55 protein-coding genes (2 of these 55 running past the window's edge) are annotated in these 55858 nt (G+C 61.5%); 26 read left to right on the top strand and 29 right to left on the bottom strand.

Annotation, left to right across the window (positions count from 1 at the left end):
* From ACN5AZ_RS13085 to rsmI, 4 genes are all read right to left on the bottom strand, one after another.
* Positions 1-107, bottom strand: partial view of an alpha/beta hydrolase gene (locus ACN5AZ_RS13085; protein WP_419429333.1) — the 5' portion only. The gene continues 649 nt to the left of window position 1, outside the view; the window shows 107 of its 756 coding nt (coding positions 1-107); its start codon is at positions 105-107; the stop codon falls past the left edge of the window.
* Between the two features lie 137 nt (positions 108-244).
* Entirely contained in the window at positions 245-1180 is a 936-nt protein-coding gene (gene gshB / locus ACN5AZ_RS13080; protein ID WP_419429332.1) for a glutathione synthase, read from the bottom strand.
* An 88-nt stretch (positions 1181-1268) separates the two neighbouring features.
* On the bottom strand, positions 1269-1742 hold the full coding sequence (locus tag ACN5AZ_RS13075) for a YraN family protein (protein WP_419429331.1): 474 nt from the start codon (positions 1740-1742) through the stop codon (positions 1269-1271).
* 14 nt (positions 1743-1756) lie between these two features.
* Positions 1757-2599, bottom strand: a complete 843-nt coding sequence (gene rsmI, locus ACN5AZ_RS13070; RefSeq protein ID WP_419429470.1) for a 16S rRNA (cytidine(1402)-2'-O)-methyltransferase — start codon at positions 2597-2599, stop codon at positions 1757-1759.
* A gap of 135 nt (positions 2600-2734) precedes the next feature.
* On the opposite strand from rsmI, the gene ACN5AZ_RS13065 reads away from it, so the two are divergent.
* Together ACN5AZ_RS13065 and ACN5AZ_RS13060 are read left to right on the top strand one after the other, a co-directional pair.
* Complete coding sequence (locus ACN5AZ_RS13065; RefSeq protein WP_419429330.1) at positions 2735-3928, top strand: penicillin-binding protein activator; 1194 nt, start codon at positions 2735-2737, stop codon at positions 3926-3928.
* Positions 3929-3941: 13 nt separating this feature from the next.
* Positions 3942-6689, top strand: a complete 2748-nt coding sequence (locus tag ACN5AZ_RS13060; protein WP_419429329.1) for a [protein-PII] uridylyltransferase — start codon at positions 3942-3944, stop codon at positions 6687-6689.
* On the opposite strand, the gene ACN5AZ_RS13055 is transcribed toward ACN5AZ_RS13060, so the two are convergent.
* Entirely contained in the window at positions 6680-7144 is a 465-nt protein-coding gene (locus ACN5AZ_RS13055) for a hypothetical protein (protein ID WP_419429328.1), read from the bottom strand. The genes ACN5AZ_RS13060 and ACN5AZ_RS13055 overlap by 10 nt on opposite strands.
* 184 nt (positions 7145-7328) lie before the next feature.
* Between ACN5AZ_RS13055 and murJ the strand changes: the two genes are divergently transcribed.
* Complete coding sequence (gene murJ / locus ACN5AZ_RS13050; RefSeq protein ID WP_419429327.1) at positions 7329-8861, top strand: murein biosynthesis integral membrane protein MurJ; 1533 nt, start codon at positions 7329-7331, stop codon at positions 8859-8861.
* A 5-nt stretch (positions 8862-8866) separates the two neighbouring features.
* Entirely contained in the window at positions 8867-10249 is a 1383-nt protein-coding gene (locus tag ACN5AZ_RS13045; RefSeq protein WP_419429326.1) for a phospholipase D-like domain-containing protein, read from the top strand.
* Positions 10250-10252: 3 nt separating this feature from the next.
* Here the strand turns inward: ACN5AZ_RS13045 and ACN5AZ_RS13040 are convergent, their stop codons facing one another.
* Positions 10253-10951: a rhomboid family intramembrane serine protease gene (locus ACN5AZ_RS13040; protein ID WP_419429325.1), complete on the bottom strand. Its 699-nt coding sequence runs from the start codon at positions 10949-10951 to the stop codon at positions 10253-10255.
* Positions 10952-11027: 76 nt separating this feature from the next.
* On the opposite strand from ACN5AZ_RS13040, the gene trpS reads away from it, so the two are divergent.
* Positions 11028-12056 (top strand): tryptophan--tRNA ligase, encoded by a 1029-nt coding sequence (gene trpS / locus ACN5AZ_RS13035; RefSeq protein WP_419429324.1) that lies wholly within the window; start codon positions 11028-11030, stop codon positions 12054-12056.
* 33 nt (positions 12057-12089) lie between these two features.
* Here the strand turns inward: trpS and ACN5AZ_RS13030 are convergent, their stop codons facing one another.
* From ACN5AZ_RS13030 to ruvC, 4 genes are all read right to left on the bottom strand, one after another.
* Positions 12090-12713 (bottom strand): hypothetical protein, encoded by a 624-nt coding sequence (locus ACN5AZ_RS13030; RefSeq protein WP_419429469.1) that lies wholly within the window; start codon positions 12711-12713, stop codon positions 12090-12092.
* Between the two features lie 95 nt (positions 12714-12808).
* On the bottom strand, positions 12809-13852 hold the full coding sequence (gene ruvB, locus ACN5AZ_RS13025) for a Holliday junction branch migration DNA helicase RuvB (RefSeq protein WP_419429323.1): 1044 nt from the start codon (positions 13850-13852) through the stop codon (positions 12809-12811).
* A gap of 36 nt (positions 13853-13888) precedes the next feature.
* On the bottom strand, positions 13889-14572 hold the full coding sequence (gene ruvA / locus ACN5AZ_RS13020) for a Holliday junction branch migration protein RuvA (RefSeq protein WP_419429322.1): 684 nt from the start codon (positions 14570-14572) through the stop codon (positions 13889-13891).
* Positions 14569-15063, bottom strand: coding sequence for a crossover junction endodeoxyribonuclease RuvC (gene ruvC, locus ACN5AZ_RS13015; protein WP_419429321.1), 495 nt, complete (start codon positions 15061-15063; stop codon positions 14569-14571). Before ruvC ends, ruvA begins: the two co-directional genes overlap by 4 nt.
* 322 nt (positions 15064-15385) lie before the next feature.
* On the opposite strand from ruvC, the gene ACN5AZ_RS13010 reads away from it, so the two are divergent.
* Entirely contained in the window at positions 15386-15625 is a 240-nt protein-coding gene (locus ACN5AZ_RS13010; RefSeq protein ID WP_419429320.1) for a DUF1127 domain-containing protein, read from the top strand.
* A 76-nt stretch (positions 15626-15701) separates the two neighbouring features.
* Here the strand turns inward: ACN5AZ_RS13010 and ACN5AZ_RS13005 are convergent, their stop codons facing one another.
* Entirely contained in the window at positions 15702-16049 is a 348-nt protein-coding gene (locus tag ACN5AZ_RS13005; RefSeq protein WP_419429319.1) for a hypothetical protein, read from the bottom strand.
* Positions 16050-16194: 145 nt separating this feature from the next.
* Positions 16195-17061, bottom strand: coding sequence for a 50S ribosomal protein L11 methyltransferase (locus ACN5AZ_RS13000; protein ID WP_419429318.1), 867 nt, complete (start codon positions 17059-17061; stop codon positions 16195-16197).
* 127 nt (positions 17062-17188) lie between these two features.
* Between ACN5AZ_RS13000 and ACN5AZ_RS12995 the strand changes: the two genes are divergently transcribed.
* Complete coding sequence (locus tag ACN5AZ_RS12995) at positions 17189-18418, top strand: Hint domain-containing protein (protein ID WP_419429317.1); 1230 nt, start codon at positions 17189-17191, stop codon at positions 18416-18418.
* On the opposite strand, the gene ACN5AZ_RS12990 is transcribed toward ACN5AZ_RS12995, so the two are convergent.
* From ACN5AZ_RS12990 to ACN5AZ_RS12975, 4 genes are all read right to left on the bottom strand, one after another.
* A complete protein-coding gene (locus ACN5AZ_RS12990; protein ID WP_419429316.1) occupies positions 18345-19574 on the bottom strand; it encodes an MFS transporter in 1230 nt (409 codons plus the stop codon). The genes ACN5AZ_RS12995 and ACN5AZ_RS12990 overlap by 74 nt on opposite strands.
* A gap of 63 nt (positions 19575-19637) precedes the next feature.
* Positions 19638-20093 (bottom strand): cupin domain-containing protein, encoded by a 456-nt coding sequence (locus tag ACN5AZ_RS12985; RefSeq protein ID WP_419429315.1) that lies wholly within the window; start codon positions 20091-20093, stop codon positions 19638-19640.
* 243 nt (positions 20094-20336) lie between these two features.
* A complete protein-coding gene (locus ACN5AZ_RS12980; RefSeq protein ID WP_419429314.1) occupies positions 20337-21098 on the bottom strand; it encodes an ABC transporter permease in 762 nt (253 codons plus the stop codon).
* Positions 21095-22045: an ABC transporter ATP-binding protein gene (locus tag ACN5AZ_RS12975; RefSeq protein WP_419429313.1), complete on the bottom strand. Its 951-nt coding sequence runs from the start codon at positions 22043-22045 to the stop codon at positions 21095-21097. The genes ACN5AZ_RS12980 and ACN5AZ_RS12975 overlap by 4 nt, the downstream gene beginning before the upstream one ends.
* A 118-nt stretch (positions 22046-22163) precedes the next feature.
* On the opposite strand from ACN5AZ_RS12975, the gene ACN5AZ_RS12970 reads away from it, so the two are divergent.
* Positions 22164-23138 carry a DMT family transporter gene (locus tag ACN5AZ_RS12970; protein ID WP_419429312.1) on the top strand — a complete coding sequence of 325 codons (975 nt, stop codon included), beginning with the start codon at positions 22164-22166 and terminating at the stop codon, positions 23136-23138.
* Between the two features lie 17 nt (positions 23139-23155).
* Here ACN5AZ_RS12970 and hemC read toward each other — a convergent pair whose 3' ends face one another.
* Entirely contained in the window at positions 23156-24112 is a 957-nt protein-coding gene (gene hemC, locus ACN5AZ_RS12965; RefSeq protein ID WP_419429311.1) for a hydroxymethylbilane synthase, read from the bottom strand.
* An 87-nt stretch (positions 24113-24199) separates the two neighbouring features.
* Between hemC and hemE the strand changes: the two genes are divergently transcribed.
* Both hemE and ACN5AZ_RS12955 read left to right on the top strand, forming a co-directional pair.
* Positions 24200-25228 (top strand): uroporphyrinogen decarboxylase, encoded by a 1029-nt coding sequence (hemE, locus tag ACN5AZ_RS12960; protein ID WP_419429310.1) that lies wholly within the window; start codon positions 24200-24202, stop codon positions 25226-25228.
* Between the two features lie 90 nt (positions 25229-25318).
* Positions 25319-25708, top strand: coding sequence for a VOC family protein (locus ACN5AZ_RS12955; protein WP_419429309.1), 390 nt, complete (start codon positions 25319-25321; stop codon positions 25706-25708).
* A 75-nt stretch (positions 25709-25783) separates the two neighbouring features.
* Here the strand turns inward: ACN5AZ_RS12955 and rpsU are convergent, their stop codons facing one another.
* Positions 25784-25990: a 30S ribosomal protein S21 gene (rpsU, locus tag ACN5AZ_RS12950; RefSeq protein WP_008207378.1), complete on the bottom strand. Its 207-nt coding sequence runs from the start codon at positions 25988-25990 to the stop codon at positions 25784-25786.
* 118 nt (positions 25991-26108) lie between these two features.
* Here rpsU and ACN5AZ_RS12945 point away from each other — a divergent pair, with 118 nt between their 5' ends.
* Complete coding sequence (locus tag ACN5AZ_RS12945) at positions 26109-26783, top strand: COQ9 family protein (RefSeq protein WP_419429308.1); 675 nt, start codon at positions 26109-26111, stop codon at positions 26781-26783.
* A 74-nt stretch (positions 26784-26857) separates the two neighbouring features.
* Entirely contained in the window at positions 26858-27841 is a 984-nt protein-coding gene (locus ACN5AZ_RS12940) for an NAD(P)H-quinone oxidoreductase (RefSeq protein WP_419429307.1), read from the top strand.
* Positions 27842-27905: 64 nt separating this feature from the next.
* Here the strand turns inward: ACN5AZ_RS12940 and ACN5AZ_RS12935 are convergent, their stop codons facing one another.
* Positions 27906-29369 carry a D-alanyl-D-alanine carboxypeptidase family protein gene (locus ACN5AZ_RS12935; protein ID WP_419429306.1) on the bottom strand — a complete coding sequence of 488 codons (1464 nt, stop codon included), beginning with the start codon at positions 29367-29369 and terminating at the stop codon, positions 27906-27908.
* A 311-nt stretch (positions 29370-29680) separates the two neighbouring features.
* Positions 29681-30382 carry an HAD family hydrolase gene (locus ACN5AZ_RS12930; protein ID WP_419429305.1) on the bottom strand — a complete coding sequence of 234 codons (702 nt, stop codon included), beginning with the start codon at positions 30380-30382 and terminating at the stop codon, positions 29681-29683.
* Positions 30383-30472: 90 nt separating this feature from the next.
* Here ACN5AZ_RS12930 and clpS point away from each other — a divergent pair, with 90 nt between their 5' ends.
* The 4 genes from clpS to hemF all read left to right on the top strand — a co-directional run bounded on the left by clpS (position 30473) and on the right by hemF (position 33765).
* Positions 30473-30823, top strand: coding sequence for an ATP-dependent Clp protease adapter ClpS (clpS, locus tag ACN5AZ_RS12925; RefSeq protein WP_419429304.1), 351 nt, complete (start codon positions 30473-30475; stop codon positions 30821-30823).
* A 36-nt stretch (positions 30824-30859) separates the two neighbouring features.
* The gene (locus ACN5AZ_RS12920) at positions 30860-31843 is read left to right on the top strand and encodes a class I SAM-dependent methyltransferase (RefSeq protein WP_419429303.1); all 984 of its coding nucleotides are present in this window, start codon (positions 30860-30862) and stop codon (positions 31841-31843) included.
* Between the two features lie 40 nt (positions 31844-31883).
* Positions 31884-32684 carry an SDR family NAD(P)-dependent oxidoreductase gene (locus ACN5AZ_RS12915; RefSeq protein WP_419429302.1) on the top strand — a complete coding sequence of 267 codons (801 nt, stop codon included), beginning with the start codon at positions 31884-31886 and terminating at the stop codon, positions 32682-32684.
* Positions 32685-32883: 199 nt separating this feature from the next.
* Positions 32884-33765: an oxygen-dependent coproporphyrinogen oxidase gene (gene hemF / locus ACN5AZ_RS12910; RefSeq protein ID WP_419429301.1), complete on the top strand. Its 882-nt coding sequence runs from the start codon at positions 32884-32886 to the stop codon at positions 33763-33765.
* 3 nt (positions 33766-33768) lie between these two features.
* On the opposite strand, the gene ACN5AZ_RS12905 is transcribed toward hemF, so the two are convergent.
* Both ACN5AZ_RS12905 and ACN5AZ_RS12900 read right to left on the bottom strand, forming a co-directional pair.
* Positions 33769-34314: a pseudouridine synthase gene (locus ACN5AZ_RS12905; protein WP_419429300.1), complete on the bottom strand. Its 546-nt coding sequence runs from the start codon at positions 34312-34314 to the stop codon at positions 33769-33771.
* Positions 34314-34763 (bottom strand): nucleoside deaminase, encoded by a 450-nt coding sequence (locus ACN5AZ_RS12900; RefSeq protein WP_419429299.1) that lies wholly within the window; start codon positions 34761-34763, stop codon positions 34314-34316. Before ACN5AZ_RS12900 ends, ACN5AZ_RS12905 begins: the two co-directional genes overlap by 1 nt.
* A gap of 75 nt (positions 34764-34838) precedes the next feature.
* Between ACN5AZ_RS12900 and ACN5AZ_RS12895 the strand changes: the two genes are divergently transcribed.
* The 7 genes from ACN5AZ_RS12895 to ACN5AZ_RS12865 all read left to right on the top strand — a co-directional run bounded on the left by ACN5AZ_RS12895 (position 34839) and on the right by ACN5AZ_RS12865 (position 41420).
* Positions 34839-35819, top strand: a complete 981-nt coding sequence (locus tag ACN5AZ_RS12895; RefSeq protein ID WP_419429298.1) for a pseudouridine synthase — start codon at positions 34839-34841, stop codon at positions 35817-35819.
* Between the two features lie 97 nt (positions 35820-35916).
* Positions 35917-36117, top strand: a complete 201-nt coding sequence (locus ACN5AZ_RS12890; RefSeq protein ID WP_419429297.1) for a hypothetical protein — start codon at positions 35917-35919, stop codon at positions 36115-36117.
* Positions 36118-36122: 5 nt separating this feature from the next.
* The gene (locus tag ACN5AZ_RS12885; protein ID WP_419429296.1) at positions 36123-36968 is read left to right on the top strand and encodes a hypothetical protein; all 846 of its coding nucleotides are present in this window, start codon (positions 36123-36125) and stop codon (positions 36966-36968) included.
* A gap of 200 nt (positions 36969-37168) precedes the next feature.
* Positions 37169-38071: a 5-bromo-4-chloroindolyl phosphate hydrolysis family protein gene (locus ACN5AZ_RS12880; protein ID WP_419429295.1), complete on the top strand. Its 903-nt coding sequence runs from the start codon at positions 37169-37171 to the stop codon at positions 38069-38071.
* A gap of 25 nt (positions 38072-38096) precedes the next feature.
* Positions 38097-39293, top strand: a complete 1197-nt coding sequence (locus ACN5AZ_RS12875; protein ID WP_419429294.1) for a toxic anion resistance protein — start codon at positions 38097-38099, stop codon at positions 39291-39293.
* A gap of 2 nt (positions 39294-39295) precedes the next feature.
* Positions 39296-40288 carry a DUF2927 domain-containing protein gene (locus ACN5AZ_RS12870; RefSeq protein WP_419429293.1) on the top strand — a complete coding sequence of 331 codons (993 nt, stop codon included), beginning with the start codon at positions 39296-39298 and terminating at the stop codon, positions 40286-40288.
* A 16-nt stretch (positions 40289-40304) separates the two neighbouring features.
* Positions 40305-41420 carry an SPFH domain-containing protein gene (locus ACN5AZ_RS12865; protein ID WP_419429292.1) on the top strand — a complete coding sequence of 372 codons (1116 nt, stop codon included), beginning with the start codon at positions 40305-40307 and terminating at the stop codon, positions 41418-41420.
* A 30-nt stretch (positions 41421-41450) separates the two neighbouring features.
* Here the strand turns inward: ACN5AZ_RS12865 and ACN5AZ_RS12860 are convergent, their stop codons facing one another.
* Entirely contained in the window at positions 41451-41984 is a 534-nt protein-coding gene (locus ACN5AZ_RS12860; protein ID WP_419429291.1) for a hypothetical protein, read from the bottom strand.
* Between the two features lie 150 nt (positions 41985-42134).
* Between ACN5AZ_RS12860 and ACN5AZ_RS12855 the strand changes: the two genes are divergently transcribed.
* From ACN5AZ_RS12855 to dtd, 3 genes are all read left to right on the top strand, one after another.
* Entirely contained in the window at positions 42135-43262 is a 1128-nt protein-coding gene (locus ACN5AZ_RS12855) for a primosomal protein N' (replication factor Y) - superfamily II helicase (protein ID WP_419429290.1), read from the top strand.
* 88 nt (positions 43263-43350) lie between these two features.
* The gene (locus ACN5AZ_RS12850; protein ID WP_419429289.1) at positions 43351-44250 is read left to right on the top strand and encodes a carbohydrate kinase family protein; all 900 of its coding nucleotides are present in this window, start codon (positions 43351-43353) and stop codon (positions 44248-44250) included.
* Entirely contained in the window at positions 44247-44690 is a 444-nt protein-coding gene (dtd, locus tag ACN5AZ_RS12845; protein WP_419429288.1) for a D-aminoacyl-tRNA deacylase, read from the top strand. The genes ACN5AZ_RS12850 and dtd overlap by 4 nt, the downstream gene beginning before the upstream one ends.
* Positions 44691-44801: 111 nt before the next feature.
* Here the strand turns inward: dtd and ACN5AZ_RS12840 are convergent, their stop codons facing one another.
* The 6 genes from ACN5AZ_RS12840 to ACN5AZ_RS12815 form a co-directional block, all read right to left on the bottom strand.
* On the bottom strand, positions 44802-45983 hold the full coding sequence (locus ACN5AZ_RS12840) for an HlyD family efflux transporter periplasmic adaptor subunit (protein WP_419429287.1): 1182 nt from the start codon (positions 45981-45983) through the stop codon (positions 44802-44804).
* A complete protein-coding gene (locus ACN5AZ_RS12835; RefSeq protein WP_419429468.1) occupies positions 45983-48142 on the bottom strand; it encodes an ATP-binding cassette domain-containing protein in 2160 nt (719 codons plus the stop codon). The genes ACN5AZ_RS12840 and ACN5AZ_RS12835 overlap by 1 nt, the downstream gene beginning before the upstream one ends.
* Positions 48143-48156: 14 nt before the next feature.
* Positions 48157-49446 (bottom strand): TolC family protein, encoded by a 1290-nt coding sequence (locus ACN5AZ_RS12830; RefSeq protein WP_419429286.1) that lies wholly within the window; start codon positions 49444-49446, stop codon positions 48157-48159.
* A 111-nt stretch (positions 49447-49557) separates the two neighbouring features.
* Positions 49558-54003 (bottom strand): Ig-like domain-containing protein, encoded by a 4446-nt coding sequence (locus ACN5AZ_RS12825; protein WP_419429285.1) that lies wholly within the window; start codon positions 54001-54003, stop codon positions 49558-49560.
* A 207-nt stretch (positions 54004-54210) separates the two neighbouring features.
* Positions 54211-55317 carry a Gfo/Idh/MocA family protein gene (locus ACN5AZ_RS12820; RefSeq protein WP_419429284.1) on the bottom strand — a complete coding sequence of 369 codons (1107 nt, stop codon included), beginning with the start codon at positions 55315-55317 and terminating at the stop codon, positions 54211-54213.
* Positions 55314-55858: the 3' portion of a GntR family transcriptional regulator gene (locus ACN5AZ_RS12815; protein ID WP_419429283.1), read on the bottom strand. 157 nt of this gene lie beyond the right edge of the window; 545 of the gene's 702 nt are visible here — the last part of the coding sequence; its start codon lies beyond the right edge, outside the window — the gene reads right to left on this strand; its stop codon occupies positions 55314-55316. Before ACN5AZ_RS12815 ends, ACN5AZ_RS12820 begins: the two co-directional genes overlap by 4 nt.

Genomic DNA, 55858 nt, shown 5'->3' with positions numbered 1-55858 from the left:
TGCGGGCTGCCCGCGATAAAGCCACCGCCGTGAAAGTATAAAACCACACGATCCGTCGGGCACACGCCGCAACTGATCCAGTGCAGATCCCCCGGACGCTGCAACATACGGAAATTATGAGGCATCCACGCAAGGCGGGAGGCACGCTCCACCGATGCTACGGCGTCCTCCGGGCGGGCGGTGCGCGCGATGCGAGGACGCGAAAAAAGCCGCAGCTGCGCGTTCAGCAGCTGCAGCCGCCAACTCACGCCAGCTTCGCTTCGATGGCCTGCCAGATTTTCTCGGCCACATTGATCCCGTCAAAGCGCTCAAGCTCTTGAATGCCGGTGGGAGAGGTCACGTTGATCTCTGTCAGCCAATCGCCGATTACATCAATACCGACAAAAATCTGCCCATGGTCGCGCAGGGTCGGTCCGATCGCCGCACAGATTTCAAGATCACGCTCTGTCAGCTCTACTTTTTCGGGGCGGCCGCCCACATGCATGTTGGACCGCACTTCGCCCTCAGCCGGTACCCGGTTGATCGCCCCCACAGGTTCGCCATCAACAAGAATCACACGCTTGTCGCCCTTAACCACATCCGGCAGGTATTTCTGCACGATCAACGGTTCACGCGAGAACCCGGTGAACAGTTCATGCAGTGAGCTGAGGTTGCGGTCATCCTGCGTAAGTCGAAACACCCCCGCCCCGCCATTGCCGTAAAGCGGCTTCAGGATGACGTCGCCATGTTTGGCACGGAAAGATTTGATCGCCTCAAGATCACGGGCAATCATGGTCGGCGGCGTCAGCCCTTCGAACCCCAGAACCAACAGCTTTTCAGGGAAGTTCCGCACCCAGAACGGATCGTTAACGACCAGCGTTTTCCCCTTCAGTCGGTCCAACAGGTGCGTCGTTGTAATGTAATGCATGTCGAATGGCGGATCTTGCCGCAACCAGACCACATCGACATCAGCAAGGTCGATGGTGACACGCTCTCCCAGTACAGCAGGTTCACCAGCCACACGCTGCACCGTCATCCAATGGCCTGTCGCGGTGATCCGCCCCTCGTCAAAGGAAAGCTGGTCCGGTCCGTAGTAAAACAGCTCGTGGCCACGCGCTTGGGCCTCTTCGGCCAGACGGAACGTGCTGTCCGCGTTGATGTTGACCCCCGCAATCGGGTCCATCTGAAAAGCGATCTTCATGCGCATCCCCTTAGAATTCGGCTTTGAATTCCATGTATAGATGGCTGATCAAAGACCAAGTGGCAATGCAAAGACCCTGTGCGAAAATTTACCAATCCATCAACGCATTCTCGATTACGCGCATTTCGCCGAAGCCATTAACCAAAGCCACATCAAATCGCATCTCGGTCAGGGCCCCATTCGGCTGCGTGCCAAGGTATTCCTCAGCGGCGGATTGAAGCCGCGCTATCTGGCGACGGCCCAAGCGCGCAACGGCCCGATCAAATGTTCTGCTTTGTTTAACCTCAACAAAAACCACCGCATCGCCGTCCTGCGCGATCAGGTCGATTTCCCCACCCTTGCCCCGCCATCTGGTGCGTGCGATCGGATATCCACGCCGTTCATAATCCTGTGCCACGCGCAATTCGGCAGAAGCCCCGGCGGCGTGGCCCATCGCCCCTGTCGATGCGCGACGAGTTCGCACCATAGAAACCGGTACGGCAGACGCATCTACCGGCGGCGTCCAATCCCACAGCGACATCTGGCGCGGGTCACGTTTCGGTCGATGTTTCCGCTGCGCCATTTGTCCGCCTACCCCTAGCCTTTACCGTCAGAAATGCGCATCGCCATTTGATACACTGGGCGCCGTTTCACGTTGAAGCGGGTCGCGACATAGTCCGCGGCATCGCGCACCGACATCGTTTCCAGCGCCTTGTTCACCTCGTGTTCTATATCGATTTCACTAATCGTTTCTGAATTTCCACGATCCACCACGACGACGATTTCGCCTTTCGGGGGATTTGCGGCATAGAACTCCGACAATTCGACCAATCCGCCCTGTCGCACCTCTTCGAACCGTTTGGTCAATTCCCGGCAGACAGCGGCATTGCGGTTGCCCAGCCGTTCCGATGCCTCAGACAGCATGGCTGCCAGACGTTTGGGAGATTCGTAGAATACCAAGGTCGCGGCCACGCCCACCAATTCATCCAAAGCCTTGCGCCGCGGCCCTCCGGCGGAGGGTAAGAACCCCACAAACATAAAGCGGTCGGTCGGCAGTCCTGCCAAAGTCAGGGCCGTTATCGCCGCCGATGCGCCGGGCAGGCTGGTGACAGCCCCGCCCTCTTCGGTGACCGCGCGCGCCAGATCGAAGCCCGGGTCCGACACCATCGGAGTGCCCGCCTCTGACGCGTAGACCACCGATTTGCCCGCAGCGATATCTGCCAAAAGACGCGGGCGCGCGCGGTCCCCGTTGTGATCGTGGTAGGCCAGCAAGGGCCGGTCCCCTACCGCGATGCCGTGCAGGTCCATCAACCGGCGCAGGCTGCGCGTATCCTCGGCCACCAGCACATCCGCATCGCGCAGCGCATCAAGGGCACGCAACGTAATGTCACGGGCGTTGCCGATGGGAACAGCCACCAGATGCAGCCCAGCGGGGAGCATGCCGCCCGCTTTCCCCCCGCCAATTTCCGCCGTGTCGTCAATCGTCACTGGCCCCGCCTTTCCCGCTTCTCTATGTTTATGGCAAACCCAAGCGGGCCGCGCACCCCGCTATCAGAAAGACGACGAGGGAGTCCAATGTTCACTGTTTTGCCACGCCTCCGCAAGGCGCGCCTGTCTCTGGCCGCGCTTGCTTCGACCGCTCTTCTCGCGGCTTGTGACCCTGCCTTGGTCGGCGGTCTTGGCGGCGCCCCTGCCGGGGCCGACGGACCGGCGATCGAAGCGGGCGCCCCCGTGCCCGTCGCTTTGCTGGTGCCAAAGTCTGACGGCGGTGCGGGGCCTGTGGCCTCTTCGCTGGAAAACGCCGCACGCCTTGCCATCAGCGAACTCGACGGGGTCGAGATCGACCTGCGCGTCTACGACACCGGCGGTCAGGCCGCCCAAGCCGCAAGCGTTGCACAATCCGCAGTCGACGACGGCGCCAAGATCATCCTCGGCCCGCTGTTCTCCGAGGCGGCAAACGCAGCCGGGGCGGCCGTGTCCGACGAGGGCGTAAATGTCCTGAGCTTTTCCAACACGACCGCCATTGCGGGCGGCAACGTCTTTATCCTCGGGCCGACCTTTGCGAACACAGCCAACCGCCTGATGGCGCATGCACGCGCACAGGGCAAACAGCGTATCGTTGTCGTCTATTCCAACGATGTCCCCGGCCAGTTCGGCAAGATCGCCATTGAACAGGCCGCCACGGTCAACGGCATTCAGGTGCTGTCCTCCGAAGCCTACGAGCTGTCCGTGGCCGGTGTCAGCGACACCGCCAAACGCGCGGCAGCGGCTGTGCAATCCGGCGCAGCGGATTCGATCTTTATCACCACGGATGCGACAAATGCAGCCATGCCCATGCTGTTGCAACAACTGCCCGAGAACGGCGTGTCTCCGTCTCAGGTCCAGTATGCCGGTCTGACCCGTTGGGATGTGCGCCCCGATCTGTTTGCCCTGCCCGGTGCACAGGGGGCGTGGTTCGCCCTGCCCGACCGCGCGCGTCAGGCGTCGTTTGACCAGCGCTACACCGCGACCTTCGGGGCCGCGCCGCATCCGCTGGCCGGTCTGGCCTATGACGGCATCTCTGCCATCGGTTTGCTGGCAAAACGCGGCAACGCGGACGCACTGAGCGGTAAAAGCCTCACCTCTGCTGGATTTACCGGCTCTGGCGGTGTATTCCGCCTGCTCAAAGATGGCACCAACCAGCGCGCGCTGGCGATTGCCACGATCCAGAACAACCAGATGGTGATCCTTGACCCTGCCCCCAGCAGCCTCTCCGGAACCGGTTTCTGAACCAGACGCAAACATGCTGCCGGCGGATCTGATCGCGCCGGCAGCCGATATCTTTGACCTTCCCGGCGTGCGGGCCGAGCTTTTCGCCACGCTGGAGCCCGGCGCAACAGAGGCCGAGGTCCGCAAAGCCACCGTGGCCTGCCTGTCCGCCGCCATAAAATCCGGTCGCGCCATTATCGCAGAGGCGTTTGCCCACGAACCCTTCGGCGCCCGTAGGACCACCCGATCCTACACATGGCTGACCGATGGCGTGGTGAACCTCGCCTTCGAGATTGCCACGCAGGTTCTGCACCCCAAACACAATCCCACAGACAGCGAGCGTCTGGCCGTGGTGGCCGTCGGTGGCTATGGCCGTGGCGAGATGGCACCCTTTTCCGACGTCGATCTGCTGTTCCTGACCCCGTATAAAATCACCGCATGGGCTGAAAGCGTCATTGAATCGATGCTGTACATCCTGTGGGATCTGAAGCTGAAAGTCGGCCATTCCTCACGGACCGTGCGCGATTGCGTCCGTCTGGGCGGCGAGGATTTCACCATCCGCACAGCCATGCTCGAAGCGCGCCATCTGGCCGGTGACAGCGCCCTGTCCGACGAGTTGGATGAAACCCTGTGGAGCCAGCTGTTCAACGGCACCGAACGCGAATTCATCACCGCCAAGCTCGAAGAACGTGACGCCCGCCACGACAAACAGGGCCAGCGCTATATGGTGGAGCCCAACGTCAAAGAAGGCAAAGGCGGCCTGCGCGACCTGCAATCGCTGTTCTGGATCATCAAATACGTCCATCACACCGACGATGTCGGCCAGCTTGTGCAGTCAGGTGTCTTCCTGCCCGAGGAATACGAGACCTTCGTTCAGGCGGAACGGTTTTTGTGGGCCGTGCGCACCCATTTGCATCTGATCGCCAACCGCGCGGTGGAACAGCTGAGCTTTGACATGCAGCCCGAAGTTGCGGCGCGCATGGGATACAACGACCGTGGCGGACGGCGCGGCGTGGAATGGTTCATGCAGGACTATTTCCGCCACGCGACCTCTGTCGGGGATCTGACGCGAATCCTGCTGACCTCGCTGGAGGCGGATCACACCAAGGGTCCGCCCTTGCTGAAACGGATTTTCAGTCGAACCCCAGTGACTGCCAAAGGGTACACCGTCACCCATGGGCGGCTTGCTATTCAGGACGACGACAGCTTCCTTGCCGATCCCCTGAACCTGCTGCGCGTGTTCGAGGAAGCTCTGCGCACGGATCTTTTGATCCACCCCGACGCCATGCGGCTGGTGCAGAACAATCTGGACCGGATCGATGACGACCTGCGCAATGATCCCGCCGCGCAGGAGCTGTTTCTCAGCCTGCTTTTGAACCACGGCAATCCCGAACGTGCGCTGCGCCGGATGAACGAATTGGGCGTACTCGGGGCCTTCATTCCCGAATTCGCCCATATTGTGGCGATGATGCAGTTCAACATGTACCACCACTACACGGTGGACGAACATACGATCCAATGCATCTGGCATCTGTCCGAAATCGAAGATCACCAGCTGGACGAAGAGCTGCCCGTTGCGTCGGAAATCCTCGACGAGGGGATCAACCGACGTGTCATGTATGTGGCGCTGCTGCTGCACGACATCGGCAAGGGGCGCGATGGCGACCATTCCATCATCGGGGCCCGCATCGCGCGCACGGTTGCGCCACGTCTTGGCCTGAACAAAGACGAATGCGAAACCGTAGAATGGCTGGTGCGCTATCATCTGCTGATGTCGGACATGGCGCAAAAGCGCGACATCGCCGACCCGCGCACGGTGCGCGACTTTGCCAAGGCGGTCAAAACCCGTGAGCGGCTGGACCTGTTGACGGTTCTGACGGTCTGCGACATTCGCGGTGTCGGGCCGGACACGTGGAACAACTGGAAGGCGGCGCTGATCCGCGCGCTTTACCGGCAGACGCGCCGCGCGCTCGAAGACGGGATGGAGGTGCTCAACCGCGAGAACCGTGGCACGGAGGCCAAGAAAGCCCTCCGCGACACGCTGGTCGAATGGTCGGCCGAGGACATTGCCCGCGAAACCACGCGCCATTACGCCCCCTATTGGCAGGGCCTGCATGTCACGGCGCATGTCATTTTCGCCAATCTGCTGCGCGGGATCACGCAGGATGAAATCCGCATGGACATCCACCTCGACGAGGACCGCGATGCCACCCGTGCCTGTTTCGCACTGCAAGATCACCCCGGCATCTTCTCGCGACTGACCGGGGCGCTGGCACTGGTGGGGGCCAACGTTGTGGATGCCCGCACCTTTACCACGCGCGACGGGTTTGCCACGGCGGTGTTCTGGATTCAGGACAGCGAAGGCGCGCCCTTTGACGATGCCCGCATCCCGCGTCTGCGGCAGATGATGCTGAAAACCCTTACGGGTGAAGTCGTCGCACGCGATGCGATCAAGCCCAAGGACAAGCTCAAGAAACGCGAAAAAGCGTTCAAAGTCCCCACGCATGTCACCTTTGACAATGATGGTTCCGAAATCTTTACCATCATCGAGGTCGACACCCGTGACCGGGCGGGGCTGTTGTACGACATCACCCGCACGCTGGCGCATCAGAACGTCTATATCGCCTCGGCGGTCATCGCGACCTATGGCGAACAGGTGGTCGACACCTTCTACGTCAAGGATATGTTCGGCCTGAAACTGCACAGTCAGGCCAAACGCGATCTGATCGAGAAGAAGCTAAGGCAGGCCTTGGAGGAGGGGTCGCGCCGCGCTTACAGTTGATCCGGCAGGGCGGCCTCTGTTTGGTCGCCCGCCACATCCAGCGCCGCCAGAACATCCGGTATATCGCCATCGCTGACGCCGAGATAGCGCAGCGCCTGACGCATATCGTCGAACACCTCGATGTCGTAATCCGGCAGCCGAGACAAAACGGTCGCCTGATACATCCGCGTCATGCCATAGGTTGTGTCGTCCCCGCTGACGAGAGCGGTCTTCGCCAGACCGGTCCGCGCGCGATAGACAGGCTCCATCCGACGCACCGCCGCGCGCACCTCGGCGCTGAAATCATCGGGAAAACGGCTGCGCCGCAAATCCACCAAGGAATTGAAACCATGGTGCTCGGGGTGCTGATCGAACATGTTCACCGCTTCCGTCGTCATGGCCTGCGCCGTCGCGGTTCCGGTGGATTGGGCCACAACCAGCCGCTGTGCGCTGAATATCTGATACGGGCGGGCCATTCTTTCCCCTGCGTTACCAATAACTGTTCCTCGCTTGTTATCCACGATACCTGTGAGATGGAACTTGGGCCCAAGAATTTTTCCGCCGGTTTCCCCGTTGCTGCCCAAGACGATGGCATCACGGCCTCTTTCGGGGCCTGAGGGATTAAGATAAGCCGCTCATCAGACCTCGGAGTGTAGGGTAATGAAACCCATTCGTTTGATTTCCGGCGTGATGACCGTCGGCTTCTGGACCCTTGCCAGCCGTGTTTTGGGACTGGTCCGTGATATTATGCTGGCCACCCTGATCGGGCCGGGACCGGTGATGGACGCCTTTGTGGCCGCCTTCCGCCTGCCGAACATGTTCCGCCGCTTCTTTGCCGAAGGCGCGTTCAATGCGGCCTTTGTGCCGATGTATTCCAAAAAGCTCGAGGCAGACAGCGACCCGCAGCGATTTGCCCGCGATGCGTTCAACGGATTGGCCTTTGTCTTGCTGGCACTGACCGGCCTTGCGCTGATCTTTATGCCCGTGCTGGTCTGGGCCACCGCCGGTGGGTTTGCAGGCGATGAACGCTTTGACATGACCACGGCCTTTGGACGCGTCACCTTTCCCTACATTTTGCTGATTTCGCTGGCCGCGCTGTTCTCTGGCGCGTTGAACGCCATGGGCCGCTTTGCCGCTGCCGCTGCTGCGCCAGTGTTGCTCAACATCCTGATTGTGTCCGCGCTTTTGATCGGTCCGCGCTATTTCGGGGGCGAGGCTGTCTGGTGGCTGATCTGGTGCATCCCCTTGGGCGGTGTCGCGCAGCTTGCGCTGGTCTGGGTGGCGGCGGAACGCGCCGGATTGCGCATCCGCCCTGCCCGCCCGCGCCTGACCGACGATGTGCGCAAACTGACACGCATCGCCGTGCCTGCCGCATTGGCCGGCGGGGTGATGCAGATCAACCTTTTGGTCGGGCAACAGGTGGCCTCGCACTTTGACAAGGCGGTCAGCTGGCTGTTCAACGCCGACCGCCTGTACCAGCTGCCTCTGGGCGTGGTGGGCATTGCCATTGGCATCGTCTTGCTGCCCGATCTGTCGCGCCGCCTGAAGGCGCAGGACCACAGCGGCGGGCGCATGGCCCTGTCGCGGGCGGGCGAGCTGTCGCTGGCGCTGACAATTCCCTGCGCCGTAGCTTTGGTGGTCATTCCGCTGCCGCTGGTGTCCTTGCTGTTTGAACATGGGCGCACCGGCCCCGAGGACGCCCGCGCCATGGCGCAAGCCGTGGCGATCTACGGGCTGGGACTGCCTGCCTTTGTGCTGCAAAAAGTGCTTCAACCGTTGTATTTCGCGCGGGAAGACACCCGCTCGCCGTTCCGGTTTGCGGTGTGGTCCATGGTGATCAACGCCGTCGCGGCCATTGGCTTGGCCCCCGTGATCGGCTGGATTGCCCCGGCCATTGCCACCACGCTTGCGGGATGGACCATGGTTGCGCAACTGGCCTTTAACGCCCGCAAAATGGGCGATGTCGCGCGCTTTGATGCGCGGTTCTACACACGGCTGCTGCGGATTCTTCTGGCGGCTGTGGTGATGGGGGCGGTGCTGTTTGGACTGCGCTATGTTCTGGCCGAATGGTCGCGGGGCATGGCGGTTCTGGTGCTGCTGATCGGTGGCGCGCTCAGTTACGGGGTTGCGGGCCAGCTCTTGGGCGCCTTTAGTTTGTCCGAGTTCAAAAGCATTCTGCGCCGCCGGAGATAAGCCCAGTGCCCACAGCCCTTCTAACCCAGACCGACACGCTTTTGGCGCTAGAAGAGCTGGCCGCCGGTGCCCGCCACGAGTTGATCCTAGCCTTCCGCAGCTTTGACCCGGAAACCCCGCTACACAGCGCGCGTCTGCGGGAGTTGGGGCTGGTCACGTGGTCGGATCTGATCCCGTGGCTGACACGGCGCGGGGTGCATCTGCACATGGCCTTTGGCGACGACGACCCGTTGCTCGACCCGGAACGGCACAGGCGGGCCTGGCTGGCGGCCTCGGGCTTTGCCAATGTCGCGCAGGGGGATGCGCAGATCCTTTGCGCCCCGCACGGCCAAACGGCCGGCGCCGTGTGGCGCTGGCGCTTTATCCGTCCACGCAGACGTCGGATGGCCGCGCTGAAGGCTGCACCGCCAGAACATCTGACAATCCTGCAACGGCAATCGCTGGAACAAAAAATGCCGCTGCGGACCCAGCATGTGCATCATGCTTTTGCAGTGGCAGACGGCGAGGAGGTGGTGATCGGGGGTTTTACGCTGGACGAACACCGCCCCGCCAGCCTGTGGCAAGACGTGGCCCTGCGCCTGTCGGATGCGGATTTTGCCGGTGCTTTGCGCGCCCATTTCGCGGATTGCTGGACGGCCGCGATTCAGACCGGCGCGCCGACCTTGGCCACGCCGCCGCAGCCCTTTCGAAGCGTGGCACGCCGGTTGAGCCGACCGGAACGACGCTTGCTGCGGACCCTGTCCGACCCGAAGACCGGCCCGTTTCGCATCTCGGGCACCCCGCGCGAGCAGAGCTTTGAGACACATATCTGCCGCTTGCTGTCCGACGCCCGTCAGCATGTCTATATCGAGACCGCAGCCCTGCGACACAGGCCTTACGCCGATGCGTTGATCGCTGCGGCCAAGGCCGCGCCGGAGCTGCAGCTTGTGGTGGTGTTCCATCCCGCAGGCGACCGGCTGCCCCTTGGCGGTGCTTTGCGCGAAACCCGCGAGAGAGGGCAGGCCCTGCAAACCGAACAGCTTCAGCGATTGTCCAAGGCCTTCGGATCGCGAGCAGCCTTTGTCGAACATCACCTGCCCGGCGATCTGACCGCCGATGGCGCGGCCCCGCTTCCCGGGCGGTTGATCATCGTCGATGGCACCTATGCGGTAGTTGGCTCGCATGATCTGACAGCGCGCGCCGCGAAATTCGACAGTCAGGCGTCCATCCTGATCCGCGATCCTGCCTTCGCGGGCGATCTGATGGGCAAACGCAGCGCGATGTGGCTGGGACAGGGGCGGGACGTCACGCGCGCCGCGTCATGGGCCAACGCGACTGCACCATTGCGCCCGCTCGCGGTGAAACCGGGCCGCATGGTGCCCGCGCGCATACCCGATGACCTGTTCTGATCCTTAGCGGCGCAGCAGCCCCCTGATCCGCGCAAGCCCCCCCGGCACCATCACAATCGCCAGCGCAAAGCCCGCGACAAACCCCGCCAGATCCGCGATCCAACTGTCGTCCGTGCCAAACAGCAGGCCAAACACCAGCCGCATCGCCATAAGCATTCCGATCAGCGAAAACGCCCGCATCTGGGGCGCGCCCTCCTGCCCCAGCCGCACCCACAGCAGATACGAAAACCCGCCAATCAGCCCAAAGGCCGCCGGAAAGGCACCGATCAGCCATGGATCATCGCTCAGCAGGCCAAAGCAAAGCGCCCCGAAGGCCGCGCTGACAAAGAAGATGGCGACAAAGGCCAGCGGTCCCATCGCCTCTGTCACGACCTTGCCCATCGACAGGGTGAACACCATGGCAAAGAGCCCCTCGTAAAAAGAGCTGTGCAGAAAGGCATAGGACACAAGCCGCAGCAGGTTATCAGGCGAATAGCTTTGCGTTTCGATCATGTAGTCGAACAGCCGCCCCGAAAACCCGAAACGTTCGATATATTCGATGCGCAGGCCCACGGCGTCGCGCCCGCCCACCAGCCCGAATTCGGACAGGGAAAACACCGCCTCGATCCCCATCAGGACCAGAAACAGCGCCACCACCACAGGCGGCAACGGGTTTACCGGCGCTTCGTTGATGGGATGGCGCGGGTCGTTGGGGTCGCTCATGGGGGCCTCTTCCTTGACGGTCCTTCACGCCCTCGGTAAGCCACCTGCGTTGATATTTCCACCACGGAGACACGCCATGACCGAGGGTCAGACCAATTCAGCCTTCACCCCTCGGGTGTTCTCGGGCATCCAGCCGTCCGGCGGGCTGACGCTGGGCAACTATCTGGGCGCGCTGAAACGCTTTGCCGACAGCCAGAACAGCGGCGTTGAATCGATCTTTTGCATGGTGGACATGCACGCGATCACCGTCTGGCAAGACCCTGCAAACCTGCGCCGCGCCACGCGCGAGCTGTGCGCCGGTTTCATCGCCTCCGGCGTCGATCCAGAAAAATCCGTTCTGTTCAACCAAAGCCAAGTGGCCGGCCATGCCGAGCTTGGCTGGATCTTCAACTGTGTCGCGCGTATGGGCTGGATGCAGCGCATGACCCAGTGGAAAGACAAGGCGGGCAAGAACAGCCAGAACGCCTCCCTTGGCCTGTTCGCCTATCCCGCGCTGATGGCCGCCGACATTCTGCTGTACCACGCCACGCATGTCCCCGTGGGCGAGGACCAGAAACAGCACGTCGAGTTGACCCGCGACATCGCGACCAAGTTCAACCATGACTATGGCGTGGATTTCTTCCCGATCCCCGAACCCGTGATCGAAGGCGCGGCCACCCGCGTGATGTCGCTGCGCGACGGCACCAAGAAGATGTCCAAATCCGATCCCTCGGACATGTCGCGGATCAATATGACCGATGACGCCGACACCGTCGCCGCCAAAATCCGAAAGGCACGCACCGACCCCGATGCCCTCCCGTCCGAGGTGGACGGGCTGGAAGGTCGTGCCGAGGCCCGCAATCTGGTGAACATCTACGCCGCGCTGAACGATCAGACGCAGGCGGAGGTTCTGGCCGACGTGGGCGGCAAGCAGTTCTCGGAATTCAAACCGATGCTGGCCGACCTTGCGGTGTCCAAGCTCTCGCCCATCTCGACAGAGATGGCGCGGCTTATGGAAACCCCTGACGAGATCGACGCCATCTTGCGGCGCGGGGCGGAACGCGCCCGCGAAATTGCCGATCCGGTCATCCGGCAAACCCGCGATATCGTGGGCATGGTCAGCTAAACCCGAAGGCGCGTGTGACCCACGCGCCTTTTTCTATCCGCAGGCCTGAACCCGCGCAAACAGGCGCAGCGCATGGCTGTCGTCCTGCGCGGTCGCAGGCATCACCGGATCATAGGCCGCGCGCAAGACGGCCGCGATATCAGGCCGCAGCACCACCGTCTGCCCCGCCTTCGCCAGCGGCGAACGCGTCTGAAAGGCCAGATCCGACCAACACACCATCGCCTGTGTCACCTGTCCCAGCGCCAGTTCCTCGGCCGGTATGCGCGACAATGCGTCATCCATCCGCAGGAAAATGAAACAGGCCTGAATGGCCCCCTCCGCATCGAAACGGAAGCTGCGGTATTGGTTGGCGCCTTGCGCATCCAGCACGTCGAGCTTTTCCGCCAGCCCTTCGACCAACCGATCGAGATCGGGGATAGAGGTCAGTTCTGACCATTCACGGAAGAAAAAGACCATGACATTGGTGCCGGATTCCGCATCCGTCTCGGCCATCTTGTGACCTGTCAGGGCGCAAAGTGCTTCGAACGCGCCTTTGACCACGGACAGGGTCTCATCCTCGACCCCAAAGACAACCGGCACAATCGGCCGCCCCCAACGGGCAAAGAAGTAGCTGCCGTCAGAACGGGTGAACAAGGGCGTGATATCGGCAGGCGACATCTGACTGTCAGAAGGCAAGGGGCATCTCCTCGGCTAGCAGGCTTGGCCGCTTGCTACACCGCAGCCAATACAGGCTCAAGCAAGCAAGCCCGCCCCTAGCCGTCGAACAACACGCCCTGCCCCGGCCCATCCGGGCGTTTGGGTGGGGTCAGTCCAATGTGGCGCCACGCGGCCTGTGTCAGCATCCGCCCGCGCGGTGTCCGCTGGATCAGCCCCTGTTGCAGCAGGTAGGGTTCCACCACTTCCTCCAGCGCGTCACGAGACTCCGACAGCGCAGCAGACAGGGTTTCGATCCCCACCGGCCCGCCGCCATAGCTGTTGGCGATCAAGGTCAGATAGCGCCGGTCCGCGCCGTCCAGACCCAGCGAATCCACCCCCAGACGGGTCAGCGAGGAATCCGCCAGCGCCTGTGTCACCACGCCGCCGCCCTCGACCACGGCAAAATCCACCACGCGACGCAGCAGACGCCCGGCGATCCGCGGTGTCCCACGGGCACGTCGCGCAATCTCCAACGCGCCATCGCCCTCGACACGGACGCCCAGCTTGCGCGCATTGCCCGCAACGATGGTTTCAAGCTCCTCAATCGTGTAGAAATTCAGCCGCGTCGGAATGCCAAAACGATCCCGCAGCGGCGTCGTCAGCAGGCCCAAACGGGTCGTCGCGCCGACCAGCGTAAAGGGCTGCAATTCGATCCGCACCGTGCGCGCGGCGGGCCCTTCCCCGATCACCAGATCCAGCTCAAAATCCTCCATTGCAGGGTACAGCACCTCTTCGACAGAGGCATTCATGCGGTGGATTTCGTCAATGAACAGCACGTCGTTGCGTTCGAGGTTGGTCAGGATTGCCGCCAGATCCCCGGCCTTTGCCAGCACCGGACCGGATGTCATGCGAAAGCCGACCCCCAGCTCGCGGGCCATGATCTGCGCCAAAGTCGTTTTGCCCAGTCCTGGCGGGCCGTGGAACAGCGTGTGATCCATCGCCTCCCCGCGCGACCTTGCCGACGCGATAAAAACACGCAGGTTGGCGCGCGCCTCTGCCTGCCCGATAAAATCGTCAAGCATCTGGGGCCGCAGTGCACGGTCAAGCCCGCCCTGCTCATCCTCCATCGGCTCTGGCCGCAGTGTCGGATCTGGTCCCATGCGATGTCCTTCCTAGGGTGGGTTTATAACCCACCTTTACCCTTTGGGTGCCAACAGCTTCAACGCCGCGCGGATCAGCCCCGCCGTGTCAGCCTCTGGCGCGTCTCCGGCGGCCTGCGCCACGGCGCTTGCGGCCTCTGACGGGGCATAGCCCAGATTGCCCAGCGCCGACAGGGCTTCGGCCTGCGCAGAGGCAGACATCTGGACCGGAGTGCTTGGCGCGGCCGGGGCCGGAACGGGCGTTTCAATCACCTCGTCGTCGGCCAGTGGTTCGGCGGCCACCGGACCCGCTGACATGCCTGCGCCCATGGCCATCACGGCAGGTGCCTTGTCCTTCAGCTCGTTCACCACGCGTTGCGCGGTTTTGGGTCCAATGCCCTTTGCCGCCTTGATCGCGTTCCAGTCCCCCAGCGCAATGGCGCGGCTGACACCATCAGATCCCAGCGCGGACAGGATCGCCAAAGACGCCTTGGCCCCCACGCCCTGCACCGACATCAGCAGTCGGAACCATTCCTTTTCCACCAGCGACGGAAAGCCGAACAGCTGCAACAGATCCTCGCGCACCAGCAGATCGGTGAACAGGGTTGCGGCTTCTCCACCACGGCCCAAAGCGGCCAAAACGCGATCCGTGCAATAGACCACATAGCCCACGCCACGCACGTCGATCAGAACGTGATCGTCGCCCTTGTAAACGATAACACCAGAAATGCGTCCGATCATGATGCGCGTACCTTCATGCGTTGAACTCCGGATTGATGGGCGTGACAAATGGCAATGGCCAAAGCGTCTGCGGCGTCAGGCCCTGCCAGCTTGCAGCCCGGCAATTGCATCATCACCATGTGCTGCACCTGCTTTTTGTCCGCATGGCCCACGCCCACCACGGTCTTTTTCACCTGATTGGGAGCGTATTCCCCCACCGACAGGCCAAACTGCGCCGGCACCAACAACGCGACCCCGCGCGCCTGGCCCAGCTTCAGCGTGCCCACAGCGTCCTTGTTCACGAATGTCTTTTCAATGGCGGCCTGATCGGGCTGATACGTCTGGAAGACCCGCGTCAACTGGCCATGCAAGGACAGCAGTCGCAAAGACAGGTCCTCGCCCCCCTCCGAATCGCAAACCCCGTTTGCGACGTGCCGCAAGCGGCTGCCATCGACGTCGATCACGCCCCATCCAAGGTGTCGCAACCCCGGATCAATGCCCAAAACCCGCATCTCTGCCCAATCTTGTTGTTTTGTCGCACCAAGTAGCACGAAACGCGAACAAACGCCAAGGTTAATACCCGCAGATCAAAAACGACATGCTTTGGCGAAATCCGACATCAGGCCAAATCCAAGGTCTGAAATCGCCACCTTTAGCGCTAAAAACGACACGCGCAGCAGGCGGATTTTTGCGCTTTATAACAGTTAGTTAACACGCAATCGAGCTATGCAATCTGGACAGGGAACCCATGCAAAAACGACGGCTTGTGGGACGGCATCGCCTAAATTACGTGCGCTTTGAAAACTTCAAACACCCCCTATCGAGAGCACCCCAATGGCCTTCAACACTTCTGACATGCACGGCTCCGGCTACCGCATCGGCACCTTCATGAACTTCGCCCCCGCACAGTCCGGCGCAGTTCGCTCCGGCAACTTCTTTGCATCGCTGATCGGCATGATCGCGACATGGAACGACGTGCGCGCAACACGCAAAAGCCTGTCGGCCCTGACCGACCGCGAATTGAACGACATCGGCCTGTCCCGCGCCGACATCGACGCCGCGGCACGTCGCTAAGTCGTAAGGCAGCCCCATGAAAAAGGCCGCGTCTCTGGCAGGAGGCGCGGCCTTTTGTTTTGGATAACGGTGAAGATCACCCGATGAGCGTGCCCACAATCTGGGACAGACCGCGCGTCACGGGATCAAGACCCAGAAACCATGCGCCCAGCTGCTCAAACGGGCTCCCGTCCGACAGGGTTGCCAGATGGGTCTGATAGGTGTCGACGCCCAAACCGGTCAGCAACATGACCTTGAAAGCGATGAACAAGGCCACGAGACGCACCAACCAACGCGCGGACCATCCTGAAACCTTGTTGTCGGGGACCTGAACATAGACGCCGGTGCGTTTGTCCAGCTTGGTCACATAACCCTCGGCCATGCGGGTGTGCTTGCGGCGGACAGCCGTTTCGCGGCGCCGGAAATCTGTAAATGCATCTGCCATAGCAGCCTCGTACCAACCGGCCCCCACCGGTTGGACACATTTTTAGCCAAAGATTGTGGCACAATTGCGGCATTTGCCGCGACTTTTACGCAAAGTTGACGTTAACCAAACTTAATTTGGCGCCAACCCTCAGAGCTTCAGATGCTCAGGCCTGCAAAACCAAAGTCACCCAATCCCCGATCACACCGCGCCGCAGTTCCTTGATGCCCTGTTCGGCATAGGCGGCGGCGACCTCGTCAGCCTGACGGGTCAGGATGCCCGACAGGATCATATAACCGCCTTCCGCCACATGGGCTTTCATTGACGGGGCAAGATCGATCAACGGCTGCTTCAGGATGTTGGCAAACACCAGATCAAAAGGCGCGCGGTCATGCAGCGCGTCATTTTCGAAACCGGCGGCTTCGACGCAGATCACCTTGCCCTCCAGACCGTTCGCCCGCACGTTCGCCTCTGCCACCTCGACCGCCACTTCGTCGATGTCCGACACGATCACCGGATCGGACCAGATGCGCGCGGCCGCCATGCCCAGCACGGCAGTACCACAGCCGATATCGGCCACGTTCTTGCCCACAAACCCGTCATTGGCGAGCGCGTCCAGCGCCTCCAGACAGCCTTGGGTCGTGCCGTGGTGGCCGGTGCCAAAGGCCATCGCCGCCTCGATCAACAGCGGCTCGGCCCCTTCGGGGATCTTGTCCGCATCATGGCTGCCGTAGACAAAGAAGCGGCCCGCAACCACCGGCGTCAATTCACGGCGTACCTTGTCCACCCAGTCGGTGTCCGGCACTTCGGAAATGACAAAGGGCTGTGCCTCGAAGGCGACCGCCAGTAGGGTCAGCTCCATATCGCTGGGCTCTTCGATGAAATAGCCAGCAACCTCCCACAGACCGCTGCCGTCCTCGATCTCGAAGACGCCGACGCCCGTGGGTTCCGGCTCCAGATCCTCCATGGCGAGGCCGAGCTTTTCGGCACGGGCTTTGTCGTTCAGCTTGGTAAATGCGGTCCAGGTGGGCATGGCGTGTCTCCATATGCGTTGGGCCAGCCCTTACACCAGCACGTCTCCGACGGAAACGGTGAAGATCGGCTTTAGCACGTTTGAAAGGCTTGCCGCTTAGGCTGGCCGCGTCTCGAAAGGGTTCGGCATGGTCGCAGCACTACACGGAGTCATCATCAGCCAACTTTATGGCGACAACAGCGGCGGGGCGGAATTCGACTCCGACGGCGATGGGACTTTGACCCAAGAGGATGAATTCGTCTCTGTCGCGAACATCAGCAGTGCCCCTTTGGATGTCAGCGGCTGGGAAATTTGGTCTATCGCCACCGGCGGCGGGGCCGACGATCCCCCACAAAATGTCTTGTATCACGTCTTCCCCCCCGGAACGGTGCTGGGGCCCGGCGAAACCCTACACATTATCAACGAGATTAGCGGCTCCCCTGCTAGCAATGCTCAGGAAGCCAGCGAGGGCGGTATCGAATCCGGGTCCGGCGGCGTGAACACCAACCTTCTGTCCGAGGGTTGGGGGGATTCCACACGCGTGGAAGGTATCGCACTGCTCAACCCAAATACCGGCGACTACATTGTGCTGGATTTGTCGGTTGACGGACCGACAGATTTCACCGCTTTGCCCGGCTTCACCGGCACCAGCGAGGTCGCTCGGTCCAACGCAGCCGCCGATTCCGGGGTCGAGGATCAAAACGCCGGTTTCTCCTACCAGTATGACTACGCGACGGGGCAATATACATATGGTGGGGTTGTGATCTGCTTCGACGCGGCCACGCTGATTGAAACGCCTTCAGGGCCGTGCCGCGCAGATCGGCTGAGCGTGGGCCAATTGGTCTGGACGTTGGACCATGGTCCTCAACCGATTAAGGCGATCATGTCGAGGAAGCTGAATTTCGCCAAGGCCGATTCGCGTCACAAACCGATCGAGATCAAGCCGGACGCGCTGGGACCTGCTGTGCCCAGCGCCACGATGCGGGTTTCTCCTCAGCACCGGATCTTGCTCCGGCTGCCCGGAATAGGGGACTGCCTTGTCCCTGCAAAAACGCTGATCGGTCGGCGCGGGGTTCGCCAAATGGCAGGGGTGCGGCGCGTGACTTACGTACATCTTGTGTTCGACCGTCATGAGATCGTGCAGGCCCATGGCTGTTGGAGCGAGAGCCTATATCCGGGCGAATATGTCAGCCGCAGTCTACAGCATTGCCAAACAATCGCCACCACGGCCCGCCCGCTGCTGCGACCCGGAAATGCGCCGAAATCCCTGCTACATCGTCAGCGGATCAGCGCAAAAGCTCGGCTTATTCAGCAGGTGCAGCCATCATCCGAGCAAACCGCGTCTCGTTCCCCGGCGCAGGGTGGCGCGGAATCATAAGGGCCAGCGTCAAGGACACCAAGGCCATGCCAGTGGCCAGCCCGAACACGGCACCGGGATTGACCAGCCAGAGATAGCCCAGAAGCGCGGGCAAAAACACCGCAGCGATGTGGTTGATGGTAAAGGCCACGGCAGCGGTCGGCGCGATATCACCGGGATCCGCGATCTTCTGGAAGTATGTCTTCAGCGCCAGCGCCATGGCAAAGAGCAAGTGGTCCACCACATATAGTATCGACGCCAGCAGCACGCCCCAGCCAAACCAGTAGATCCCGCCATATAGCGCAAACACAATGGCCAGACCGATGTATTCAAACACCAAAGTGTTGCGTTCGCCGAACTGGAACACCGCGCGTCCGAAAATCGGGCCGATCACCATGTTGGCCAGCAGGTTGATCAGGTACAGCGCCGTGACCTCATGCACCTCAAAGCCGAACCGTTCGACCATCATGAACCCGGCAAACACCACAAAGATCTGACGCCGTGCGCCCGACATGAATTGCAGCGCGTAGTACAGCCAATACCGGCGGCGCAGAACGAATTTCTTGACCTGCGAGTTGGGGCTTTCGAATTGGGGAAAGGCCAAGGCGCAATAGCCCACGATCAACAGGGTCAGCGCCCCCGACACCATGAAAACCGTGTCATAGGACAGATCCAGCGTTTCCCATGTCAGCACGATGATGCCATAGGCGATCAAGGTCGCACCCGACCCTGCGGTGATCAGCCAGCCCAGCATTTGCGGCGCACGGTCCTTGGACAGCCATTGCAGTTGCAGCGACTGGTTGACGGTCTCGTAATAATGGAAGCCGATCGAAGACAGCAACGTCACCATCAGCAGCCCGCCCATCGTCGGGAACCACGCTGTGATCGCCGTGGCCACCCCCAGCAACGCAAGCGAGACGAGCGCCAGAACCTGCTCTCGCATCACCATCAGCACCAGAATGACGCCGATGGCCAGAAAGCCCGGGATCTCGCGCACCGTATGCAGCCAGCCGATGTCAGAGCCGTCGAACTGCGCCGCTTCGATGACAAAGTTGTTCAACAACGCCGACCATGTCGAAAACGACAAGGGCATCGCAATGGCCATCAAGAACAACAACGTCAAAGGACGCCGGTGAAACGGCAAAGAGCGGGCATCAGACAGGGCGACAGGTTTCATGCGCACTGCAGTAGCGCCGCAATCGCTGTTTGGCGAGCAAAATTACATGCCCGCCGCATGCGCCTAGACCGACTGTGCCGAAAACCTGTATTCGACTTCGGCAAAACGGTCGCGCGGAAAGACATAGAGAAACCGCAATCCGTCGGGGCCCGCCACGGTGCCATGTTCTGCGTCTTCTGGCACATAGACCGCCACTCCGGGGCCGATGTCATGGGCCACCCCGTCGATGGTGACTGTGCCCTGTCCGGACAATCCGAAATAGATTTCTGACGGGCTATGGCGATGCGGCAACAAGGTGCCTTCGGGACCAAACTCTGCCACGCCCAGAACCATCGACGACGTGGCCGTTTTGTCGCCGTCAAACAACGTGCGCCAGCGCACGGTGCCAAAGGCCGGGTCCTCGCCGCCCTCCAACGGGGCGTGGTCCGCATTTGCCACCACGGGCAAGGCCGCAAGCGCGGCGGTTGTCAGATCGAACTGGCCGAAATCGGACAGGCTGTCGGAGATGAAATCGGGCATGGCGACGCTCCTTTATCGTGGCCGTGGCGCAATGCGGATGCCCCATCCGCATGCACCAGACTGCCTGTCGAAACGTCGCCGGTCTGGCCGGAAAACGACCCTTATGTCGCCATGAAACAAGGGGTTTCTTGCCGCACCACAGCAGGTGATCTGTCTGCGACACGCATTTTCCCACAGGCGACATCCCGGCATTAGGGCCATGCCAGACCCGCCACCCACAGCGGGTCTGATTCGCCTGTGGGATCAGCTGCGGATGCGCCAGCCCGTGCGGAAGATCCACCAGATGATGCCCAGACACAGCGCAAAGAAGCCGGTGATCGCCATCAGCGAAATTCCCACCGGCACATCTGCCAGACCAAAGAACGCCCAGCGGAAGCCGGAGATCAGGTAAACCACCGGATTGAACATGGTGATCGTCTGCCAAACCGGCGGCAGCATCGAAATCGAATAAAACGACCCGCCCAGAAAAACCAAAGGCGTGACAACCAGCAATGGCACCAGCTGCAACTGCTCAAAGCTTTTGGCCCAGATCCCGATGATAAACCCGAACAGGGCAAAGCTGACGCAGGTCAGCACCATAAACAGGATCATCGCCAACGGATGCTGTATCTGCAAATCGACAAACAGGGCTGAGGTGCCAAGGATCACCACCCCGATAAACAGGGCCTTGGTGGCCGCCGCCCCGACATAGCCCATCACAATCTCGAAAAAGTTCACCGGCGCAGACAGCAGCTCGTAAATTGTGCCGACAAATTTCGGAAAATAGATCCCGAAAGAGCCGTTCGACAGCCCTTGGGTCATCACCGACAGCATGATCAGCCCCGGTACGATGAAGGCGCCGTAGGGCACGCCTTCGACCTCTTCGATGCGCGATCCGATGGCCGCGCCAAAGACGACGAAATACAGCGACGTCGAGATGACGGGCGAGATAAAGCTTTGGAACAGCGTGCGGAAAAAGCGGTTCATCTCGAACCGGTAAATCGCGCGGATGGCATACCAGTTCATGCCGCGTCTCCTTCTTGTTCGGCGACGAGGCCTACGAAAATATCTTCGAGCGAATTCTGATGGGTCTGCACATCGCGCACCATCAGACCCGCCCCGCTGAGCGCGGACATCAGCGACCCGATGCCGGAGCGTTCCGCGTTTGTGTCGTACAGATAGGTCAGGCTCTGCCCATCCTGCGAGCGCGTCAGGTTGAAATCGGCCAATGCCTCGGGGATGGTGTCGACCGGCGTGACCAGATCGATGCGCAGCGCCTTTTGCCCCATGCGCGACATCAGAACGTCCTTGTCCTCAACCAGCAGGATCTGCCCGCGATTGATGACCCCGACACGGTCGGCCATGGCTTCGGCTTCTTCGATATAATGGGTGGTCAGGATGATGGTCACACCGTCCGCCTTGAGCTCGGCGACCGTGTCCCACATCTCGCGGCGCAGCTCTACGTCGACGCCTGCGGTCGGTTCATCCAGAAACAGCACGCGCGGTTCGTGCGCCAGCGCCTTGGCAATCAGAACGCGGCGCTTCATCCCGCCTGACAGCTCCTTGATCTGGTTGTTGCGCTTGTCCCAAAGCGAAAGCTGGCGCAGGATTTTCTCTGTTTTCGCAGGGTCTTGCGGCATGCCGAACAGCCCGCGCGAAAAGTTCACCGCATTGATCACCCGTTCAAAGGGCTCCAGATTGATTTCCTGCGGCACCAAACCGATCAGGCTACGGGCCGCGCGGTAGTCGGTGATCGTGTCGTGTCCGCCGACGGTAATGCTGCCCTCGCTGGGCAGGGCAATGCCGCAGATAATCGAGATAAGCGTTGTCTTGCCCGCCCCGTTCGGCCCCAGCAAAGCGAGGATCTCGCCTTCTTGGATGGACAGATCGACGCCTTTGAGCGCCTCGAACCCACCGTCATAGCGTTTCTTGACGCCCTTGATATCGACCATCGCCATGGGAATGCCTTTCATTTGCGCAGGGCGAAGGTAAACCCGCCGGTTTGGAATGCAATTGTGCAAAACTGCATATCTTATCTTCATGACGTTTTATGACATATGCTGGCAGCATGCTTCCTGCTATCAGCGGGGCATGAACAGCAAAGCAGACAATCCCGCCCTCGGCATTTTACTCATTTGTATCGGGGTGGTCGTCATCTCGGTGAATGATCTTTTGATCAAGGTGTTGTCCGGCGGCTATCCCCTGCATCAGATGGTGTTCACACGCTCTGCCATCGGGCTGGTCTTTACCCTCGGTCTGGTGTTCTACGAAGGCGGGCTTCATCTGCTGCGCACCTCGACCCCTTGGCCGCATGTGCTGCGCGGGCTTCTGGTGGTGACGGCCAATATGACGTTCTACGCCGCCGTCGCCGTTCTGCCCCTTGGGCAGGCCACGGCGCTGTTCTTTGTCGCGCCGCTGTTCATCACGCTGCTGTCGATCCCTTTGCTGGGCGAAAAGGTCGGTCCGCTGCGGCTTGGCGCGGTGGTTGTCGGGTTTGCCGGTGTGCTGGTGATGCAGCAGCCGTGGAACGCCGATCTGTCCGTGGACCGCAGCGTGCTGTTGCTGCCCGTTCTGGCCGCGCTGGCCTATGCGTTCATGCAAGTGCTGACGCGCAAACTGGGGGTGACGACCCGTGCCTCGGCCTTGGCCGTGTATATCCAAGGCACCTTCCTGCTGGTGTCTGCCGGCTTCTTTCTGGTGGCAGGGGACGGACGTTTTGCCGAAGGGGTGGAAAACGAAAGCCTGATCTTTCTGCTGCGTGCCTGGACATGGCCCACGGCCGAGGACTGGCCAGTGTTTATCGGTCTGGGCCTGTGTTCAGGCATGGTCGGCTATTGCCTGAGCGCCGCCTACCGTATGGCGGACGCCGCCACCATCGCCCCGTTCGAATACATCGGCCTGCCGCTGGCGATCTTTTGGGGCTGGGTGACGTTTGGCGAATGGCCGACCGTGGCCACATGGATCGGCTGCGCCCTGATCATCGGCGCGGGGCTGTTTGTCTTTTTGCGAGAACAGACACGCAACCAACCCCTGCCCGGTCGGCGGACGCGGTGGGGGCGGCGCTAACCGCGCGCCCCGAACGCTCAGGTCAGGTGGTCGAAGAAATCCGCTCCGGCCTTGGCCAGCAGGGTTTCCGCCAATTGACGGCCCAGCGCGGGACCGTCTTTGATCGGGCCGTGGATCTCGTCCGCATGGGACACGGACCCGTCGGTTTTCAGGATCTCGCCCCGCAGGCGCATCTGGTCGCCGTGAAGCTCTGCCAGACCGGCAATCGGCGTTTCACAGGACCCGTCAAGCCGCGCAAGGAACGCCCGTTCCGCCGCCAGTCGCAATCCGGTGTCATGGTGATGCAGGGCCGCCAAAAGCCGCTCTGTCAGCGCGTCATCCATCCGCCGTTCAATACCGATCGCCCCTTGGGCAATCGCGGGCAGCATGTCATCGGTAGCAATGGGATGCATCGGCACGGCGGGGATTTTCATCCGGTTCAGTCCGGCACAGGCCAGAAACGTTGCAAAAGCCACGCCATCGTCGAGCTTCTTCAGACGCGTCTGCAGGTTGCCCCGGAACTCCACCACTTGCAGATCGGGACGGCGGTTCAACAACTGCGCCCGCCGCCGCAGCGACGATGTGCCCACAACCGCCCCCTGCGGCAGATCGTGAATGCTGTCGGCGTGTGGGCAGATAAAGGCATCGCGCGTGTCCTCGCGCGGGAGGTAGCAATCCAGCAGCAGGCCTGCGGGCTGTTCCGTGGGCATGTCCTTCATGGAATGCACCGCGATATCAATGGCACCGGCCAGCAGCGCCTCTTCGATCTCTTTGGTGAACAGACCCTTGTTGCCGATTTCCTTGAGCGGAATGTCCCGCGCAATCAGGGCGCGGTCGTCGCCCGTGGTCTTGATCACCACGATCTCGAAAGCGTCGATCGGCAGATCAAAGGCCTCCATAAGGCGTTCGCGGGTCTCATACGCCTGCGCCAAGGCAAGCGGCGAACCACGTGTTCCAATCTTCAGCGGGGCAGAGGGCGAGGGCATATCAGTCATAGCCAAACCTTTATGCGTCAGGCTGTCGGCTGGCAACCTGTCGCAGTTTGCCCTAAGTGCCACCCAAAGCACCTGACGGAGGCCCCCATGACCAAGACCATTCTGCGCGCACTGGCCGGTGAGACCCTGCCCACCCCTCCGATCTGGATGATGCGGCAAGCGGGCCGCTATCTGCCCGAATACAAGGCCACCCGCGCCGAAGCCGGTGACTTTCTGTCGCTGTGTTACAATCCCGAACTGGCGGCCGAGGTCACGCTGCAGCCGATCCGCCGCTACGGCTTTGACGCGGCGATCCTGTTTGCCGACATCTTGTTGCTGCCACAGGCGCTTGGGGCCGATCTTTGGTTTGTCACAGGCGAAGGGCCGCGCCTGTCCACCGTCACCACGCAGGCCGATTTCGACAAGCTTGGCCGTGGCGAGATGATCCACGACACGCTCAACCCGATCTACGAGACGGTCAAGATCCTGCGCCGTGAACTGCCCGAAGACGTAACGCTGATCGGGTTTGCGGGCGCGCCATGGACGGTGGCCACCTACATGATCGCCGGTCAGGGCACCAAGGACCAAGGCCCCGCCCATGCGCTGAAGGCCGAAAACCGCCCCCTGTTCGAGGCGCTGATTGATCGCCTGACCGAAGGCACCATCGACTATCTGACCAAACAGGTCGAAGCAGGCGCCGAAGTCGTGAAGATTTTCGACAGCTGGGCAGGCTCGCTCAAGGGGGAGGATTTCGACCGCTACGCGCTGGAGCCCGCCCGCATCATCACAAGCGCGCTTAAATCGCGCTTTCCCGATCTGCCGATCATCGGCTTCCCGCGTCAGGCCGGTGACAAATATGTGGGCTTTCACAAGGCCACAGGCGTCGATTGCGTCGCAGTCGATGATTCCGTGACACCGGAATGGATTGCCGCAAACGTCCAGCCCGGCGGCTGTGTCCAAGGCAACCTGAAGAACACCCATCTGGTGACCGGCGGGCAGGCCCTGATTGATGAAACACGTCATGTGGTGGATGCGCTGGCGAACGGGCCGCATATCTTCAACCTCGGCCATGGCATCACTCCTGACGCCGATCCCGAAAACGTGCAGATCATGATCGATACGATTCGCGGCAAATGATACCACTGGCACGGGGCGCAACCGCAGCGCGGTCTTGCCCCGGTCATCTTCGGGCGACATGATTCAGGGGTAACCGCCACAGGATAACCAATGCAGCCCCAAAGCATCCGCATTGCGCGGCCCACCGACAACATCGATGCGCTGCTGCCCTTTTACTGCGATGGGCTGGGGCTGCAGATTCTCGGGCGATTCGCTGATCACGACGGCTTTGACGGGGTTATGCTCGGGGCCAAAGGCGCGGCCTACCATTTTGAATTCACCCGACACCCTGACCATCCCGCAGGGAGGGCACCCACCCGCGACAATCTGGTGGTGTTCTACCTGCCCGACCCAGACGACTGGCAGGCGGCCTGCGACCGGATGCGGCGCGCGGGATTTACGCCGGTGCCATCGCTCAACCCCTATTGGGACCGCTTAGGCGAGACATTTGAAGACCCCGATGGCTACCGCGTTGTGCTGCAAAACGCGGCTTGGGACTGATCACCAAAGACGACAAACCCCCGAAGACAGCCGTCTCGGGGGTCGCCAATACGTTTGGTTCGGAAGCGACAGCTCTTAGAGCATACCTTCGCGCTGGGCTTTTTTACGAGCCAACTTGCGGGCGCGGCGGATTGCTTCAGCCTTTTCACGGGCTTTCTTCTCGGACGGCTTCTCGAAATGCTGCTTGAGCTTCATTTCGCGGAACACGCCTTCGCGCTGCAGCTTTTTCTTCAGAGCGCGGAGCGCCTGATCGACATTGTTGTCACGAACACTGACCTGCATGTGGTTTTCACCACCTTTCTAGGTTTGAGTTGCATAAAGAATTGCAGGAAGTGGCCCTATAGCAAGCACCGCTCTATTTGTCTACCCTGTGGTCACGTCAATGAAAGGAACGCGCAAGATGCCCGATACTGCCGACCGGCTGCTGGATGCGGCGATGATGCATGTGGCCTTTGATGGCTGGTCCGAGACCACGTTTCGCGCCGCCGTGCAGGATGCCGAGGTCAACCCGACCGTGGCCCGCGCTCTGTTCCCGCGCGGAGCCGTGGATCTGGCCGCTGCCTACCACAAACGCGGCGATGCCGCGATGATCGAACGTCTGGAACAGGCGGACCTGTCCGACATGCGCTTTCGCGACAAGGTGGCCTTTGCCGTACGCACGCGGATCGAGGCCGCCGCCGACCGAGAGGCCGTGCGCCGTGGCACCACCCTGTTCGCCCTGCCCTTCTACGCCCCCGAAGGCGCGCGGCTGATCTGGGGCACCGCCGATGCGATCTGGACCGCGCTTGGCGACAGCTCTGATGACGTGAACTGGTACACGAAACGCATGACCCTGTCGGCGGTCTATTCCTCCACCGTGCTGTTCTGGCTTGGTGACGATTCGCTGGGCAGCGACGCAACATGGGCCTTTCTGGATCGCCGGATCGAGGACGTCATGCGCTTTGAAAAGGCCAAGGCGGGCGTGCAGGACAACAAATTGCTCAGCGCGCTTGCCGCAGGCCCCGCCCGCATCCTTGGCCGGATCAAGGCCCCCGCCGCACGGCGCGACGACCTGCCCGGTGGTTGGACCCCCTGAACCCTTCTGCGCATCCGGGGTTTCCCCTGACACGCGGGCGACCTAGCTTGCCCGCTAGATCAAAGGAGACCGCAATGCCCCAGATGCGTGCCATCGAAATCACAAAGCCCGGCGGGCCGGACGTGCTTCAACCGTGCCAGCGCCCCATGCCACAGGCCGCCGCCGGACAGGTCGTCATCAAGGTTGCCTATGCCGGTGTGAACCGCCCTGACGCGCTGCAACGGGCGGGCAGCTATGCGCCGCCGCCCACGGCATCCGATCTGCCGGGTCTGGAGGCCTCTGGCGAAGTGGTTGAGGTCGGCCCGGATGTGAGCTGGCCCAAAGTGGGCGAACAGGTCTGCGCCCTGCTGCCCGGCGGTGGCTATGCGGAATATGTCGCCACACCGGCCACCCATTGCTTGCCTGTCCCCCAAGGGCTGGACCTGAAACAGGCCGCCTGCCTGCCAGAAACCTATTTCACGGTCTGGTCCAATGTGTTCATGCGCGGTGGCTTGAAGGCGGGTGAGCGGTTCCTCGTGCATGGCGGCTCTTCGGGCATCGGCACGACGGCCATCCAACTGGCCAAGCAATTCGGGGCTCATGTCTTTGCCACCGCCGGATCAGCGGACAAATGCGCCGCCTGCACCGATCTGGGCGCAGACCGCGCCATCAACTACCGCGAAGAGGACTTCGTCGAGGTCCTCAAAGACGCAGGCGGCGCGAACCTGATCCTTGATATGGTCGGCGGCGATTACATCGCCCGCAACCTGCGTGCCTTGGCCGATGACGGGCGTCTGGTGCAGATCGCCTTTTTGCAGGGACCCAAGGCGGACATCAACTTTGCCCAGATCATGATGCGGCGCCTGACCGTGACCGGCTCGACCCTGCGCCCGCAAAGCGACATCGCCAAGGCCGAAATCGCCGCAGCCCTGCGCGAAACGGTTTGGCCGCTGCTCGATCAGGGAAAAATCGCGCCGGTGATGGATTCCGAATTCGCGCTAAACGATGCCGCCGCAGCCCATGCCCGCATGGAAGGGTCGACCCATATCGGCAAAATCGTCTTGTCCGTCGCACCCTAAGCTGGACATGAAACGGGCAGGCGCTTGGCCTGCCCGTCGTTTAATTTCTTGCAGGTTTAGGCCTTTAGCTCGGCCCGATCATAAAGCATGTGACCTGACGCGCCTGCAGACGTTTGCAGGCCAATTCGGCAGTATCACGGGTCATCCCCATAAAGTTCGCATCGAATCCGCGCGCGCCCTGAACCACTTTGCGCAGGGATCCATCCAGCGTGCCGGTTTCCGTCAGCGCCGTTTTCAACAGGACCTTCTCGGCGGCAAAGCGGCTTGGGTAGCGCCCCACGTTAATGCCCCAATGGCGGCTGTCGTTGGTCGACAGGCGGGTGACCACCTCGGCCTCACGCGCAGGCGTCGGCTTATCCAGCTCGACGGCACGCGCCCGAATCACACCTGCCGGACGGGCTGCCGGTTTGATCGACGCCTGTGGGGCGGCAATAGCTGCGGCAACCTCGATCGGTTGCGCCGATGGCGTAGGTTCGGGCGGCGCGGCCACGGCTGCGGTTTGTTGGACGTCGCGCAGCACCTCTTCGATCTCGCTCTCAAGCTCTGCGACCAAGGGGGCAACCTCGCCCACAGGAACACCGGGGACCTCTGCCGCACGACGGGCATTGGGGCGCAGACTGCGGGTCACAGCCGCACTGGCCACGCGGATCGATTTCGCCCCTGTGCCGGGTTCGGGTGTGGCGGAATTGGCCACCGCAATGCCCGACGGCCCAGCGCCCTTGCCAAGGTAAGGCGGCTTGGACGGCTTGTTCAACGCCACACGACTGGGCGACTGGGAAAACCCGAGATCCAGAAGCTCTGCCACCTTGGCGTTGCGCGTCGCGGTGGAGCGCCCACCAAAGACCGTGGCAATCACCCGCTCGTTGCCCCGTTCGGCAGAGGCCACAAGGTTAAAGCCCGCAGCGCGCGTATAGCCGGTCTTGATCCCGTCGGCACCACGATAGCTTTCAAGCAGACGGCGGTTGGTGTGGGATACGGTCCGCACCCCTGCATCCGCTGTGACACGGCTGAACAGGTTATAATATTCAGGATAGTCGTAGATCATGTGCCGCCCCAGAAGCGACATATCCCGCGCCGTGGACAGGTGGCCCTCTTCGGTCAGACCGTGCGCGTTTTTGAACGTGGTGCGCGACATGCCCATCGCCTGAGCGGTGCGGTTCATACGACGCGCAAAGGCGGCTTCGGACCCTTCGATGGCCTCGCCAATCGCGGTGGCGGCATCGTTTGCGGATTTCACCGCAGCGGCACGGACCAGATACCGCAGCGCGATCTTCTGCCCTGACCGCAGACCCAGCTTGGAGGGCGGCTCTGCCGCGGCATTCTTTGTGACGGTGACCAATGTGTCCATGGTCAGCTCGCCGTTCTGCACCGCCTCAAAGGCGATATACAGCGTCATCATTTTCGTAAGCGATGCCGGATGCAAACGCGTGTCAGCATTGCGCGCGTGCAACACCTTACCGGTGCGCGCATCCATCACCATCGCTGCGTAGGGGGCCGCATTCGCATGGATCGGTACAAACACCGCCATCCAGACAAACGCGATAATCCAAAGGGCCAAACGACCCCACTGCCTGCGACGTCCCGTCACGACCACTGCCTTTCTGCCTCGACCCCCGATTTTTCGGTAGGTATTTCTGCCTGACACCTTTCTGTGGGCGTCTTGGTTACTGATTACTTACCATAGGAGGCGCTTTCGGAAAACCCACAGATAATTGATAAAACTTGGCTTTTGCAAAAATGCGCCATCCACATATGGGGTCTAAGGGGGCGTCACCCCCTAAGTGTATGAATGTGGCAAAGACGGGGCAAACATGGCAAAATTGTGGCAGCGTTCTCGCCTCACCCGATCTCACGAACCAGATCAGGCAAATGTGACAGATCGTCGATCTCGCGATAGCGGTCGGCGTACTGAGGTGGCTCGGCATGCTCCAAAGCCCACGCCAGATCATGCGGCACCAAAACACCCCAGCCGCCCGCCTCGATTGCTGGAACCACATCGGATTTCATCGAATTCCCCACCATCATCGCCTGCGCGGGACCGCCGGGGGAGCCGCCGAAGATACGCGCATAGGTCTGGGGCTGCTTGTCGGAGACGATCTCGACCGCGTTGAACAGATCCCCCAGGCCCGATTGCGCCAGCTTACGTTCCTGATGCAGCAAATCGCCCTTTGTGATCAGCACCACATGATGCGTGGCACTGACCGCCTCCACCGCCTCTTGTGCATGGGGCAACAGCTCCAGCGGATGGGCCAGCATATCGCGCCCGGTCATCATGATGTCCTTGATCACATGGCCGGGGGCCGCGTTGTCCGTCACCTCCAGCGCCGTTTCGATCATCGACAGAACGAAACCCTTCACGCCAAAGCCATAGTGCCCGATATTGCGGCGTTCGGCTGCGATCAGTCGCTGCTCCAGATGCTCCGGCTCGGCATGGTCCTTCAAAAGCTCGACGAATCGCTCTTGGGTCAGCTTGAAAAACCGCTCATTGTGCCAAAGCGTATCGTCTGCATCGAAACCTATTGTTAAAAGATTCTGCGCCATTTGGTCCTCATCCTAAGCGGCCCCCTTTTCGCCGTGGGCGCTACGGCTATATAAAGAGGCCAATTCCGCAACCGCAAAGCAAGATCACCCATGATGCACGCTTCTTCGAGCTGGACAATGACAGGCAACGCCCCCGACGACGGAGAAGGTGACGCGGGTGTCGTTGTCGACACGAAACCGCGCACCAAACGCCCGCCGTTGTACAAGGTGTTGTTGCTCAACGACGATTACACGCCGATGGAGTTTGTCGTTCACATTCTGGAACGGTTCTTTGGCATGACCCACGCGCAAGCGTTCGAGATCATGTTGACCGTTCACAAAAAGGGCGTCGCCGTGGTTGGTGTCTTCAGCCACGAGATCGCGGAAACCAAGGTGGGACAGGTCATGGACTTTGCCCGCCGCCATCAGCACCCCTTGCAGTGCACCATGGAAAAGGAATAGGCCCAAGACTTTCGCAGCATCAGGGGGCCAATCGCCATGAGTTCTGAACGCATCCGTTACGCCATGGACCAAGGCGCATTGGAATTGCCCGATGGGCCTGTGGCGCTGTTCGGCGCCCCTGCCGATGCGCCTTTGTCCGGCATTGATCCATCGCAGGTCACCGTCATCCAGCGCGATGCGGTCGCAACAACCGCATGGCAAGCCCACGGCGTCACGGTGCGTACTGCGCCCGAGGGCCGCTATGCCTGCGCAATCGTCACCCTCCCCCGTGCCCGCGACCTTGCTGAGGCATGGCTCGCGGAGGCGGCGGCCCATGCGGACCTTCTGGTGATCGATGGGGCCAAAACCGACGGCATCGAATCTATTGCCAAAGCGGTAAAGAAACGCACCCGGATCGACGGGCAGGTGTCGAAGGCGCATGGTAAGTGCCTCTGGCTCAAACCCGGAGATGCCCTGGCAGATTGGTCGCGTCCCGACATGCACCAGAACGCCGAGGGCGACTGGGTGGCACCGGGCGTATTTTCTGCGGACGCCGCCGATCCGGCTTCCCGCGCATTGGCTCAGGCATTGCCAGCGGCGCTGAAAGGACATGCGGCGGATCTGGGCGCTGGTTGGGGCTGGCTGTCGCGCGAGATCTTGGCGAAAGAGGGCGTCAAAACGCTCCACCTTGTCGAAAGCGATCACGCGGCGCTGTCCTGCGCCCGCCGCAACCTCGACGATAGCCGCGCAGTTTACCACTGGGCGGATGCCACCGACTGGACCCCACCGGCCAAGCTCGACTGTGTCGTTATGAACCCCCCATTTCATATCGGACGCAAAGCCGATCCGGCACTGGGGCGCGCTTTCATTGAAACTGCAGCCCGCGCTCTGGCGCCCCACGGTCAGCTGTACATGGTCGCCAACAGGCACCTGCCCTATGAAACCACACTTGCCGAACTCTTCCGCGAAACAGCCGAAATCGGCGGCGACAACCGCTTCAAATTGCTGCACGCCACCCGGCCCATTCGCACCAGGCGCTAAGCCGCGCTAGTGTCACCGACAGACTGTCAGGGAATCACTCATGAGCTTCTCAATCGAAGGCAAAACGGCCATTGTCACCGGCGCTGCCAATGGCGTCGGGCTCGCCATTGCGCGCCATTTCGCTGAAAAGGGCGCAAACGTCATGCTTGCCGACATGGACGAAGCGCAACTTTGTAAAGAATGCGATAAGTCTGACGAGGACAGCAATATCAAATACTTCGCGGGCGATCTCCGGGAACGGCTAACCATGGCCAACCTTCTGTCTGCAACGCTGGACGCTTATGATCGGGTGGACATCTTGGTGAACGGTTCTCGACAGGTCCTGGCCTCCGATCCGCTAGACCCCGACGACGACACAATGGAGCTGATGCTCAGCCAAAACCTGACAAATGCCTATCGGCTGTCGCAGATGGTCGCAAAACGCATGATCAAACAGGCCGAGCAACAACCAGAAGGTCAGGTTGGCGCAATTGTGAACCTGTCGTCTATCGCTGCGCGTCGCACACATCCCAACCTGTTGGCCTACTCTGTCAGCTGCGCTGCAATGGACCAGATGACACGCTCACTGGCGGTCGCCCTTGCTCCCTCACGCATACGGGTTAACGCCGTGGCATTTGGCTCTGTCATGTCGACCAGCCTGAAACAGGTCCTCAAGGAGAACCGTGACTTGCGCCCCCTGATCGAAGCGCACACTCCCCTTGGACGCATCGCGTCTGCGCGCGAACTCACGGAAACGGTCCAATTTCTCGCATCAGACAGTTCAGGTTTTATGACCGGCCAAGTCATGACTGTTGATGGCGGCCGCACATTGTTGGACCCGGTCGCAGCCCCGATCCATTGAGGAGAGACTTGGCTGGGGGTTTCACCCCCAGACCCCCAAGGTATTTGAACCAAGAAAAAGCGCGAATGTTTTTCCTTGGAAAAATACCTCGGGGTCCGGGGCAGCGCCCCGGTTCCGCAGGGTGCCAAACCCAAGGACGTTGGCGTTCCTAAACCGAAAAGGTCCCATGCCAACCGCTGAAACATGAGAGGCAATCAAAATGATGGAAAGTGAAAAGCGCAAAGCCAGTGATTGGTTTAGAGAGCTTCGCGACCAGATCGTTTCAGCCTTTGAAGAACTGGAGGCTTCACACAACACAGGCCCCTTCTGCGACCGATCGGCTGGTATATTCGACGTGACGCCTACCCGGCGGACGACGGAGGATGGCAGTGATGCCGGCGGCGGCTTGATGAGCGTCATGCGCGGCGGCCGCGTGTTCGAGAAGGTTGGGGTCAACGTTTCGACGGTGCATGGCACATTGGGCGAAGCCGCGCAGTCTTCGATGGCCGCGCGCGGCGTGCCTGGCATCGCGGAAGACCCTCGTTTCTGGGCTTCGGGGATCAGTCTTGTTGCCCATATGCAGAACCCTCACTGCCCTGCTGTTCATATGAATACCAGAATGTTCTGGACTCCCGGCGCCTGGTGGTTTGGTGGTGGATCAGACTTGAACCCATGCATCGAATATCCGGAAGATACGGCACACTTTCATGCCACCCAACAGAGGCATCTGGATCCGCATGACCCGGACCTTTATCCGCGGCTGAAAGCATGGGCGGACGAATATTTCTACATCCCGCATCGCAAGCGCGCCCGTGGTGTGGGCGGCATTTTCATGGACGATCGGAATACGGGTGATTGGGACGCGGACTTTGCCCTGACGCAGGACATCGGGCGCGCGTTCTTGCCGGCCTACCTGCCTTTGGTGGAAAAGCGCAGGCTTCAGCCCTGCACAGATGCGGACAAAGAAACGCAACTGATCCATCGCGGGCTCTATGCGGAATACAACCTTGTTTATGATCGCGGCACGAAGTTTGGATTGGCGACAGGTCACGATCCAAACGCCGTATTGATGAGCCTGCCGCCCTTGGCCAAGTGGGTTTGACTCCTAGATCTCGCGCCATTCACCGGGCGCGAGCGTCTCAAGGCTCCAGTCCCCTACGGACCAGCGCACAAGTCGCAAGCAGGGCAGTCCCACATGGGCTGTCATACGTCTCACCTGGCGGTTCTTGCCCTCGCGAATGGTCAGCGAGATCCAACTGTCGGGAACGCTTTTGCGATAGCGGACCGGCGGATCACGCTCCCACAGATCGGGGGGATCAATCTGCTCGCACAGCGCGGGCCGTGTCTTGCCGTCTTTCAGCGTCACACCGTCGCGCAAGGACTGAAGTTGCCCTGCGTCGGGAATGCCTTCGACCTGCACCAGATATGTTTTTGGCTGCTTGTATTTGGGCGAGGCGATCCGCGCCTGAAGACGCCCGTCATCCGTCAGGACCAGCAACCCTTCGGAATCGCGGTCCAGACGTCCGGCCGGGTAAACATTGGGCACATTAACCACTTGGGACAATGTCGGGCGGCTGGAGCCTTCGGTGCCTTTGTCAGTAAACTGCGATAACATTCCGTAGGGTTTGTTCAGCAAGATCACCCGGGCCATCAGCGGCGCTCCTTGAAAAAATCGCGCAACAGTGTGGCAGCGCTGTCGGCGTCGATGCCGTCGTATATTTCCGGCACGTGGTGGCATTGGGGATGCGAGAAAACGCGCGCACCGGCTTCCACGCCGCCGGATTTGGGGTCGGAGGCGGCGTAATACAGGCGGGCGATCCGCGCGAATGAAATGACCGTGGCGCACATGGGACAAGGCTCCAGCGTGACGTACAGATCATGACCCGGCAACCGGTCCATCCCGGCCACGTGACAGGCCGCGCGGATGGCCAGCACCTCGGCATGGGCGGTGGGGTCATTCAGCTCTCGCGTCCGGTTGCCCGCACTTGCGACGATCCCGCCATCGGGTGCGACCACAACGGCGCCCACAGGCACCTCGCCACGGGCGGCGGCGGCTCGGGCCTCGGACAGGGCAGCCTGCATATGCGAACGAAAGATCATGGCGGCCTTCTATCCTTTGCCTTCGGGACGGGAAAGGCGCTTCCCCCGTTTGGTTGGTCGCGGTATGACGCCTGCATGGAAAACAAGACCCCTCCCGGTGATCGAATCGCCAAAGTTATCGCGCGCGCAGGGCTGGCCAGCCGACGCGATGCAGAACGCATGATTGCCGATGGCCGTGTGGCTGTGAACGGCAAGGTGGTGACATCGCCCGCGCTGAATGTGACCGACCGTGACAAGATCACCGTTGACGAGGCCCCGCTGGCTGCGCCTGAAGAGCCGCGCATGTGGATGTATCACAAGCCTGCGGGCCTTGTGACCACCAACAAGGACGAGCAGGGACGCAAGACCATTTTCGATGCGCTCCCCGAGGATCTGCCGCGGGTGATGACGGTGGGCCGGCTGGACCTTAATTCCGAAGGCTTGCTGCTGTTGACCAACGATGGCGGATTGAAGCGCAAGCTGGAACTGCCGTCGACCGGCTGGTTGCGCCGGTACCGCGTGCGTGTGAACGGGCGTCCGACCGACAGCGATCTGGAGCCGCTGCGCAAGGGCATCACCGTGGATGGCGAGACCTTTCAGCCGATGATCGTGACGCTCGACCGCCAGCAGGGGGCGAACGCTTGGCTGACGGTCGGTCTGCGCGAGGGGAAGAACCGTGAAATCCGGCGCGCCATGGGTGATATCGGCCTGAACGTGAACCGCCTCATCCGCATTTCTTATGGTCCGTTCCAGTTGGGCCAGATGAAAGAGGGGGAGGTGCAGGAAATCCGCCGCAAGATCCTGCGCGATCAACTGGGGATGGAAGATGCGCCCGCTGCCGGTGGCGAAGCCAAGGCCAAGCCGCGGGTGCAACGCAACCGCAAGCCGCGCGCGGATGCCCCTGTGCGTGCGCCGTCCGGGAAACCGGGGGGACGCGGGGAACCTGCCAGAAACAGCGCCCGTCCCGGTCGCCCTTCGGGCGGCAGTAAACCCGGCGGTACGGCCAAGCGATCCGGCCCCAAAGGACCCCGCCCCCCTGCGGGAAAAGGGTCTGGGCGTCCTCCACGCAAGGGGTGAAGGCTTCTGAGGAGGGGATAACACGAGGTTAACCCTTTCTCTGTTTTTCCCGCCGAATGCCGTGTTTTTGCCCGTTTTAGACAGGATTGTCGCGGGCATGATGATCACGATGCTTGCCCTTCTTGTACTGTTTGCTTCGGCTCTGCTGGTGCTTGCGAACCTGCGAGTCGTGGTTGGCGATACGTTCGATGCTTTGCGCAGCTGTGCCCGGCGCAGCTACGCCGCGGGTCTTATGCCGCAACGGGCCGCTTTTGCGGTTTTGTGGCTGCTGATCTTCACACTCGGGCTGGCGGGGTGAACAACATGCCGCGAGACAAGCAGCTTGACCGGAACCAGCAAACACCCCCGACGGATCCTGCCACGGCATGTGGGACGGGAGCGCTGGCTTTGGCCGCTTTGCCTGTTGCCGCGCTGATCCCAACCGGTGGTCTAGAGGACATCATCTCTGCGACAGCGCTGATCGCTTTGTTCTTGTTGGCTTTACGCTTGATTTCCCTAGGCCATCGCAAACACGTGCTGTTTGATGCAACGCCTCATGCCAAGGCGCCGCGCTTGCCCTTCAAATTGATTGGATCGGGCCTGATCGGCCTATGTGTCATGCTGCTGGCCGGTCAAAATGTGGACAGTCTGATCCTGCCTTTCGTCTTTGGCGGCTGCGCCACTGCTTTGGCCGTTCTGGCCTTCGGGGCTGACCCGCTGCGGGATAAGCCCGGTGCCCAGCCCGAAACCGTTGATCCCAAACACGAGGCAGAGCTAATCATTGAGCGCGCGGATCACGCCCTGACCCGGATTGCGGATCGCGTGGCCATCCTTGAAGATGCCGAGCTGACACGCCGCACAGAAGCCGCCCGCCGCTTGGTGATGCAACTGATGCGCCGGTTTTCTCGCGATCCGTATTCCCTGAAACGCCTGAACCGACCTGTCGAGAAGTTCATCCGGCTTTTGGATGAGGAATCGAACAGGATTTGCGGCGAAGTTGATGGGACGAGCCCTGCCTTCGCGCGCAAACGCTACATCGCCAAGCTCGAAGTCATGACCGACAGCTTCGAGGCCAGCGCCTGCCGCACGCGGGTGCGCGGCGACAAGGACCAGTTCGAAGCAGAGGCAGATCTGTTGCTGCATCGCATGCCTGATCAAAACGCCGCCTGATGCGCGCTTCATCACGTGGACACGGTGATGAGCAAGGTGCGCAGTTCCCCCTAGCAAGCGCAGCATTTAGCGCCTAAGTTCCCTTCGTAAACAAACGCCGGGGGACCTATGTCCGGAAAAGCCTTGCAGAAAATCAGCTTCACGCTGCTTTTGGTGCTCTTGTTCGGAGTCACAACCGGCTGGCTCGGGGGGCTTTAAGCATGGCCAAACGATTCGGCGGGAAATTCAGCCCCGACAGCCAGCCGCAAGACGTCGACGATACGCCGCAGCGTCCCGCCTATAAAGGGGCCAAGGTTGCTGCCGCCGGTGCGCGGTCGAACCTGATGTTTGTACCCGGCTTGGTGCTGGCCTTTACCTCGATCAACGAAGGCGCCATCGATATGGCCACGGGCCTGCTGGGCGCGGGGTCCCTGATCCTTGGCGCGTGGTTGCTGCGCGACGGGTTGAATGCCGAAGCGGCCTATCACGAACGCAAAATCGCGCGCCGCCCTGCCCTGCCCCGCAAACTGTTTGCCGCTGTCCTATGTGGTCTGGGGGCTGCGCTTGCGGTTTGGACATCGAACGGCGGCGCGGCCGCCCCCCTGATCTATGGCATCGTGGCGGCTGGCCTGCATATCGGCGCCTTCGGCATAGACCCTATGAAAAGCAAGGGCATGGAAGGGATCGACACCTTTCAACAAGACCGCGTGGCGCGCGTTGTCGACGAAGCCGAAAGCCACCTGTCCGCGATGGCGGATGCCGTCAAACGGGCGGATGACCGAACGGTCGAAACCCGTGTGGACCGCTTTGCCGACAAAGTGCGCGAAATGATCCGCACGGTCGAAGAAGACCCGCGTGATCTGACGGCTGCGCGAAAATTTCTGGGCGTCTACCTGATGGGCGCGCGTGATGCGGCGATCAAATTCGCCGATATTTATTCACGCAGTCAGGATCGTGGCGCGAAAAGCGACTTCTTGATGTTGCTGACCGATCTGGAACAAAGCTTTGAACAAAAGCAGCGCAAACTGTTGCTTGATGACAGTGCTGATCTGAATATCGAAATTGACGTGCTGCGGGATCGTTTGCAGCGCGAGGGTGTGCATCTCAATCGCGGGATGAATTGAACTAGGAAAACGGGGGATCCCATCCATGTCAGAAAACGTGCGTCAAGAAGCGGAAAAAACGCTTCAGATGGTCGATGAAGTGAACGCAACGGTTCTGCCGGAGCCCAAAGAAGCGAATGCCATCGTTCCGCTGAAAGAAGCGCCCAGCGAAACCTCCGAGGAAATCCGCGCGCGGATGGACGAAATCGACATGGGTGACACCAATTCGATCGTCTCCTTTGGCTCGGCCGCGCAGGCGGAACTGCAGACCATCTCGCAGGCGATGCTGACCGATGTGCGCAACAAGGACGTGGGCCCCGCCGGTGACAGCCTGCGCGGCATCGTAACCACGATCCGTGGCTTTTCGGTCTCCGAGCTTGACGTGCGCCGTGAACGGTCCTGGTGGGAAAAGCTGATCGGTCGCGCAGCGCCTTTCGCGAAGTTCACCGCACGGTTTGAGACTGTTCAGGCGCAGATCGACAAGGTGACAGAGGATCTCCTGCGGCACGAGCACACGCTGCTCAAGGACATCAAGTCCTTGGATCTGCTGTATGAAAAGACGCTGCAGTTCTATGACGAGCTGGCGCTGTACATCGCCGCCGGTGAGGAAAAGCTTGAAGAGCTGGACACCAGTGTGATCCCTGCCAAAGAGGCGGAAGTGCAGGCCGCGCCCGAGGGCGAACAGGTCATGAAAGCGCAGGAGCTGCGCGACCTGCGCGGCGCGCGCGACGATCTGGAACGGCGTGTGCACGATCTGAAGCTGACCCGTCAGGTGACCATGCAATCGCTGCCCTCGATCCGTCTGGTGCAGGAAAACGACAAGTCGCTGGTGACCAAGATCAACTCGACCCTCGTGAACACCGTGCCGCTGTGGGAAACCCAGCTGGCGCAGGCGGTGACCATCCAGCGGTCCAAACAGGCGGCGGCTGCGGTGCGCGATGCCAATGATCTGACCAACGAACTGCTGACCTCGAACGCGGCGAACCTGCGCGAAAGCAACGCCATGATCCGCGAGGAAATGGAACGCGGTGTCTTCGACATCGAAGCGGTGAAACAGGCGAACGCCGATCTGATCGGCACCATCGAGGACAGCTTGCGCATCGCGGACGAAGGCAAGGCGCGCCGCGCCAAGGCCGAGGAAGAGCTCATCAAGATGGAGCACGAGCTGCGCGATACGCTTGCCGCCGCCAAGGCCAAGAAAACCGGCACCGGTGACGTGGCCGCAACTGCGGTGCCGTCCTGATCATGACATTACGCCGTCTGCCTTGCGCATTGGCGGTTCTGGGTCTCGCAGTGCTGACCGCCTGCGAGACCTCGACGCTTGCGCCGCGTGAAACCGGCGTCACCCCTCAGGAACGCCCTGTCGCAGCCCCCGCCCCTGCGCCGGTAAAACCACCGGCAAAGACAACGGTCACCGCGACGGAATCGAGCCGCGCCATGGCGGCCTATTACGCCCGCATCCAGTCCAACCTGCTGGCGCAGGGTTTGCTGCGCACCGATGGCGGCGGGCCGGACACGCCCTTCACCGACACCATGCTGGTGCGCAACTTTGCCGCCATCGCGTTGGAAGAAGAATACGTTCGTGGTCAGGGGCTGCGCCCCTCTGGCGCCAACGCGGGGTCCGCCATCAAAAAGTGGCTCCAGCCCGTGCGCGTGACCACCGAATTCACGCCGAACGTGCCCACCGACCAGCGCGCTTGGGATCGGGCAGAGGTGGCCTCCTTCACGCGACGTTTGGGACAGATCACAGGCCACCCCGTCAGCCTATCCGACAAGAACCCAAACTTTCACGTCATTTTTGCCGCGCAAGACGATCACGCGCTGATCGCCGACCGCATCCGCGAAATCGTGCCCGACGTGAACCCCACCGCGTTGCGCATTTTCCAGACCATCCCGCGCGGCATTCATTGCCTTGTCATGGCCTTCGCCGAAGAAAACGGCGGCTACGCTTACGGAAATGCCATTGCTGTCATCCGGTCCGAACACCCCGAACTGATGCGCCTGTCCTGCGTGCACGAGGAAATGGCCCAAGGCTTTGGTCTGACCAACGACAGCCCTTCGGCGCGGCCCACCATATTCAATGACGATGACGAATTTGCCCTGCTGACACGTCATGACGAGCTGCTGTTGCAGATGCTGTATGATCCCGCCCTGCAACCGGGCATGCTGGCCGAGGAAGCCTTGCCCATCGCGCGACGCCGCGCGAGCGTTCTGACCGGCAACGACGCGCCCAGTTGAGCCATAGGAGACCCCCATGCCAATTTTCGATTTTCTCAAAGGCCAATTCATCGACGTCATCCATTGGACCGATGACACCCGTGACACACTTGTCTGGCGGTTCGAACGCGAAGGCCACGAAATCAAATACGGCGCAAAGCTGACGGTCCGCGAAGGTCAGGCCGCCGTGTTCGTACACGAAGGCCAGATGGCCGATGTCTTCACCCCCGGCCTGTACATGTTGGAAACCAACAACATGCCGATCATGACGTCGTTGCAGCATTGGGACCACGGCTTCCAAAGCCCGTTCAAATCCGAGATCTACTTCGTCAACACCAACCGCTTCACCAACCTGAAATGGGGCACCAAAAACCCCATCATGCTGCGTGATCCGGAATTCGGGCCGACCCGTATCCGCGCCTTTGGCACCTATACGATCAAGGTTGCCGATCCTGCACTATTCATGACCGAAATCGTGGGCACCGATGGCGAATTCACCACCGACGAGGTGACCTTTCAGATCCGCAACATCATCGTGCAGGAATTCAGCCGCGCCATTGCGAAATCGGGCATTCCCGTTCTGGACATGGCCGCCAACACCGCCGAAGTCGGCGCCCTGATTGCCAAGGCCATCGATCCGACAATCGCCGCTTATGGCCTGTCGCTGCCCGAGCTGTATATCGAGAACATCTCCCTGCCGCCCGAGGTTGAAAAGGCGCTGGATGCGCGGACCTCGCGTGGGCTGGCGGGCAATCTCGACGACCATATGAAATGGCGCGCGGCCGAGGCCATGGGCAAAGGCGGTGCCATGGATCAATCCATGGGTATGGGGTTTGGCGCTGGCATGGGCATGAACATGGCCCAGCAAATGGCGCAGCCCGGCCCTTGGGGCGCACAACCGCAGCCTGCGGCGCAGGCGGCCCCTGTCGCACCGCCCCCGCCGCCCGTGGAACACGTCTGGCATCTGGCCAAAAACGGCCAGACCAGCGGCCCGTTCTCCAAGGCGGATCTGGGCAAGATGGCCGCCAGTGGCGAATTCGGGCGGGACACCCATGTCTGGACACCGGGTCAGGACGGCTGGAAAAAAGCCGGTGATGTGGCCGAACTGGCGCAGTTGTTCACCGTGATGCCGCCGCCCCCGCCGCCGATGTGATCCATACGAGCGGGGCGTGCCGCGCCCCGTTCACTCCAGATCCAACTGGCTGAGCAAATCGACGCCGCGGCAGGCATAGGCCGGAAAGGCATGTGTCTGCACGGGCGTCACAGGAAACGGGCGGAACGGGTCGATCTGGCTGTCCACAATCAGTTGCCCGTCGATGCACAAATCCTGCGCCGCAGACCCAATGTTAAAGCCAAAGCCGCCCGCCCCGCAGCTTGTGCCGAACCCGTCCATGTTCCACGCCTGCGGCATCTGCGCGCCCATCCCCTCGACCAGAAAGGCCGGCACTTGTGGATCCAGCAGCATGCGCCACCATGTCTCCTCGTTCAAAAGCCCAAGGCCCCATTCCCCGATCTCGCGGTCGCCAAGGCGTCCCTTGATGTAGAAACAGCTGACGTCATCCTGTGTGATCAAGGCCGTCTCATCACGCAGACGGTCCACGGCGACAGCACCCTGCAGGCTATAGCCACCCGCCCCGTCCCAGCTGAATTCATAGATCGCCTCCTGCGCCTGCGCCGCGATGGGCAGCAACAGCGCGATCAAACCGGTCCTGCGCATGCCGTCACTCCTTGCCTGCTGCGCCAAGACTATCCCATGCCCTGCCCGCCACAACCCGCATTTGCACGGGGATTTTTCCCGAATACCCCTTTCTCTCGCGGGGGCAGCGCGTAGGATGGCGGCGAATGTGCCAACAGTCTGCCGGTGACCATGTCCGACCTTCCGCCGCCCCTGCCCGATGCCCCCGCCCCGACAGAGGAACACCGCTTCCCATGTGAGCAATGCGGCGCGGACTACCGCTTTGACCCTGATCAGAACCAGCTGATTTGCGATTTCTGCGGCTCCACCCAAGAGGTCGTGGCCCAGACCGGCCCATGGGAAGGCGGCATCAAGGAGTTGGATTTCAACGACGCCATCCGCAACCTCCTGCCCCTGCAGGAGATGGAGGAAACCCGCGTCACCTCTTGCCCGAATTGCGCGGCTCAGGTGGAATTCGATCCGGACCTGCACGCCACGGAATGCCCCTTCTGCGCCACACCTGTTGTCACCGACACGGGCACGCACCGGCATATCAAACCGCGCGGCCTGCTGCCCTTTGGTCTGGATGAAAACGCCGCGCGTGAGGCGATGAACACTTGGCTGGGAAAGCTGTGGTTCGCGCCAAATGGCTTGCAGGAATACGCGCGCAAAGGGCGCAAACTGCAGGGCATCTACGTGCCCTATTGGACCTTCGATGCCGATACGCAATCGAGCTACTCCGGCCAACGCGGGACCGTTTACTACGACACAAAAACCGTGACCCGCGATGGCAAACGCCAAACGGTCCGCGTGCAGAAAGTCCGCTGGCGCCCCGCCTCGGGCCGTGTGACGCGCTTCTTTGACGATGTTCTGGTGCTGGCCTCCAAGGCGCTACCGAAAAAGTTCACCGACGCGTTAGAGCCGTGGGACCTGTCTGCCATGGAACCCTACCGGCCCGAATTTCTCGCCGGCTTCCGCGCCGAAGGCTATCAGGTCGATCTGGATGCAGGCTTTGTTGAAGCGCGGCAAAAGATGGACCGCCAGATCGAACGGGACGTGAAATTCGACATCGGCGGCGACCGCCAAAGGATCAACCGCATCGACACACAGGTCTCGGATGTAACCTTCAAACACGTCCTCCTGCCGGTCTGGATGGCCGCCTATAAATACCGCGGCAAAAGTTACCGCTTCGTGGTCAATGGCCGCACCGGACGGGTGCAGGGGGAACGGCCATGGTCCGCTTGGAAAATCGCCTTCGCCGTCATTCTGGGCGCCATCGTGGCCGCGGGCATTGGCTACATCTACGCGCAAGGCGGCTAGGTTTTCTTAACGCGCGCAAAATTTCGGTTCTCGCAGACGGCAAACCTTGCTAGATAGCGCAAACATTCCAAAACAGGACGGTGACGAAATGATCCTCTGCTGTGGCGAAGCCCTGATCGACATGCTGCCCCGCACGACCCCCGCCTCCGAGGCGGCCTTTGCCCCCTACGCAGGCGGTGCCGTGATGAACACCGCCATCGCACTGGGACGGCTCGGGGCGCGCTCGGGCTATTTCGGCGGCGTCTCGAACGATCTGTTTGGCGAGATCCTGACCGACACGCTCACTGCCTCTCACGTCGATCACAGCCTGTGCGCACGTTCAGACCGCCCCACGACGCTGGCCTTTGTCACCCTTGTGGATGGCCACGCCAAATATGCCTTCTACGACGAAAACACCGCCGGTCGCATGCTGTCCACATCGGACCTGCCCACCCTTGAGGACGATGTCTCGACCCTGTTCTTCGGGGGCATCTCGCTTGTGGGTGAACCCGCGGCCGACACCTACGCCGCCCTGTGCGCGCAGGCGGGCAACCGGGTTGTCATGATCGACCCGAACATCCGTCCCGGGTTCATCACCGACGAGGCCCGCTACCGCGCCCGTCTCGAAAAAATGCTCGCCCGCGCCGACATCGTCAAAATCTCGGACGAAGACATGGACTGGCTCGGCACCACCGCCGCTGACCTACTCAAGGGCGGCACCGCCATCGTCCTGATCACCCGCGGCGCGGAAGGCGTCGATATCGTCACCCGCGAGGGCACCAAAACCGTTCCCGCGCAAAAGGTCGATGTGGTCGACACCGTGGGCGCAGGTGACACCTTTAACGCAGGGTTTCTGGCGGGCCTCGATCAGGCGGGCCTGCTGTCGCGCGACAAACTCGCAGCCGTCTGGCTTGACGATCTGGTCCCCGCTGCGCAACTGGGCGCAAAAACCGCGGCCATCACCGTCAGCCGCGCGGGCGCCAATCCCCCTTGGTCCCACGAACTATGAGGGCATTGATCCAACGGGTCAGCGCGGCCCGTGTTGATATCGAAGGCGAAACCGTGGGCCAGATCGACGCAGGCCTACTGATCCTGCTGTGCGCGATGCAAGGTGACACCGACGCCCATGCCATCAAACTCACCGACAAGATCAGCAAACTGCGGATCTTCAAGGATGACATCGGCCGGATGAACCGCAGCCTCCTCGACACAGGCGGCGCGGCCTTGGTGGTCAGCCAATTCACGCTCGCCGCCGACACCCGCAGCGGCAACCGCCCGGGCTTTTCCGCCGCCGCCCCACCGGACGAGGGTCAAAGACTATATCAGGCCTTCGCAGCAAAGCTTGCGGACAAGGGTATTGCGGTACAAACGGGGCGCTTTGGTGCAGACATGCAAGTCCACCTCGTCAATGATGGCCCCGTGACCATCTGGCTCGACACAGACGCCTAGACCCCTCCGGCCCGCTTTTTCTTGGTCAAAATACCTCCGCCGGAGGCGCCGGCATCTGCACTGGCAGATGCCTCTAAGACCTGTGCGCCGCAGGCGCACATCATCAATCCGTCAAGGCTCGCGGAACGCGTCGCGGGATTTGTACAGCGGCTTCAACAGATACTGCAGGACCGTCTTTTCGCCCGTATGCAGTTCGGCCTGCGCCTGCATGCCCGGACGGATATCCATCTGCACTTGGCGATCGGTCAACGATGCCAGATCCACCCGCACCGTCACCTTGTAATGGGGTGGCATCTCGGGGCGGTTCTCGTCCTTGAACGTATCGGCGGAAATTACATCCACGCGCCCTTTGAGCGTGCCGTAAACAGTGTAGTCATAGGCGGACAGCTTAATCGTCGCCTCCTGCCCGCGCCGAATGTTTGCGATGTCTTCGGGGCGCACCTTGGCCTCGACGAACAGTTCCTCGTCCAACGGGATGATCTGCATGATCTCTTCACCGGGGCGCACAACGCCGCCAATGGTGGTCACGGACAATTTATTCACAACCCCATGCATGGGCGACGTCAGCACCGTGCGGTTCAACTGGTCCACCGACGCCTTGAGGTTCTGTTTCAGCGTCGCCAGTTCCTTGAGCACCTCGGAATACTCTTCCGCGCGGGCAAGCTCGGTCTGGGTGATGATTTCCTCATACTTTTTGTAGGCATCCGCATGCCCCTTGCGGGCGCGGGTGACTTCGATCAACGCGACGACCTTTTTCTTTAGAAGGTTCTCAAGCAGCTTCAACTCTTCTGCGGCCTGATCGAGAACCTTTTGCGCCCCGGCGCGTCGTGCGTAGTAGTCCGACTGACGCGCGGCCAGTAACGCCTGCTCTGACGCCACCATATCCGGCAGGCGCAGCGCCAGATCGGTCGGCACCTCCACGACGGATGCACCGGCCAGCTCTGCCTCCAGACGCAGACGCCGGATCTCCAAGGTGGTGATCTGTTCATTCAGATCGTCAACGGAAGAGCGGAACTGCGTGCCGTGCAGCTTGGCCAATACGTCGCCGCGCAGCACCTCATCCCCTTCCTTGACCAGCATTTCCGACAGGATACCGCCTTCGAGGTTCTGAATGATCTGCGGACGCGAGGAAGAGATAATCTCGCCATCGCCCCGCACGATTTCATCCAGCCACGCCATCGACGCCCAGATGATAAACGCCCAGACAGTCACGGCACACAGCCAGATTGTCATCGACGGGCCGCGCATGCGGCTGGACAATTGCTGTTGCAGGTTGGTGGTTGACGTAGCCATTATGCAGCCCCCTTACGCAGATGCGCGAGCACCTGATCACGCGGCCCATCCACAGCCATCCGCCCATGGGCGAGGATCAGCGTGCGGGTCGCTAGCTGCAGAATCGGCACACGGTGCGTGGCGATCACGGCGGTACGCCCAACCAGCCATGCCTCCAGCCGCTCGATCAGCGCCTTCTCCAACGTTTGATCCAGCGCGGCTGTCGGCTCGTCCAGCAAACAGATTTGCGGGTCTTGCAGCCACAGGCGCGCCCAGCCGATGGACTGGCGCTGCCCGACGGACAGACCTTCGCCGCCGTCGTGAATATCCAGATCCAGCCCCTTGGGGTGCGCGCGGACATAAGGTGCAAGTCCCGCAAACTCCAAGGCTTCCATCAGGCGCTCGTCGTTGCGTTCCAGCAGCGACAGGTTCAGGTTATCGCGCAAAGTGCCTTGGAACAGGCGCACGTCCTGCCCCAGATAGCCGATGCCACGGCGCAGGTCCTTGGGGTCGATCTGGGCCATTTCGGTCCCGTCGATCAACACCTTGCCCGTGCCCGGCGCATAAAGCCCCGTCAGCATCTTGAGGAAGGTCGATTTCCCCGACCCGTTCGACCCCAGCACCGCCAGCACCTGACCGGGCAGGATCTGCAGCCCCTTCAGGTCCAGCACAGCCGCCCCTTCGGGATCATAACGGTAGGTGACGTTGTCCAGCTCGAACTTGCCCTCCAGCCGTTCGCGGCGCAGGTAAGTGCGTGTCTCGGACCGGTCCTGTTCCACATGGGCAATCGCATCCAGCCCGTCGAGCGCGGATTTCACATTGCCCCAGCGGGCCATGATGCCCGACAGTTGCGTCAGCGGCGCGAGCGTGCGCGAACACAAGATCCCCACCGCGATGATCGATCCCACGGTGAATTCGCCCGCAAACACCAGATAGGTGCCGGTGATGACCGCCGCCACATAGGTGGCCTGCTGGATGCCTTGGCTCCAGAAACCCAGCGTGGCCGCCAGCTTGCGTTGGTCAGAGGATTTCAACGCCTGCACCGCCGTCAGCTCTTCCCAAAGGCGGGTGAAACGGTCTTCGGCGCGCTGGGTCTTGATCGTGTCCAGCTCGACGACTGCCTCTTGCAGCAAGCGCGACATCTTGGTCGAGGCACCCTGCATTTCCTGCGTTAGACGGATCATGCGTTTCTGCAGGATCAGGCCGGGAACGACCATCAGGACGCCGCCGATGATCAGCACCCAGACCACCGAACCGGCGATCGACCAGACCATCAGCAAGAAAACAAAGATAAAGGGCAAATCGGCCAATGCACCGGCGGTCGAGGCGGTAAAGAACTCTCGCACAGAGCTGAATTCCCGCATCGCGGAAAACAGCTGCGCCGGCGACCGCCCCGGAAGATCAGAGCGCATGCCCAAAATGCGCTGCATCAACAGGTTCTGCACACCCAATTCGATCTGCCGCCCTGCCCCGTCCAGCAACTGCGAGCGTGCGACTTTCAGAAAGGCCTCCAGCAGCAAGGCCAGACCGGCCCCTGCTGCCAAAACCCACAAGGTCGCCTCGGATTGGTGGGGGATCACGCGGTCATAGACCTGCAGCGAAAACAACGCGACGGACACCGCCAGCAGGTTGGCCACAAAAGAGCCAAGCGCCACTTCGCCAAACTGCTTTTTGAAGCGACCGAACTGGCCCCAGAACCAATGGCTTTCGCGTTCAACCTGCGCGTGGTTTTCCGCCAGCATTTCAAGCGGGGCTTCGGCGCGGATCAACTGTCCGCTGAAATAGCGCCCGAATTCTGCGACGCCGACCTCGGACTGGCGCGACACTGTGGTGTCGTCGTAAATCGTCAGGCCACCGGCATCCTGCGACAGCACCAGAACCGCCTGCCCGTTGGTCATCACGGCGATGGCAGGCCACAAGCCCGGCACCAGCGTATCGGGTTCATCCTCCAGCGCGAGCAGGCCTGCCGCCTCCATGCCCATGCGCAGGGCGTAGGCATCGAAACTGTCGTCACAGCCCGCATGCTGGCTGAGCGCTTCAAGGATATCGGTGGCTTTCGCCTCGACCCCCAGACGCCCGGCAAGCACGCGGATCAGGTCTGCACGCGACGCGGCCTTTTTGGTAAACCGCGATGTCTTGGGCTTGGCCTTGGGGACGGCCTTTCGGACCGCCGCAGCCATATGCAGAACCTGGCTCAAATCGAGGCTCCTTCAGCCAATGCACCACGCAGACGGGCAAGCTCCAGCTCGGCACGGGCGGCTTTGTATTTCAGTTGTATTTCGGTTTCCATCGCCGCGGCATAGGTCTCGTAGGTGCCGACCACATCCATGACCTGCCGTTGACCGCCCTCGAACTGGCGCTGGAACAGATCAAGGTTCTGCTTGGCAGCCGTGGTCAGGCCAGCAGCCTCGGCGGCTTGGCGGCGATAGGCCGTCAGGCGCGATTGCTGGCTGGCGATCTGGCGCGCGGCCACTTCGCGGGCTTGCACGACACGGCGGTCGGCGGTTTCCTTGGTGGCTTCGATGGCCTCGAATTCCGCCATGGTGCCAAGCCCGAACAGGCTGTCGGTCGTGACCTCAAGGCCACCGCCAAGCCGTCCACTGCGGTCCAAGCTGCCGGTGGCGGCCAGACCGGGCAGGTGGCTGGCACGGGCGATCCGCGCCTCGGCCAAGGCCTGCTCGCGCTCTGCCCGTGCGCGCAAGACGCCCAGCGCCTCGCCGGCATCCGCATCGCGCATCTCGCCCAAGCCGCGAAGCTCGGACAGCGGGCGAACCGCCATCGCGTTCAGCTCTGCAATGGCCGTGGCTGTGGCTTCTTGTGCCTCGCCCGACCGAGCCCGGATCGACGCCAGCTTTTGCTGCAGGATATTGAGGTCGGACATATCCGACACCCCACCCTGCACGCGCTGCTGCATGACCCATTCGAAATCGGCCATATCTTCGTAAGCCGCGTTGAGGTGACGCGACAGGTCACGGTTTTCTTCGGCGGTGACATAAAGCGACAGCGCATCATAGACGCGCGTGTTGCCGTCATCGACCAGCCCGACCGCCGCGCGTTCGACATTTGCCTTGGCCAGATCGCGTTCCGCAACCTTGCGTCCGTTGTCGAAAATCACCTGCTCGATCACCAGCTGGGCGACGAAATCCCCGAGTGATGTCAAAGAGATGTTGGGGCCAATGCGCGGCATCCAGTTTTTCTGCGCAGCCTCCGCCCGCAATTGCGCGACCCGCAACTCGGCCTGTGCAACCCGCGCGTCCGAGGCGATCACCGCATTGGCGACCTGTGCATAAGGCGTGCCGGATATGATCACGGTGGGGCGCGTTTGAAGCGCCTGAATGATCTCCGACGCGTCGGTGGGCGCCACCACAGAAGTCTGCGTTGCCGCCACCCCTGTCGGAGCCGAGGAATCGCTTCCCCGAAACCGGGAAACCTGCTCTCCCAAATCGGTCATACATCCGGACAAGAGCGCCACTGCGGCGGTCATGCCCAGGCTTCGCCTGCTCAAGCTCATAGTCGTGCCCCGTTGTTGGCCCGAAAAATCGTTAATTACGGGAATCGGGGCCCGGTTTGTCCGGGCCTCCGATTGTCTTTGGTCTTAGATCACTGTCGAGACGTTGGTGATGTCGTCTTCGATCAACACGGTCGTGTCGCCCACGGTGAAGACGTTGTAATTCACGCCGTCTTCGGAATGGGTGCCTGTCGCCACGCCGCCCTGCAATGTGACGCTGTCGTCAGAGCCACCGCGGATCGCCACCGTGTCAGAGGTCGAGGACAGTTCCGCGATCTGCTGTTCGGTCAGCGTCAGGTTGGCATCCTCTGCGAAATGCAGGTCGATGGTGTCGATGTTATAGACCCGCAGCGCCGAGGCGATGTCATTCGACATCTGCACATCGCTGGTCGCAGGATCATCCGTCACCAGATACGCGCCCGAGGTGTTGCCCGCCGTGTCGGTCGACGCCAGCACAAGGTGCGTGCCATCGGGAACCGGCGCATCAAGGAACAGGTAAGCATTGTCGCCTGCGGTGACGTTGTTATGGCCGACTTCGGAAATCACCGGTGTGCCGCCGGCATTCTCGACCTCGCCCAAGAACAATGTGTCCTCAGTGGCTTCGGTCCAGACCTGCGCGATACCACCGCCCGTCCGGCCATAGCCGGTCCAGCTCAGGGTGTCCGGGGCATCGGTGTCGATGTCGACGGACCGCGTGATTGTATCGGTGTTGCCTGCGGCATCAGTGGCCGAGATGTAGATCGGATAGTCGTTGATCGTACCTGTCGGGATGCTGGACGACGGGATGTCCACGCTCCAGCCGCCAAACTCATCGACAACCGCCGTATGGACCACGTTGTTCAGGGTCACCTCGACGATCGATCCAGGCTCGACATCGCCGGTCAGGGTGATGCCTGCCGCAGCCTCGGCGGCGTTGATCACACCGTCTGTTGCGGGGTTGGCGTCCATCTCCAGTTCGTTGACGTGGGTGTCTACGGCGAAGTCCACAGTTGTGCTGGCCACGTTGCCCGCCGCGTCAACGGTGTCCACCGTCGCAGAGGTTGCGTATTCGCCATCGGCGATTGCAGAGGCCGGGAAATTCACCGACCACGCGCCGTTGGCACCGATGTTGACGGTCTGGGAGGCGTTCCCAAATGTGACAGTCACGGTGCCGCCCGGCTCGGATGTGCCTGTGAGCGTGAACCCGTTGGATGCCTCATCCGCGTTGATCACGTTGTCGCCTTCAACCTTATCGGTGGAGGTGGCAAAGTTCAGCACTTCGGTGTCGATCTGAACGCTGTCGGTGCGCGTCAGCGTGTTGCCCGCGCTGTCCGTGATAGTCGCGGTGATCTGCGCCTCGTAGGTGCCGGGCGTGATCTCGGACGCGGCGAAAGGAGCGACCCAAGTACCGGTGGCATCGGTCAGAACCGTATGCGTCACACCGTGCATGGTGACGTCCACCCACTGACCGGGATCCGATGTGCCTGTCAGGATCACACCATCCGATGCCTCGACAAAGTTCACCACATCATCGTCCTCGACCGGCGTCGGCGAGATCGTCAGCGTGCCTGCGTCCGTGTCGATGATAACGTTCTGGTCGATGCTTTCGACGTTGCCTGCCAGATCGGTCGACACTGCCGTCAGCACTGTCGTTGTCTCACCCGAAGGCAGTTGGCTGGCGGAAAACTGCGCGGTCCACGACCCGTCTGCGGCCACCGCTGCGGGAACCGAATGACCATTCAGGGTCAGCATCACCGCACCGCCGGGTTCGGTGGTACCGGTCACGGTCAACCCGCTGGTGGCCTCGTCCGCGTTGATGACCCCATCGTCGCCACCGGGGGTGGATGTGATGGCAAAGTCACGCACCAACGTGTCCACCGCGATCGTGCTGGATGCGGTTTCCTCGTTTCCTGCGGCGTCGATTGCGTGCGCGGTGATTGTCACCGACTGCTCGCCCGTCGGAACATCAGCAGAGGCAAAGGTCACCGTCCAGCTTCCGTTTGCTGCAACAGTGGCGGGGTTCGTGACCGTGCCCAGAGTGACATTCACCACAGCACCCGGTTCAGCGGTGCCGTTCAGGACGACGCCGCTGTCGTGTTCAACCTCGTTGACGATGTTATCCGGCCCTGCATTGTTCGTCAGGATGGCCACATCGGTGACTGTGTCGATGGCAATGGTGCCCGGCTCGGAGGCAGAGTTACCCGCCGCATCGGTCGTGGTGGCCACAACCGGCAGCGAGGTCTCGCCCTCGGGGATGATGCTTGTGGGCAGTGTCACGGACCATTCGGTACCGGTGACAGTCGCGGGATAGTCTGTGCCAGCCACGGTCAGAACCACGGTCGAACCTGCCTCGGTGGTGCCGGTCACGGTCACGCCGTCGCTGCGCTCATTCGCGTTGACGGTGCCATCGGTGCCCACCGACGCGGTGTCCATGGTCAGGCCGGTGATTGTATCGACCGCAATCGACATGGATGCAGTTGCCACGTTGCCTGCCAGATCGGTCGAAACCACATCCGCGCCCAGCGTTGTTTCCCCCTCGGGGATCAGCGCCGTGGGAATGTCCACCGACCATGCACCATCAGCGCCTGCCGTCGTTGTCAGCGTGCTGCCGCCCACCGATACGGTGATCGCAGCACCCGGCTCGGCGCCGCCGCTCAGGCTGACGCCATCCGCGCGCTCGGATGCATTGATGATCTGGTTGCCGTCGTCGAACATGCCGATGACCGACGTGCTGGTGTCCACGCGGATCTCGCCAGAGGTTCCCGAGACGTTGCCCGCCCCGTCTGTCGACACCACATCGACGGTGCTGGTGTAGCCAAGCTCGGAGTCGTTGTCGCCCGAGATGGCCAGCATCGACGGCATCACCGCCAGCGACCACGCGCCGTCCGCGCCAACCACAGTTGTCCCCAGCGTATTGCCGCCAGAGCTGATGACAAGCGACGCGCCCGGCTCGCCAGTGCCGACCAGAGTGATCTCGCTGGAGAACTCCGAGGCGTTGACCATACCGTCGGCTGCGACACCGCTGGTGTCGATGGTCACGGTCGCTTCGGTATCCACGTCAAACGTGTGGCTCAGCGTGCTGGCGTTGCCCGCCGCATCTGTGGACACGATCATGGCCGTTGTCTGATAGACCCCTTCGGGCAGATCCGCCGCGCCAAAGGTCACCGACCACAGACCGTCCGCGTCTGCGGTGGCCGTTTGCGTCACACCTTCGATGGTCACCTCGACCGTCGAGCCTGCCTGCGTGGTGCCCGACAGGGTCACACCGGCGGCATGTTCACCGGCAGAAATCAGATCGTCGCCCGTCAGCGGCCCGTTATCAAGGGTGACCATATTAACGGTGTCCACCTGCACGCTGTCGGTGACAACCGTGCTGTTGCCAAAGGCATCGGTCGCCTCCAGCGTGATATCGGTGGTGTATTCACCTTCGGCAAATACGGTTTCGTCAAAGGTGAAGGACCAAGTGCCATCCTCGGCAATGGTCGTCGTCTCGGAGTATTCGCCAACCGTCACGGTCAGGGTGGCATCCGCCTCGCCCGTGCCGTTCACGGTGACACCGTTCTGATGCTCTTCTGCGTTGACGACCTCGCCCACGGTAACAGTGCCTTCGGTCACGTCGATCGCCGGAGGCGTCGTGTCGATCACAAAGGATGGTCCGTCCAGTTCGGTCACCGTCCCGTTGGGATCGGTAACAACCACGGTGACGTCCTCATAAACGCCGTCTTCGGGGAAGTTCTCGTCGTCAAAGACGACTTCCCATTCGCTGTTCTCGTCGGCTTCGCCGGTCAGGGTGGTATCCCCCACGGTCACGGCGACTGTGGACCCGGGGTTGGCTGTGCCGGTTACGGTCACAACTGCCGCATCCGCCCCGCCAATATCCGTGGTGGTGTCTGCGGCGTTCACAGTCGGCGCGATCCAGTCCGGGGTCGTGTCTGTGGGCGTGTCCACGACAGGGGTGTCCGCGACAGTATCGTCACCATCGGATCCGTCGCTACCGTTGCCGGAGCCGCCAATCAGCAGCGGCAGACCAAGAAGCGCCCCCGCGCCCCCTGCGGCCACACCGGCGCCTGCACCACCAAGACCCAGCAGCGGCAAAGCCGCCGCCATGCTGGCCTCTTCGCCGTCTCCGGTGAAATCACCTGCGACGCGGGGCATGACCTCTGGATCATCGACAAAGATAAGCTGCTCAGAGGGGCTCCATTTGCCCCAGCTTTCGGTCGGCCCGTATTGCGCAAAGAGAGCACCGCCCTCGGCCTCGACAAAGCTGACTTCGTTGAGGTTGCCATTCGCGCTAAGGAACAGGCGGCTGTTGGTCGCCCCCGCCCCTGCCGGGCTGAAATAATTCTCGAGCACGATGACCCGGCCATCCGCCAGGGTAATCAGCAGATCGTCTGCTGCGCGGTCATATCCACGCAGGTCCGACTGGCTCAGATTAAGGGAAATGTCGTTGCCGTAGCCCGCTTGCAGAAGAAAACCCTGCTCATCGCCACCTACAGAACCACGCTCTACTGTACCCGCACTCGTACGGATCACGAAATCAATCGCGTTCATCATAACACCGCTCTAACCTCTGTGTCCGCCTTGGTTTTTTTATCGGCGAACTTTGCTCTATTCTCGGCTTAGCCCATTTCCGCCACATTCGCTAGAAAAAATTGTTGAGACATCAAATTGACGGGGTTTTCACCCACGTAAACACAATATCCGCACCGAAATGTGGCATAAATGTGGCGGTCAAATCGCTTTGACCGCCTGTTTTACTGGTTAATCGATCAGGGAAACCGCCTGACCCGTGCGCGCGGATTGCTGCGCTGCGAGCCCCATTTGCACCGCAATTTGCCCGTCCAAAAGGGAGACTTCCGGTGCCACTTTCCCCCTCGCCGATGCCAGAAACCGCTCGTGCTGGTAGAATGTCGCGCCGTTGTGGTCGCCCGCTTCCAGCAGATTTGGGTCTACGGGGATGTCCAAAACCCGCGGGCCGCGCGGCGCGCGGGGGCTGACAATAACCTTCGGCACCGGCGGCGCGCCCAGATCGGAGGGCCAGAACCGCCCCGGACCGGGGACCAGCGCTTCGATCTTGCCATCAGGGCCAACAGCGGAAAGTTCCTCTTGGTATTCCGACCCTTCGGCGAACATGCACAGTTCCAGCATGGCCTTTGAGCCGTTGTCGAAATCTACGATGACATAACCGCTGTCCCAGATGTCCGAGGCTTCGCCATCATAGACCTCGTCGCGGTGGTTCACCGCCTGACCTGCGCTGGCCATGACGCGCACCGGCTCTGCCTGCAGGACGCTGCGCATCAGATCGAAAAAGTGACAGCATTTCTCGACCAGCGTGCCGCCGGTGTTGCGGTTGAACCGGTTCCAGTTTCCGACTTTCGGTAGAAAAGGGAAACGGTGCTCACGAATGGTCAGCATCTTGATCCCGCCCGTGGCGGCATGGGCCTCTTGCAGGAACTTCGCGATCGGCGGCATGTAACGGTATTCCATCGCCACCCAGATCGGCGCGGGATAGGACTCCCCCAATGCCTTAACCTCGGCCACATCTGCCGGATCGGTGAACAGCGGCTTTTCCATCAACAAGGGCAAGGGGCGTGTCGCCGCGATTTCGCGCAGTTGCGGCACGTGCAGGTGGTTCGGGCTGGCCACCAGCAACGCATCCACATCTTGGCGCGCCAGCAGGGACGCAACATCCGGGCAGACCGCCGCGTCCGGCACCAACAGCCGTGCGGCGCGCAGCATCATATCATCGGGTTCAAAGATCGCAGAGACGCGCGCCCCATCGAGCAAGGCAATATTGCGCAGATGCTCCTGCCCCATCATGCCACAGCCAATGACGCCGTAGCGGATTTCGTCGTTTGTTTTTATCATTTCAGTCGGGCCACATAGGTTGCAACATTGGTATCGATCCAGCCGCGGGACACCTCGGGGCGGCCTCCGGCATGGTCATAGCTTATCCGGTGGGCGCATAACGCAGGCGCGCCTGGCGTCAATCCAAAGGTGGGAGGTGCCCAGTCGGGAACCTGTTCCAGCGTCATGCGGTCCTCCGCGCGGTGGATCGTCAGACCCAGCCTGTCGCGGTAATACAGGTATAAGGACTCGGAAAGGTTGTCGCGCGACAGGCGCGGCGCATAGGACGCGTCCAGCCAGATCTCTTCAAGCACCGCTGGCGTCTTGTTCAGATAGCGCAGGCGACGGATGCGATAGGCCTCGGGGTCGGTGCCGAAAGCGGGCAGGTCAGCGGGTTTGGCGAGCCGCGCCAGATCCAGCACCTGCGCAGTGGGCAGGCCACCGCCCTCCAGAAGCTCGACCCGAAAGAAGGCATACACGGCCTCTACATCCGCGCGGGCGCGGATGTAGTTCCCCGACCCCTGCACACGTTCCAGCAGCCCCTTTTCCACAAGCTGCTGCA

Source organism: Sagittula sp. SSi028, assembly GCF_048553715.1.
Taxonomy (GTDB): Bacteria; Pseudomonadota; Alphaproteobacteria; order Rhodobacterales; family Rhodobacteraceae; genus Sagittula.
Note: the sequence above shows the minus strand (reverse complement) of the source record. Positions and strands in the feature narration are given on the sequence as shown.

Bases quoted from the DNA above. Each gene is read 5' to 3' on its own strand.
- rsmI (WP_419429470.1), bottom strand. From the start codon at position 2,599: ATGCTCCCCGCTGGGCTGCATCTGGTGGCTGTTCCCATCGGCAACGCC.
- ACN5AZ_RS13065 (WP_419429330.1), top strand. From the start codon at position 2,735: ATGTTCACTGTTTTGCCACGCCTCCGCAAGGCGCGCCTGTCTCTGGCC.
- ruvC (WP_419429321.1), bottom strand. From the start codon at position 15,063: ATGCGGGTTTTGGGCATTGATCCGGGGTTGCGACACCTTGGATGGGGC.
- ACN5AZ_RS12840 (WP_419429287.1), bottom strand. From the start codon at position 45,983: ATGGCTACGTCAACCACCAACCTGCAACAGCAATTGTCCAGCCGCATG.
- ACN5AZ_RS13010 (WP_419429320.1), top strand. From the start codon at position 15,386: ATGGCCTTCAACACTTCTGACATGCACGGCTCCGGCTACCGCATCGGC.
- ACN5AZ_RS12915 (WP_419429302.1), top strand. From the start codon at position 31,884: ATGAGCTTCTCAATCGAAGGCAAAACGGCCATTGTCACCGGCGCTGCC.
- ACN5AZ_RS12935 (WP_419429306.1), bottom strand. From the start codon at position 29,369: ATGGCGGTGTTTGTACCGATCCATGCGAATGCGGCCCCCTACGCAGCG.
- ACN5AZ_RS13040 (WP_419429325.1), bottom strand. From the start codon at position 10,951: ATGAGCGACCCCAACGACCCGCGCCATCCCATCAACGAAGCGCCGGTA.
- ACN5AZ_RS12860 (WP_419429291.1), bottom strand. From the start codon at position 41,984: ATGCGCAGGACCGGTTTGATCGCGCTGTTGCTGCCCATCGCGGCGCAG.
- ruvA (WP_419429322.1), bottom strand. From the start codon at position 14,572: ATGATCGGACGCATTTCTGGTGTTATCGTTTACAAGGGCGACGATCAC.
- ACN5AZ_RS12830 (WP_419429286.1), bottom strand. From the start codon at position 49,446: ATGACCGCCGCAGTGGCGCTCTTGTCCGGATGTATGACCGATTTGGGA.
- ACN5AZ_RS12900 (WP_419429299.1), bottom strand. From the start codon at position 34,763: ATGATCTTTCGTTCGCATATGCAGGCTGCCCTGTCCGAGGCCCGAGCC.
- murJ (WP_419429327.1), top strand. From the start codon at position 7,329: ATGAAACCCATTCGTTTGATTTCCGGCGTGATGACCGTCGGCTTCTGG.
- ACN5AZ_RS13000 (WP_419429318.1), bottom strand. From the start codon at position 17,061: ATGCCCACCTGGACCGCATTTACCAAGCTGAACGACAAAGCCCGTGCC.
- ACN5AZ_RS13060 (WP_419429329.1), top strand. From the start codon at position 3,942: ATGCTGCCGGCGGATCTGATCGCGCCGGCAGCCGATATCTTTGACCTT.
- ACN5AZ_RS12920 (WP_419429303.1), top strand. From the start codon at position 30,860: ATGAGTTCTGAACGCATCCGTTACGCCATGGACCAAGGCGCATTGGAA.
- ACN5AZ_RS12940 (WP_419429307.1), top strand. From the start codon at position 26,858: ATGCCCCAGATGCGTGCCATCGAAATCACAAAGCCCGGCGGGCCGGAC.
- ACN5AZ_RS12855 (WP_419429290.1), top strand. From the start codon at position 42,135: ATGTCCGACCTTCCGCCGCCCCTGCCCGATGCCCCCGCCCCGACAGAG.
- ACN5AZ_RS12905 (WP_419429300.1), bottom strand. From the start codon at position 34,314: ATGGCCCGGGTGATCTTGCTGAACAAACCCTACGGAATGTTATCGCAG.
- ACN5AZ_RS12930 (WP_419429305.1), bottom strand. From the start codon at position 30,382: ATGGCGCAGAATCTTTTAACAATAGGTTTCGATGCAGACGATACGCTT.
- rpsU (WP_008207378.1), bottom strand. From the start codon at position 25,990: ATGCAGGTCAGTGTTCGTGACAACAATGTCGATCAGGCGCTCCGCGCT.
- ACN5AZ_RS12865 (WP_419429292.1), top strand. From the start codon at position 40,305: ATGCCAATTTTCGATTTTCTCAAAGGCCAATTCATCGACGTCATCCAT.
- ACN5AZ_RS12870 (WP_419429293.1), top strand. From the start codon at position 39,296: ATGACATTACGCCGTCTGCCTTGCGCATTGGCGGTTCTGGGTCTCGCA.
- dtd (WP_419429288.1), top strand. From the start codon at position 44,247: ATGAGGGCATTGATCCAACGGGTCAGCGCGGCCCGTGTTGATATCGAA.
- trpS (WP_419429324.1), top strand. From the start codon at position 11,028: ATGACCGAGGGTCAGACCAATTCAGCCTTCACCCCTCGGGTGTTCTCG.
- ACN5AZ_RS12820 (WP_419429284.1), bottom strand. From the start codon at position 55,317: ATGATAAAAACAAACGACGAAATCCGCTACGGCGTCATTGGCTGTGGC.
- clpS (WP_419429304.1), top strand. From the start codon at position 30,473: ATGATGCACGCTTCTTCGAGCTGGACAATGACAGGCAACGCCCCCGAC.
- hemC (WP_419429311.1), bottom strand. From the start codon at position 24,112: ATGACTGATATGCCCTCGCCCTCTGCCCCGCTGAAGATTGGAACACGT.
- ACN5AZ_RS12945 (WP_419429308.1), top strand. From the start codon at position 26,109: ATGCCCGATACTGCCGACCGGCTGCTGGATGCGGCGATGATGCATGTG.
- ACN5AZ_RS13005 (WP_419429319.1), bottom strand. From the start codon at position 16,049: ATGGCAGATGCATTTACAGATTTCCGGCGCCGCGAAACGGCTGTCCGC.
- ACN5AZ_RS12895 (WP_419429298.1), top strand. From the start codon at position 34,839: ATGGAAAACAAGACCCCTCCCGGTGATCGAATCGCCAAAGTTATCGCG.
- ACN5AZ_RS12885 (WP_419429296.1), top strand. From the start codon at position 36,123: ATGCCGCGAGACAAGCAGCTTGACCGGAACCAGCAAACACCCCCGACG.
- ACN5AZ_RS12985 (WP_419429315.1), bottom strand. From the start codon at position 20,093: ATGCCCGATTTCATCTCCGACAGCCTGTCCGATTTCGGCCAGTTCGAT.
- hemF (WP_419429301.1), top strand. From the start codon at position 32,884: ATGATGGAAAGTGAAAAGCGCAAAGCCAGTGATTGGTTTAGAGAGCTT.
- ACN5AZ_RS12835 (WP_419429468.1), bottom strand. From the start codon at position 48,142: ATGGCTGCGGCGGTCCGAAAGGCCGTCCCCAAGGCCAAGCCCAAGACA.
- ACN5AZ_RS12875 (WP_419429294.1), top strand. From the start codon at position 38,097: ATGTCAGAAAACGTGCGTCAAGAAGCGGAAAAAACGCTTCAGATGGTC.
- ACN5AZ_RS12970 (WP_419429312.1), top strand. From the start codon at position 22,164: ATGAACAGCAAAGCAGACAATCCCGCCCTCGGCATTTTACTCATTTGT.
- ACN5AZ_RS12880 (WP_419429295.1), top strand. From the start codon at position 37,169: ATGGCCAAACGATTCGGCGGGAAATTCAGCCCCGACAGCCAGCCGCAA.
- ACN5AZ_RS12955 (WP_419429309.1), top strand. From the start codon at position 25,319: ATGCAGCCCCAAAGCATCCGCATTGCGCGGCCCACCGACAACATCGAT.
- ACN5AZ_RS12975 (WP_419429313.1), bottom strand. From the start codon at position 22,045: ATGAAAGGCATTCCCATGGCGATGGTCGATATCAAGGGCGTCAAGAAA.
- ACN5AZ_RS12995 (WP_419429317.1), top strand. From the start codon at position 17,189: ATGGTCGCAGCACTACACGGAGTCATCATCAGCCAACTTTATGGCGAC.
- ACN5AZ_RS12890 (WP_419429297.1), top strand. From the start codon at position 35,917: ATGATGATCACGATGCTTGCCCTTCTTGTACTGTTTGCTTCGGCTCTG.
- ACN5AZ_RS13055 (WP_419429328.1), bottom strand. From the start codon at position 7,144: ATGGCCCGCCCGTATCAGATATTCAGCGCACAGCGGCTGGTTGTGGCC.
- ACN5AZ_RS12850 (WP_419429289.1), top strand. From the start codon at position 43,351: ATGATCCTCTGCTGTGGCGAAGCCCTGATCGACATGCTGCCCCGCACG.
- ACN5AZ_RS13030 (WP_419429469.1), bottom strand. From the start codon at position 12,713: ATGTCGCCTGCCGATATCACGCCCTTGTTCACCCGTTCTGACGGCAGC.
- ACN5AZ_RS13075 (WP_419429331.1), bottom strand. From the start codon at position 1,742: ATGGCGCAGCGGAAACATCGACCGAAACGTGACCCGCGCCAGATGTCG.
- ACN5AZ_RS12825 (WP_419429285.1), bottom strand. From the start codon at position 54,003: ATGATGAACGCGATTGATTTCGTGATCCGTACGAGTGCGGGTACAGTA.
- ACN5AZ_RS12980 (WP_419429314.1), bottom strand. From the start codon at position 21,098: ATGAACTGGTATGCCATCCGCGCGATTTACCGGTTCGAGATGAACCGC.
- ACN5AZ_RS12990 (WP_419429316.1), bottom strand. From the start codon at position 19,574: ATGAAACCTGTCGCCCTGTCTGATGCCCGCTCTTTGCCGTTTCACCGG.
- ruvB (WP_419429323.1), bottom strand. From the start codon at position 13,852: ATGGGACCAGATCCGACACTGCGGCCAGAGCCGATGGAGGATGAGCAG.
- hemE (WP_419429310.1), top strand. From the start codon at position 24,200: ATGACCAAGACCATTCTGCGCGCACTGGCCGGTGAGACCCTGCCCACC.
- gshB (WP_419429332.1), bottom strand. From the start codon at position 1,180: ATGAAGATCGCTTTTCAGATGGACCCGATTGCGGGGGTCAACATCAAC.